Origin of the sequence: Pseudomonas tolaasii NCPPB 2192 (assembly GCF_002813445.1) — a bacterium.
GTDB lineage: Bacteria > Pseudomonadota > Gammaproteobacteria > Pseudomonadales > Pseudomonadaceae > Aquipseudomonas > Aquipseudomonas tolaasii.
This window is the reverse complement of the sequence record NZ_PHHD01000001.1, coordinates 6,631,072-6,687,801: the sequence shown is the minus strand read 5'-3', so window position 1 is coordinate 6,687,801 and position 56,730 is coordinate 6,631,072. Positions and strand designations below refer to the sequence as shown.

Sequence of the window (56,730 nt, the reverse complement as noted above, 5' to 3'; positions counted from 1 at the left end):
AATGCGTGAGGTGAAAGGTATGCTGATTCTGACTCGTCGTTGCGCAGAAAGCCTGATTATCGGTGATGGCGAAATCACCGTGACCGTGCTCGGCGTCAAAGGCAATCAAGTGCGTATCGGGGTTAACGCTCCGAAAGAGGTAGCGGTCCACCGCGAGGAAATCTACCTGCGGATCAAGAAAGAGAAGGACGAAGAACCAAGCCTTTAATTTTTATCGTTTTTTATGTTTGCAAACGGGGATGAACGTGGTTAATATACGCCCCGTGTTGCGGAGAGCTGGCCGAGTGGCCGAAGGCGCTCCCCTGCTAAGGGAGTACACCTCAAAAGGGTGTCGGGGGTTCGAATCCCCCGTTCTCCGCCATTATTTGCTTAGTACGTTGCAATCTGGTTTTTTCGCTAAGTTGTTGAAATTAAACGAAAAAATAGCTTTACATAGAGATTGAACGGCCTATAATGCGCGGCAACAAATGCACTCGTAGCTCAGCTGGATAGAGTACTCGGCTACGAACCGAGCGGTCACAGGTTCGAATCCTGTCGAGTGCACCATTTAAGAGTCAGTTGCAGCAATGCAGGTGATTCGGCTTCAGCCAGTTGTGATCTGGTCTAAAAACACAATCTGCACTCGTAGCTCAGCTGGATAGAGTACTCGGCTACGAACCGAGCGGTCACAGGTTCGAATCCTGTCGAGTGCACCATATAAACAAAAAGCCCGCCTAGTGCGGGCTTTTTGCCGTCTGGAGTTTGTGCAGGAATTCTTCTTTTTCTCCTGTTCTCATGTGTTTTCCTCATCCGCTGCGTCGTCGCAGTTCATAGATGCAGCCAATGCTCAGCTTTGGCTCGCAAGCGCTTGTTCTTTCCAGTTTTTTAACGTTAAAAGCGTGCGCAGCGTGTATCATTGCGCCCGTCAGCCCCGCCGGGGCTTGTGGAATACCTCCATGGACTTACCCAGTAGTTACTCAGTACCCCGCTTTACCAATCATGAATTGACTGATTGATCCTTCCGGCGTGCCCCGCTGCTGGGAGTGGAGTTCGCCTATGACCGAAGTAGAAGTAAAGAAAACACAAGAAAGCCTGCAGGATCGTCTGGCTCAAGTCATCGAGCTGCTGCAGCGCCAGCGCGTGGTCGAAGACCTCACGCACCGCCAGGAAGGTCCGAATCACGACCGCGTCGAAAACCTGGTTCACCGGCAAAACCTCGTCGAGCTGCAGCGCAAGCTCGACGACCTGCACTCCGCCGACGTTGCCTACATCCTTGAAGCCTTGCCGCTGGATGACCGACTGACCCTCTGGCAGTTGGTCAAGGCTGACCGTGACGGCGACATCCTGCTTGAAGTATCCGACTCGGTCCGTGAAACACTGATCGCCGACATGGACGATCACGAGCTCCTGGCCGCGGCCAAGGAGATGGATGCCGACGAACTGGCTGACCTGGCCCCTGAGCTGCCTCGCGACGTTGTCCATGAGCTGATGGAGGCTCTGGACGGCCAGCAGCGTGAGCGTGTGCGTTCCGCGCTGTCCTATGACGAGGATCAGGTCGGCGCCCTGATGGACTTCGAGATGGTCACCATCCGCGAGGACGTCAGCCTGGAAGTGGTCCTGCGTTACCTGCGTCGCCTCAAGGAATTGCCTGGCCACACCGACAAGCTGTTCGTGGTCGATTACGAAGGCATTCTCAAGGGCGTGTTGCCGATCAAGCGTTTGCTGGTCAATGACCCTGAGAAAAAAGTCGCTGATGTAATGGCCAGTGATCCGGTGAGTTTTCACCCGGATGAAGATGCCTACGATGCCGCCCAGGCATTCGAGCGTTACGACTTGATCTCGGCTCCGGTGGTCGACAAGAACGGCAAGCTCATCGGTCGTTTGACCATCGATGAAATGGTCGACCTGATTCGTGAAGAGAGTGAAACCGAAGTCCTCAACATGGCGGGTCTGCGTGAAGAGGAAGACATTTTTGCGTCGGTCTGGCGCTCACTGCGCAACCGCTGGGCCTGGCTGGCGATCAACCTGATCACTGCGTTCATTGCCTCCAGGGTGATCGGGCTGTTTGAAGGCTCTATCGAGAAGCTGGTGGCGCTGGCTGCGCTGATGCCGATCGTGGCGGGCATAGGTGGTAACTCCGGCAACCAGACCATCACCATGATCGTGCGCGCCATGGCGCTTGACCAGGTCAGTACCGCCAACTCGTCGCGGCTGTTGCGCAAGGAGCTTGCAGTGGCGTTGATCAATGGCGTGGTGTGGGGCGGGGTGATTGGTATTGTGGCCTACTTGCTTTACGGCAGTTGGTCGCTGGGCGTCGTGATGACCGCCGCCATGACCCTCAACCTGTTGCTTGCAGCCTTGATGGGCGTGTTGATCCCCATGACCCTGGCACGTTTGGGGCGCGACCCGGCGATGGGGGCCAGCGTGATGATCACCGCCATGACCGACAGCGGCGGCTTCTTCATCTTTCTGGGCCTTGCCACTATCTTCCTGCTCTGACCCTTTGCCGCGGGAGCTATTCAGCTCCCGCTTTGCATTCCCTTCCCGAATTCTGCGCAAAAAAAAGCCAGCACATGGCTGGCTTCGGCTTTCAGTTGCAGATCAATTGGCTTCTGCGGCCGCTTCAACGTCGTGCGCGATAAGCGAGACGAGAGCATTTTGCTGACGGTGGGAGAGCTGACGAAAACGCTGCAGCAGTTCGCGTTCGTGCAGTGACAGCTCGGGGCTGTCCAGGCGCATGCTCAACTCGTCGCCCAACGCACCTTCCTGAATGAGGCTCTGTTCCAGGCGGGCGATGATTTCGGAGTTCATGCTGCGGTGATGATTGCGAGCCACCTCGGCAATGCGTTCCCGCATTCCGTCTGGCAGACGTACGACGAACTTGTCAGCCGTACGGCTGGAATAAATTGCCTGTTTCAATGGGCGCATATATTTAACCGGTTAGTTCAGGGGAGCGGTTCTTGGAATTGGCCGCAAGGATGAGTGTTAAGACAAGACTCACGACCAAAGTTCAACCCGAATTGCAAAGAGGCCGCATCATGCCTCAGATTTGACAGTTCCTTGGCGTCAATTCTGTGACAAATATTGAACTGCCTAAAGGCTTTATGCCAGCACTCATTTGTATTTTTGCGGACTGGTTGGAAAACTTTTCAACACGCAGCTTTTCGTTGGAATGTTTCCCGAAAATCCAGGTCGCAACAGGGTTTGAGGCCGCACATCCTATAGCAAAGTGGCCTTTTGCCCTTAATCTTTAGACTAGTGGCAATTTGCCGATTTACGAGCGTGAGGCGACATAAGGTAGGGCGGGGGAGGCAGGGAATCAGCGTAGAACGGGGTCAAATTTAATGCGACGGCCGACGATGAGCGTCAGCAGCAGTAGACAGGCCAATGCCCCTGCAACGACGAACGCAGTGGTCTGTCCATCTTGAGTCGTGGCGTTGACACCCATTGCGCCGGTGACGACGGTCAGGCACAGGAAAAGCCAGGCGAGTTTGGTCATAAAACAGTTTCCTTCGACTTAGAACACCCAGTGTTCAGATGCTGGTGCAGCTTGTGCGGATTGGGTCAGGCGCATCGGCGATTGCGCGTCTGGCGTCATCACGGCCAGTTGCGGGCGTTGTTGCAGATGGTGCGGTACTGCCTGGCTGATCTGCGCAGGATCGTCATTGCCGGATGATTGAAAATGGAATGTCACCAGAGCGGCCAAGGCTACGGTATTGAGGGCTAACAGAAGGGCACTGTTCATGGTCATGTTCTCCGTTTGACGCCTTGGCTGAAGGGGGCTGTTGTAGGAGAAGTATTGCAGGTGTCGTGCCAAGCTTTTAATTCAATAAAATCAATGGTTTGAGTCTAATCTGGCGGCTCATTTGGTTGCAATTTGCAAGGCGGGCGTTTTGGGCTGCATGCATTTTGCACGATCACGGAAAAGCCCCCGTGTTTGCGGGATAAAACCGTGAGCGCTCAGACAAGGATCGGCCTACGCTCAAAAAGCCAACGGACGACATGACAAAACCCAACCTGGCCGTTAACATGCACGCCGTCCGTCGCCACGCCCTTGGCCTGCCGGCTGTCATTGGTCCCAGTAGCTCAATTGGATAGAGCATCCCCCTCCTAAGGGGAAGGTTGGCCGTTCGAACCGGCCCTGGGACACCAGATTCAAAGCCCCGCTCAGCGATGTCTGGCGGGGCTTTTTTGTGTCTGTCGTTTAAACACCGGTCGAACCTTGCCGGCGATCAGAGTTCACAGCAGGTGCATCGGGTATTTATCTCAACCTGTGTACCGCGCATGCCATCAGGCAGCGTCTGAACCATTAAGCAAAATTATTCCCCGGAAACAGCGCCTCTCGCCTGTCCGGACCCGGCAACACCGGACTATCATGCCGATAGCCCCGTCCCTCACCGCAAGGAGCCGCTCGGAACGCCGATGCGCCAGATCTGGAAATCTTTTCGAGCCCTTTATTTCGCTTCCCTGATGATGCTGATCGGTTCCGGCCTGCTCAGCACTTACCTGGCCTTGCGCCTGGCGGCGGATCACGTCGACAGCCTGTGGGTGGGTGCGCTGATGGCTGCCAACTACTTCGGCCTGGTGCTGGGGGGCAAGATCGGGCACCGTTTGATCGCCCGGGTCGGGCATATCCGCGCCTATGCAACCTGTGCCGGCATCGTCGGTGCGGCGGTGTTGGGGCATGGCCTGATCAACTGGCTGCCGGCGTGGATCGTGCTGCGGATGGTCGTGGGTCTGGGAATGATGTGCCAATACATGGTCATCGAAAGCTGGCTGAACGAGCAGGCCGACGCCAAGCAGCGTGGCGTGGTGTTCAGCGGCTATATGATCGCCTCCTATCTGGGGCTGGTGCTGGGTCAGCTGATTCTGGTGATGCACCCCCAACTGGGTCTTGAGCTGCTGATGCTGGTGGCGCTGTGCTTTGCGCTGTGTCTGGTACCGGTGGCCATGACCCGGCGCATTCACCCGGCGCCTCTGCATCCAGCGCCCATGGAGCCGCGCTTCTTTATCAAGCGCGTGCCGCAGTCGCTGAGTACCGTGTTGGGCGCAGGCGTCATCGTGGGTTCGTTCTACGGTTTGGCGCCGCTGTACGCCTCTCAGCAAGGGTTGACGACCGAGCAGGTCGGTCTGTTCATGGGTTGCTGCATTTTTGCCGGCTTGCTGGTGCAGTGGCCGCTGGGCTGGTTGTCGGATCGGTATGACCGCGCCTTGCTGATTCGCAGCTTTGCCCTGTGTTTGGCGGTGGCGGCGTTGCCGTTGGCGATCATGACCCGGGTGCCGCTGGAAGTGCTGTTTGTGGCGGGTTTCCTGTGTTCACTGGTGCAGTTCTGCCTGTACCCGCTGGCGGTGGCATTTTCCAATGACCACGTGGAGGGTGATCGCCGGGTCTCCCTGACGGCCATGTTGTTGGTGACCTACGGCATCGGTGCCAGTGTCGGGCCACTGCTGGCGGGTGTGGCGATGAAGCTCTTCGGCAGCCATATGCTGTATGCATTTTTCAGCCTGTGCGCGTTGATCCTGGTGTGGCGGATTCGGCCCAAGGCGGTCACCAACCTGCATCAGGTGGACGATGCGCCGTTGCATCACGTCGCCATGCCCGACAGCATGTCCAGCTCGCCTCTGGTTGCTTGCCTGGATCCGCGGGTCGATGAGGCTGTCGTGCAGGAGCAAATGCAAAGCCCCGTGCCGGACGTGTCCTCCGAAACCGATTCTGCGGCGCCGGTGGAAGAGCCGATTTTCACAGGGCCCCCGGCACCCCCGGACCCCGACGACCACCCTCATGATTTGAGCAGGGCGCGCCCCTGAATGCAAAAACGGGCAGATCCCATCAGGATCTGCCCGTTTTTTTACCGCGACCTTATAAGGTTTAAAAGTCGTCGTCTTTGTCGAAGCGTCGCGCTTCACGCTGCAACTGGTAGACAAAACGCTCCACCTGGCGCTGAACCAGCCCGCTCATGTTGTGAAAGCGCACGCCGGCGAAGGTGGTGTTGATCTTCTCTTCGAAGTGCAGGTAACGCAGCTCCACGGAGGTGGTCATGCTGCCGAAGGGCAGCGCGGCGATAAAGCGGTCGTACACCTGGCCCAGTTGCAGGCGCTCGGAAATGTCGCCTTCAAAGCGCAGTTTGCAGCCGGTGGCGGAGATATCGAGCAGCTTGCCGCTGATGGGCGCCTTGAGCTTTTCACCACCCAGTTCGATGTTGACCAACTGAGCCAGCTTCAGGGCGGCACGGAAGGCATTGCGGCGCTGATGGTAAACCACCTCGTCGGGCATGCTGCCGGTGTAGATGCGGTGGCCGTCCTTTTCGCTGATGGTCAGGGTGCCATTGCTTTCCCAGGCCACGCGAACACCGTCGTGGAAGCCTTCGATGCGGAACGGTTCGCCGTTTTCCAGGTAACGTTCGCCATCTCGGGGAATCATTTCGTCCAGTGCCAGCGCCTTGCTGTCCCGGTCTACGTCCACCAGGTAGCTTTGGAAGCGTTGGCTGCGTTCATGGAACGTTATGATCAGCGGGTCATGGCTGTCTTGCAGCATGCGCAATGTGCTGGCGATTTCCAGAGGCGTGGTGAGCACCTTGGGTGGCTGCGGAGCATCTTCCGCATTAAGGGCGTTGAACACGGTTCTTCCATCTCCAGACAAAATACGACTACACGCAAGAACCGGCATTTTGCCAGTATGTAGCGCGCCTTGGATAGGTGCGCTTTGAACCGGCGTCAGGCTTGGCTGCGGGTGCTTGGTTTGACCAGGCGTGAAGTGGAGCCTTGGGCGTTATAGAGGGCCGGAGGCTCTCCGCCGTGGAGTATACGCAACTGGTTGGCGGTCGTTGCCTGCTGAAGCTGGATCGACTGACCGTTGAGCAGGTTGGCTTCCTGGCACTGGGCGAGCAATTGGTTGAGAGCGACGCTTTGCGTCAGCAACCGGTCGCCGACCGAGGAGTGGCTGGCCAGTTGGGCGAGGCCGTCGTGGTCTGCCGGCAGGCCGAGGCTGACCAGGATCTCGCTGCGCTTCCGCCCGTGCTGCTCGAGCAGTACGATCAGCGATTGTTTGCGCGCCAGGATTTCTTCCAACAAGCGCATGTCCCGGCCATAGAGAGCCAGGGATTCTTCTTTGAGCAGCTCCAGCAATTGTTGCGTCGGAGCCAGATCGTCAATGATCAGTTGAAGCAAATGTTCGTCGTGGTGCATGGCTGGCCTTGGGTTTTAAGCGTCCAAAAGCCCTGCGCAGGCCTTTGCCTAGCGCTCGGCTTCGAAATTAAGCAGCTTGCTGGCTACACGGTTGCTGTCGACTTTATAGCTGCCATCGGCGATTGCCTGCTTCAACTCGGCCACACGGGCTTTGTTGACAACCGGCTGGTCGCGCAGCGAGTCAGTGACCTTCTGCAACTGTTGAGCCTCATTGCTCAGGTGTACGGATTCCCCGCTTTGGCTGGCGCCGGCCTGTTCCGTCTTGGCCGCAGGTGCTGGCTGGGACTTGGCTTCAACGCTGTCCTTGGCCCCGCTGGTACGCGTATTGCCCGGCAAAGCCTGGGAGTTATTCAAACGACTGAAATCGATGACCATGATAAAAAAACCTCTGGGTATTTGGACGCTTGCCATGTTTTCGGCCATACCCGGACAAACTTTAGGCGCGATTGACAATAAACCTGCACGTGCGGATGCCTGGTGCACAGTGTAGGAAAAGCGGGCGTCCTCTGCCAGTAAACTATAAAGCCACCTCGACCTGCCCCGGCGCCGTCACTTGCGCCTTGATCACGCGGTTGGAGTTGAGGTTCTTGACCCTGATCTGTTCGCTCATGCCGCCATTGGACAGGGCCTCCCCCGGCATTTTTACCGTCAGTGCACCGCTGCTGGCGGAAATCACCACCTGGTCGCCCTTGCGAATCACTTCAGCCTGTTCCAGGTGCACCAGTGTAATGACCTGGTCGGTCACCATGGGGCGGGTCAGTTTCTGTCCGACCGCCTGGTCTAAGGAGGTGAGGTAGCCCTGGTTGATCAGGCTGATGTCGCGCTCGCGCAGCGCCACATCGTCAAAGCCGATGATGCCGGTGCGTTTCAAGGGGCGCGTCACCACCACCACGTCGCGAAACAATTTGACCTGCGCCGGCACGAACACGGTCCACGGAGACGCGCCCTCACAGCGCACTTTGACTGTGACCCGACCAATGGGCTGGGCCGGGCTTTCCAGGCTGGCTGTCAATTCCTTGTCGCACATGGGCATGCGCAGGCGCGGGTCCAGTTGGTTGACCTGGATTTCATAACGCCCCGGGGTCTGGGTGGTCGCCAGATAATCTTCTACAGTGAACTCAAGAAAGCCCTGAGTGACGCCGATAAGGAGATCAGGCAAGGTGACGTTGTCTGCGCGGGCCGTGGCGCCCAGGCTCAGCGCGAGCAACATCACCGAGACGCAGAGCGATCTGCAGTACCGTGGGAAGTTGAGGCGTCGAAAAACTGTCGTTTTAATATCCATGACCAAACAAATAGCAAAGCTCGTGCCGTTTAGTGTTGGGGGCGCGCTGCCCTGCAGGTATCGCCAAAGGTTTTAGCGTAGGAGTAAAGGCATGGCAGGTGTAATGGATTCAGTAAACCAGCGCACACAGCTGGTAGGGCAGAACCGCCTGGAGTTGTTGCTGTTCCGCCTGGACGGCAAGCAGCTGTATGGCATCAATGTGTTTAAAGTGCGGGAAGTGTTGCAGTGTCCCAAGCTGACAATCTTGCCCAAATCCAGTCCTGTGGTGTGCGGCGTCGCCAATATCCGGGGCGCCACCATCCCGATTCTTGACCTGGCCATGGCCACCGGTTCCTCAGGTTTGCAGGACCGCCAGAGTCCGTTCGTGATCATCACCGAGTACAACACCAAGACCCAGGGTTTCCTGGTGCGCTCGGTGGAGCGCATCGTCAACATGAACTGGGAAGAGATTCATCCGCCACCCAAGGGTACCGGGCGCGATCACTACCTCACGGCGGTGACGCGGGTTGACAACCAGTTGGTGGAAATCATCGACGTGGAGAAAATCCTCGCCGAAGTGGCGCCGACCTCGGAAACCATCTCGGTGGGCGTGGTGGACGCCGAAACCGCGCACAAGGCCGTGTCGTTGCGTGTGCTGACCGTGGATGATTCCTCCGTGGCGCGCAAGCAAGTGACCCGTTGCCTGCAAACCGTGGGTGTTGAAGTGGTTGCGCTCAATGACGGCCGCCAAGCCCTGGATTACCTGCGCAAGCTGGTGGACGAAGGCAAGAAGCCCGAAGAAGAATTCCTGATGATGATCTCCGACATTGAAATGCCGGAAATGGACGGTTACACCCTCACGGCCGAGATACGTAACGATCCACGCATGCAAAAATTGCATATCATCCTGCATACTTCGTTGTCGGGTGTATTCAATCAGGCGATGGTCAAGAAGGTCGGCGCCGATGACTTCCTGGCCAAATTCCGTCCTGATGACCTGGCATCCCGGGTAGTTGACCGGATCAAGGCAGCAGATCACGGCTAGGGGATTGCCCCTGGCGGTCACACGATTTAAGAGGCGGTATCATTGTCTACGGGTAATTTGGATTTCGAACAGTTCCGGGTCTTCCTGGAAAAAGCCTGTGGCATATTGCTCGGTGAAAACAAGCAGTACCTGGTATCCAGCCGTCTCAACAAACTGATGGAACAGCAGGGCATCAAATCCCTGGGTGAGCTGGTGCAGCGTATTCAGGGCCAGCCGCGCAGCGGGCTCAAGGAAATGGTGGTCGATGCCATGACCACCAACGAGACCTTGTGGTTTCGGGATACTTACCCCTTTGAAGTGCTCAAGAGCAAAGTGCTGCCCGAAGCGATCAAGGCTGCGCCGGGCCAGCGCCTGCGTATCTGGTCGGCGGCGTGTTCGTCGGGGCAGGAACCGTATTCGATTTCCATGTCCATCGACGAGTTTGAGCGGACCAACATGGGCCAGCTCAAGGCCGGCGCGCAAATCGTTGCCACTGACCTGTCCGGCACCATGCTCACCAACTGCAAGACCGGCGAGTACGACAGCCTGGCCCTGGGGCGCGGTTTGTCCCAGGAGCGCCTGCAGCGTTACTTTGACCCCAAAGGCGCGGGGCGTTGGGCGGTCAAGGCACCGATCAAGAGCCGGGTCGAGTTTCGCTCGTTCAACCTGCTCGACAGTTACGCCAGCCTGGGCAAGTTCGACATGGTGTTTTGCCGCAATGTGCTGATCTACTTCTCGGCTGAAGTGAAGAAAGACATCCTGCTGCGCATCCATGGCACGCTCAAGCGCGGCGGCTATCTGTTCCTCGGGGCTTCCGAGGCGCTGAACGGCCTGCCGGATCATTATCAAATGGTGCAGTGCAGCCCGGGCATCATTTACCAGGCCAAGTGATGTCTGTTTAAAAAAACGGGAGGTCCACCACGGCCTCCCGTTTCTTTTGGGTCAAGGTCTCGGCGTCATTCGAATATTGCCCAGGGACAGGTTATGTCGCCCTTGGGGCACGGCATCATTGAAAATACCCAGTGTGACATTGCCCGTCGTTGTGGCGGTGAACACCCCTGTGCCGGTCTGCCGGGTCGTCGAGATATTCTGAACACTGGTACCGATTCGGGCGCCGTTAACGGTCAGGAAGACGACTGAGCCATCGGCAGAGCTGCCCCCGCTGACCTCAAAGGTAACGTCATACACGCGTCCTGCGGTCACCTGCACGGTACGGGTGATGATATGGGATTTGCCGGCCTGGCTGTTGAGCAAGTCTGCGACGACCCGACCGCCGATCACATGCAGCAGCCCGCCAATGTAATTCCCTTGTGGCACCCAGCCCTGGAAACCATTGGTAAAGTCCCAGACGGTTGGCGGAACAGGCGGGATGACGATGATTGGTGGTCGTTTGATATTGACTGGCGTGGACGGCGCGCCGGAAATCAGCCCCGCGCGCCTCAAGCGCGCCAACAACGTCACGGTGGTCCCCTCGCTGATTTCGATAATGGATTTAGGCACCAGGTACACGCAATCGGGGGCGGGGCGGGCAATGAAAAAGCTCTGGTTATGCTCACCACCCAGGACCGTGCTGTTAAGGGACAAAAAGAGTTGGTCTCCGGCCTCGACGGGAAAATTCAACAGCACCCTGGCGGTTTCTGTCTGAATCAGGTCAGGGTCCAGGTTCGGGATGGGGGATATTGAGTCCTGGAATTCAAATCTTGGTAGCGGTAGCGTCAACATTTTTTTGCCTCTGGCGTTCGCACTAAAAGCGTTCTGCCCTATCAGGCAGCCAGGGGCGCGAGCTTTACAACTGTCACAATTGACAGTGCGGACGAGCGGTTAACAGTGCTCAATGCCCTTGGTGGCTTCCACGCTTCATTCACCGCCAGTGCCTAAAGCGGCAATTGGCATTGCCGCTTTACTGACGCAACGCGGAAACCGCTTGCCGCTTTTCCGGCATCGCCGCCGGCCACCCCACGGCAAACCCTTGATATAGGGGGCTTGGGGAAACTGGCATGCGCCTTGCTATGACCCTGTTACGAAAAGCAGGTCAGCCTAAAGGTTTCCGCCATGAGCATCAGCTTCGATAAAGCGCTCGGTATCCACGAACAAGCATTGGGCTTTCGCGCCCAGCGTGCTGAAGTCCTGGCCAACAACATTGCCAACGCCGATACCCCGAACTACAAGGCTCGGGATCTGGACTTCTCCGCTGTGCTCGCCGCGCAGCAGGACAAGAACAAGAACGGCACCTTCGCCTTGAACATGACCAATAGCCGTCATATCGAAGCGCAAGGCCTGAGCAGTGGTGACGAGTCGCTGCTGTATCGCACGCCGATGCAGCCATCGATCGACCAGAACACCGTCGACGCTCAATTGGAGCAATCGGCCTACGCCGAGAACTCGGTGAATTTCCAGGCCAGCTTCACCCTGCTCAACAGCAAATTCAAAGGGCTGATGTCAGCCCTGCGTGGAGAGTAAGCCATGTCCCTAGCCAGTGTTTTCAATATTGCCGGCAGCGGCATGAGCGCCCAGACCACGCGTCTGAACACCGTCGCCAGTAACATCGCCAACGCCGAGACCGTGTCGTCGAGCATTGACCAGACGTACCGCGCCCGCCATCCGGTGTTCGCCACCATGTTCCAGGGCGGTCAGAGCGGCGGCAGCGATTCGCTGTTCCAGAACCAGGACGCCGCAGGCCAGGGCGTGCAAGTGCTCGGCGTGGTCGAGGACCAAAGCAATCTCGAAGCTCGCTACGAGCCGAACCACCCGGCCGCGAATGAAAAAGGCTACGTGTACTACCCGAACGTCAACGTGGTCGAGGAAATGGCTGACATGATCTCCGCCAGCCGCTCGTTCCAGACCAACGCGGAAATGATGAACACCGCCAAAACCATGATGCAGAAGGTCCTGACCCTGGGTCAGTGATAAGGGGCGCCAAACAATGGCCATTGTTGACACCAACTCTACACCCAACACGCCGGTCCAGGACCTGTTCAACGCCAAGGTCAAGACGTCGACGGACAACGCCAAAAACCTTGGCGATGCCGCCAAGGCGGCGACGGGTAACCAGTCGCTGGGCAAGGACGCGTTCCTGCAACTGCTGGTCACCCAGCTGAAAAACCAGAACCCGCTGTCGCCCCAGGACAACGGCGCGTTCGTGGCGCAACTGGCGCAGTTCAGCAGCCTGGAAGGCATCAACACCCTGAACGACTCGGTGAATGCGATCTCCAGCAACTTCAGCTCCTCGCAGGCCTTGCAGGCGTCGTCGCTGGTAGGCCGTTCGATCATCACCCAGACCGACAAGGCGCTGGTTGATACCAGCAAGAGCATGACCGGTTCGGTGGCGGTAACGGCGGCGACGGGCAACGTTTCGGTGAAGATTACTGACAAAGACGGCAACGTGGTGCGCACGATCGACATGGGCGCTCAAAGCGCCGGTGATGCCAGCTTTATCTGGGATGGCAAGACCGACAAGGGCGACGTCGCCCCCGCCGGGACCTACACCTTTGCGGCCACCACCAAGAATGACAAAGGCGACTCGGTTGCCCTCGCAACCTCGCTGCCTGCCACGGTAACCAGCGTGACCTTGAGCAAGACCGGCGGCGAAATGCTGCTCAACCTTGCGGGCGGAATGGGCAGCGTGAAGCTGTCGCAAATTCAGACTATCGGTACATAGAGCCGGCTAAATACGGCAGAAGGAGAGAAACATGTCTTTTAACATCGGCCTTAGCGGCCTCTATGCGGCCAACAAACAACTGGACGTGACCGGCAACAACATCGCCAACGTCGCGACCACCGGTTTCAAGTCGTCCCGTGCCGAATTTTCGGACATTTACGCGGCGTCCAAGCTGGGCACCGGTCAGAACAGCGTCGGCAACGGGGTGAACCTGGCGGCTGTGTCCCAGCAATTCACCCAGGGTGACGTCAACAACACCGGCGGTATTCTGGACATGGCCATCCAGGGCGGCGGCTTCTTCGTTCAGAAGGGCAGCGACGGTTCGCTGGAATATACCCGCAGCGGTTCGTTCCGTTCCGACAAGGACGGCTACATCACCAACAATACCGGCACTTCGCGCCTGCAAGGCTATGCCGCAGATGCCGACGGCAACATTCAGAAGGGTGGCCTGGTCGACCTGCAACTGAACCTGGCGAACCTGCCACCAAAGGCCTCCACCAAGGTGGATTCCACCAGTAACCTGAACTCGTCCTCGCCAGTGATCGACCAGACGGCCAAGCCGTTTGACCCAACCGACACCAGCACCTTCACCACGCAATACCCGACTACCTTGTATGACAGCCAGGGTAACTCCCACGCGATGGTGCAGTACCTGGTCAAGACAGACTCCAACACCTGGAAGTCCTACACCTTGATCGATGGCCGCAACCCTGACGGTTCGGCGCCGACCGGCACCGGCTCCACTCCACCGACGGCGTCGACCTTGAGTTTTGACGGTTCCGGCAAACTCACCGGGATTGTCACCGGCACCAGCACCAGCACCACGCTGCAATTGACAGGTTGGGTGCCGGGTACCGTGACCAATGGCGTGTGGAAGGCGAACGGCGCGACAGCCAACCCGGGCGGCATCGCCATCAACATGGCCAACATCACCCAGTACAACTCGGCGACCTATCGCAACCCTCCGGTTACTGACGGCTACGCGACCGGTCAGATCACCGGCCTGAAAATCGACGGCAGCGGCGTGTTGTTCGCCACTTTCAGTAACCAGCAGAGTAAAGCCATCGGCCAGATCTCCCTGGCCAGCTTCAACAACGAGCAGGGCCTGCAGCCCAACGGCGGCACTACCTGGAAGGAAACCTTCGCTTCGGGCCAGCCGGGTTATGACTCCCCGCAATCCGGCACGCTGGGCGCTATCGTGGCCAACTCCCTGGAGAACTCCAACGTCAACCTGACCAACGAGCTGGTGGACCTGATCAAGGCCCAGAGCAACTATCAGGCGAACGCCAAGACCATCTCCACCCAGAGCACCATCATGCAGACCATCATCCAGATGACTTGATGGTTCGGCGCTTCACACAAAGCCCCTCTTGCGAGGGGCTTTTTTGTGCCTGTCGGTTACTGGCCGCCGTGAAGCAGGAACCATGGAACCGCCTGTCTCCACTTTGCCACTGATTGTGTCGGAGCCTTCGTGGCTCACCCATTAACGTGAGGGCTGGGCATGTTGAGTTTCGGGGTATCAGGGCTGGGGAGCGGAGGGGCGCGGTTCGCTGCCATTCGAACGGAGTCGGCGCCTGTGGCGGCCGATGTCGAGGTGAGTGCGGTCAAAACCGTGCTTAATGAACTGTATGACGCAGAACAAGGTTCCAAAGCGCCATTGATCCAAAGCTCGCGTGAGAAATTGCATGCCTTGCGCGAGCAGATGGGGGACGAGAAATTCAAGGGCATTCTGAATAAGCTGGCCGACGAGTCATTCGAGAGGTTCCTCGAATTTCTCAAGCGGCTGATCAAAGCGTTGTTTCCTGAAGAAGATAACGCCGCGCCGCCTGTCCCGCCGTTCAGGGGCGGTGGGGGTGGCGGCAGGGTTAACCCGCAGCATTTCGGCGGCAGCGAGCCGATGAACAACAAGCCTTTTTCCGAAGGCGCTCGTCACTTCAGCTACACACCTGATCACCGAGCCCCCGGTAAAAAACCGGGCAGTGGCAGGGAGCCTGGCAACATCTGGAGTGGTTTCAAGCAAGGTCCGGATGGCAATTGCGTCACCGTCTCTGCCATCAAGGCGGCCATGATGCAGTTTGGCCAAAAACCTACCGACGTGTTCAAAGAGGTGAAGCAGGCCGGTGATGGCTATGACGTGACGATGAAAGACGGTTTCGAGCTTCATTTATCCAGGGATGAGCTGAAGCAAGCGGCGCGGTATGCTGAATTTCAAGGTACTGATCCGGCCATGATGACCGACGCCAACTTCATGTACGCCGTGAGCGCCAAACGCGCTCAAATGGCAGGCAACGGGTTTGATGACAACCCCAATGCGGCAAAACAGAGTTTCGCCCATGCCATGCAGAGCCTGAACAATGGGGAGATGGGCTGGGAGGCGTTGGACCGGCTCGGGTTGAAAGGGCTTTACCGGCAGTCTTCGAGCTCAGAGCTGGCCAGCGGCAAGCTGGGCGTGGTGGATTATGGCGGTCATTCAATGGCGGTAATGGGTGGGCGCGTGGAGCTGTGGGGCGCACGCGGTGGCGCGCCTCAACAGGGCAACGCCTATACCTTCGTCTGACCGGAAACAAAAAAACCGATAAACCCCAAGCATCAAGGTTTATCGGTTTTTTCAGCTCCGGGCGTTCAAGCCCGGGGCTGGCTCAGCTTATTGGCAAGCTTCGCAATCCGGCTCGTCAATCGCGCAGGCTTTTGGCACTGGCGCCGGGCCGGCTGGAGCGGCGAGAACCGAATCGTCACCGTGGTTGCCGCCGCTGGACACAGCGTTCAGCTTGCCGGTGTTGATGGTCGACTTCTCGGTGCTGGTCGCCGCCAGGGCACGGAGGTAGTAAGTGGTTTTCAGGCCACGGTACCAGGCCATGCGGTAGGTCACGTCCAGCTTCTTGCCCGAAGCGCCGGCGATGTACAGGTTCAGGGACTGAGCCTGGTCGATCCACTTCTGACGACGGCTGGCGGCGTCAACGATCCACTTGGTGTCCACTTCGAAGGCGGTCGCGTAGAGCGCTTTGAGTTCTTGCGGGATGCGCTCGATCTGCTGCACGGAACCGTCGTAGTACTTCAGGTCGTTGATCATGACCGAGTCCCACAGGCCGCGGGCTTTCAGGTCGCGAACCAGGTACGGGTTGATCACGGTGAATTCGCCCGACAGGTTCGATTTCACATACAGGTTCTGGTAGGTCGGTTCGATCGACTGCGACACGCCGGTGATGTTGGCGATGGTGGCGGTCGGTGCGATGGCCATGATGTTGGAGTTACGAATACCTTTCTGCACGCGGGCACGTACCGGCGCCCAGTCCAGGGTTTCGTTCAGGTCAACGTCGATGTACTTCTGGCCACGGGCTTCGATCAGGATCTGTTGCGAATCCAGCGGCAGGATGCCCTTGGACCACAGCGAACCCTGGAACGTCTCGTAGGCGCCACGCTCGTCGGCGAGGTCGCAGGAAGCCTGGATCGCATAGTAGCTGACCGCTTCCATGGACTTGTCGGCGAACTCGACCGCAGCATCCGAACCGTAAGGAATGTGCTGCAGGTACAGCGCGTCCTGGAAGCCCATGATGCCCAGGCCGACCGGACGGTGCTTGAAGTTGGAGTTCTGCGCCTGTGGTACCGAGTAGTAGTTGATGTCGATTACGTTATCGAGCATGCGTACGGCGGTGTTCACGGTGCGTTGCAGCTTGGCGGTGTCCAGCTGGCCGTTGACGATGTGGTTCGGCAGGTTGATCGAGCCCAGGTTGCAAACGGCGATCTCGTCCTTGTTGGTGTTCAAGGTGATCTCGGTGCACAGGTTCGAGCTGTGGACCACGCCCACGTGCTGCTGCGGGCTGCGCAGGTTGCACGGGTCTTTGAAGGTCAGCCACGGGTGGCCGGTTTCAAACAGCATGGACAGCATTTTGCGCCACAGGTCTTTGGCCTGGATGGTCTTGAACAGTTTGACCTTGCCTGGGTACTCGGTCAGCGCTTCGTAGTACTCGTAGCGCTCTTCGAAGGCTTTACCGGTCAGGTCGTGCAGGTCCGGCACTTCGGAAGGCGAGAACAGGGTCCACTTGCCGTCATCGAAGACGCGCTTCATGAACAGGTCTGGGATCCAGTTGGCGGTGTTCATGTCGTGGGTACGACGACGGTCATCACCGGTGTTCTTGCGCAGCTCGATGAACTCTTCGATGTCCATGTGCCAGGTTTCCAGGTAGGCACATACAGCGCCTTTGCGCTTGCCACCCTGGTTCACGGCGACGGCGGTGTCGTTCACCACTTTCAGGAACGGTACAACGCCCTGGGACTTGCCGTTGGTGCCCTTGATGTACGAACCCAGTGCACGCACCGGCGTCCAGTCGTTGCCGAGGCCGCCGGCGAATTTGGACAACATGGCGTTGTCGTGGATCGCGTGGTAGATGCCCGACAGGTCATCCGGCACGGTGGTCAGGTAGCAGCTGGACAGCTGTGGACGCAGGGTACCGGCGTTGAACAGGGTCGGGGTCGACGACATGTAATCGAAGGACGACAACAGGTTGTAGAACTCGATGGCACGGTCTTCTTTCTGCTTCTCTTCGATCGCCAGGCCCATGGCCACGCGCATGAAGAACACTTGCGGCAGTTCGAAGCGGATACCGTCCTTGTGGATGAAGTAACGGTCGTACAGGGTTTGCAGGCCCAGGTAGGTGAACTGCTGGTCACGCTCGTGGTTGATCGCCTTGCCGAGTTTTTCCAGGTCGAAGGTGGCCAGAACCGGGTTCAGCAATTCGAATTCGATACCCTTGGCGATGTAGGCCGGCAGAGCCTTGGCATACAGGTCGGCCATTTCGTGGTGGGTGGCGCTGTCGGCGACTTTCAGGAAGCCCAGGCCTTCGGCACGCAGAGTGTCCATCAGCAGGCGCGCGGTCACGAACGAGTAGTTCGGCTCGCGTTCAACCAGGGTACGGGCGGTCATCACCAGGGCGGTGTTGACGTCGGTCAGGGCCACGCCGTCGTACAGGTTCTTGAGGGTTTCGCGCTGGATCAGGTCACCGTCGACTTCTTCCAGGCCTTCGCAGGCCTCGGTGATGATGGTGTTCAGGCGGCCCAGGTCCAGCGGTGCAAAGCTGCCGTCGGCCAGGGTGATGCGGATCGACGGGTGAGCCTGCACCGCAGCTTCTTCAGCCGGGGAGCGCACGGCGCGCTCCTTGGAGCGGGCATCACGGTAGATCACGTAGTCGCGGGCGACTTTCTGTTCGCCGGCACGCATCAGGGCCAGTTCGACCTGGTCCTGGATTTCTTCGATGTGGATGGTGCCGCCCGACGGCATGCGACGCTTGAAGGTTGCGGTGACTTGTTCGGTCAGACGGGCAACGGTGTCGTGGATGCGCGACGAGGCAGCAGCGGTGCCGCCTTCAACTGCAAGAAACGCTTTGGTGATGGCGACGGTGATTTTGTCATCGGTGTAAGGAACGACAGTGCCGTTACGCTTGATCACTCGCAATTGGCCGGGTGCGGTGGCGGACAGATCCAGGTTTGAATCAGCGGCCTGCGGCACGGAGCCTTGCGGGTTCTCGCGAGTTGTGTCGGTTTGCATGGGGGGTTGTCTCCACGTTCTATATTTGATTGCGAGTGCCAGGCTCTTCCTGCAACACCCGTACCGTTTTCCATATCGGGGATGGGAAACAGCTGCCATCCGCGTGAGCGGTTTGGTCTACTGAAAATCGGTTGGTTCCATGCTGCGGTAGCAATAAAACGCTTGAGTTTTTAGCCACTTGTGTGGTTGGGCGCTTTTGCCGAAAACCCCACATGTAGGGTCTTCCAAGGCGCCGAGGTACAAGATAATGCGTTTTTGAGGGGTTAGCAACGCAGTAACCTGTGGATAACGCTGTGAGTAAAATGTGTAAGAAAGGGTGAATGGCCGTGTAGGCCGCATAGCTGCTGGATTGGACCGTTTGTCATTAAATGTTTCGGCGTTAAAACAACCTGCCGATTTTCGAAGGGCGCGAACCCTATCATAAAAAAACGCGATCACCGAATGGATTTCCCGGCTTGTGCTGAAGGGCTGGCCCATGGCTACAATCGGCTTCAGTTATGCCCTCAAAACATGACAAACAGGGTACGACCGACGGGGATCAAAACTGTGGGAGCGGGCTTGCCCGCGAAGGCGGTGTATCAGCACCCTATTCAGTGGCTGACACTGCGCTTTCGCGGGCAAGCCGGCTCCCACAGTTTGATCTCCACCGGTCAGAAGAACGTCTAACAACAACGAGGACCACCCGTGGAGCAAGAAGCCTGGCAAATATTGATCGTCGAAGATGACGAGCGACTGGCCGAACTGACCCGCGATTACCTGGAGAGCAATGGCTTGCGGGTGTCGGTGGAAAGTGACGGCGCCAGCGCCGCCGCGCGCATCATCGCCGAGCAGCCGGACCTGGTGATTCTCGACCTCATGCTGCCCGGCGAAGACGGCCTGAGCATTTGCCGCAAGGTGCGCGACAGCTACGACGGCGTGATCCTGATGCTTACCGCGCGCACCGACGACATGGACCAGGTGCTCGGCCTGGACATGGGTGCCGACGACTACGTGTGTAAACCCGTGCGCCCGCGCCTGTTGCTGGCGCGCATCCAGGCCCTGCTGCGGCGCAGCGAACCGGCAGAGCCGGCGAGCGTGGAAAACCAGCGCCGCCTGCAGTTCGGCCCACTGGTGGTGGATAACGCCCTGCGCGAAGCCTGGCTGAACGAGGGCGGCATCGAGCTGACCAGCGCCGAGTTCGACCTGTTGTGGCTGCTGGTGGCCAACGCCGGGCGCATTTTGTCTCGCGAAGAAATCTTCATCGCCTTGCGCGGCGTGGGCTACGACGGCCAGGACCGCTCCATCGATGTGCGCATTTCACGCATCCGCCCGAAAATCGGCGATGACCCCATTCACCCGCGCCTGATCAAGACCATCCGCAGCAAAGGCTACCTGTTCGTCCCTGAAGCCTGCGCCGACATGCCGCTGTGAACTCGATCTTCCTGCGCATCTACGGCGGCATGTGCGCGGCGCTGATTCTGGTGGCGTTGCTCGGCGTGCTGGCGCTGCACCTGCTCAACGAAGTGCGCAGCGGGCAGTACCGAGAGCGCCTCGCCCACGGCACCTTTGCGCTGATGGGCGACAACCTGCAACCCATGAGCCCCATCGAGCGCCAGCGTGCCCTGGCGGTGTGGGAGCGCCTGCTGGGTATTCCCCTGGAATTGCGCAGCCTTGCGGACTCGCAGTTGGACCTCAGCCAGCGTAACCGTCTGCAGCGCGGTCAGGTGCTGGTCGAGCAGACCGGCCCTCACGCGGCACGGGTGCTGCGCCTGGTCAGCGAACAGGAACAACTGGTGCTGACGGGCGAGGTGCAGCAGATCAGCGAACAACTGGCTCGTGCGACTATTTACCTGCTGGCCGATGAATTGGTGCGCTTCCCGGTAGCCGAACAGCCGCAACGCCTGGCGGATATAAAGGAAGCCAAAGGCTTTGGCTTTGAGATGCACCTGATGACCCTTGACCAGGCGGACATGGACGAAGACCAGCGCCGCCGGGTGTCCGAAGGCGACACGGTGATGGCCCTGGGCAAGGGGGGTGACTCGATTCGCGTATTTGCCGGTATGGTCGGCACGCCGTGGGTGCTGGAAATCGGTCCGTTGTATCAAATGAACCCGTATCCGCCGCAGTGGCTGATCCTCATCGCGCTGATCAGCCTGACCCTGATCGGTTTGATCGTCTATTTACTGGTGCGCCAACTGGAGCGGCGCCTCAAAGGCCTGGAGGCCGCGGCCACGCGCATTGCCAAAGGCAACCTGGAGGTGCGCGTGCCGGCCCGAGGCGCTGACTCGGTCGGGCGCCTGGCGGCAGCGTTTAATGGCATGGCCGAGCATTTACAGCAGTTGTTGGCGATCCAGCGCGAACTGGTGCGCGCCGTGTCCCATGAATTGCGCACCCCGGTGGCGCGCCTGCGTTTTGGCCTCGAAATGGTCGGCGACGCGGCGACCCCTGAAGCCCGGCGCAAATACATGGAAGGCATGGACAGCGACATCCAGGACCTTGATGGCCTGGTGGATGAAATGCTCACCTACGCGCGCCTGGAACAAGGCGCGCCGGAGCTGAATTTTCAGCGGGTCGACCTCAGTGCATTGCTTGATCAGGTGATCGGCGAATTGTCGCCACTGCGCCCTCAAGTCAGCGTGGCGCGCGGTATTTGCCTCTCATCGGCACATTTGGATGACGCGTGGGTCGATGCCGAGCCGCGCTACCTGCACCGCGCGCTGCAAAATCTGGTGAGTAATGCGATGCGCCATGCCCAGGGCCGGGTGCTGATCAGTTATCAGGTAGGGCAGGTGCGGTGCCGCATTGATGTGGAAGACGACGGGCCCGGTGTGCCGGAAAGCGCCTGGGAACGGATCTTTACGCCGTTTCTGCGCCTGGACGACAGCCGTACGCGTGCATCGGGCGGGCATGGGTTGGGGTTGTCGATTGTGCGGCGGATCATCTATTGGCACGGCGGGCGGGCGCTGATCGGCAAGAGCAATAACCTGGGCGGGGCGTGCTTCAGCTTGAGTTGGCCGAGGGATCAGGATAAAGCTTGAAAGCGCCATCGCAGGCAAGCCAGCTCCCACATTTGACCGGGTTCCAGGTTTGGAATGCAGTCAAATGTGGGAGCTGGCTTGCCTGCGATAGCAACCTGTCAGGCGCCGACGGCCACCAGGCTCAACAACTGCTCCCCGTCCACCGCGAACTGCCCCTCCAATTCTTTGCCATGACACCACTCGGCCGACAGATCCGTCAGCAACCGTAGCCGAACCTGACCCGATTCCGACCACTCCACCACCTCGGCATGCTCAAAGTAGAAGCGCTTCTGCACAATCGGGTAGAGCGCCTTGAACAGGCTTTCCTTCACTGAAAACGTCAGCGTCACGACTAAAGCAACTTGCTCGCGCGGCACCGATGCCATGCGCAGCATCTCATCCGCCGTCAAAATCTCCCCGGCCAGGCGTTCCGCCCGCTCCAGAGGCAGCATGTTTTCCAGGTCCATCCCCAGCCCGCGCCATTGCGCCTTGTGCCCGACAATCGCCGCCGCGTGGCCGGTGCTGTGGGTGATGGAGCCGCTGATATGCGCAGGCCATACCGGCGCACGGTCTTCACCGATGGCGGGCACGCAGTCCAGATGATCAAGCTGTTGCAGCGCCGCGCGGGCGCACACGCGACCGGCCAGAAATTCGGCCTGGCGCTTGGCCACCGAGCGCTGAATGCTGGCCGGGGGCGGTACGGCGCTGCGCTGGAAATCGCCAGCCACAAGCAAGGCCGGATCGAACCGGGTACTGAGAAACACCGTGCCCGGCAAGGGGTCGGGCAGTGGCCAACGGGCGTCGAGTGGGGTGCAGCAAGCGGGTAGGGGCGTCATGCGCGGTATTTTGCGTCAGTTGGCGCGCCGGTGGATAGCCCGAAACGGTTCAGGCGCGGTTCAGAGCCTGTTCAGGGGGAGTTCAGGGGCGCCTGCGTAGTCTGGCCCTACAGCCAAAACGCGTAGAGGCAAGCACCATGACTGCGATCAAAAAGCTGATGTTGGCGTTAACCATGCTCAGTGCCACCGCCGGGGTTCAGGCCAGCGACGGCGCGTTTGCGGCATTTGGCGAAAAAACCAAAAAATCCGGCAACCTGATTCAGCGTGTCAGCTTTGAAGATGCCGGCAGCCAGCCCGCGCCGTGGGGCCAGTCTCTGGGGCTTGTTGCCCCGCAACCGGCCTACCGCACCGGCTACGAACACCTCACAGGCCAATACAATGGCAACAAACTGCGCCCGCAAGACTTGCAGGGCCGCTATGATATCCCCCAGTCGGACAGTTGAATCGCCTTGGAGAGCCTTATGAAATTGCTGGTGGTTGAAGATGAGGCGTTGCTGCGTCATCACCTGCTGACTCGCCTGACAGACAGCGGGCATGTGGTCGAAGCCGTGGCCAATGCCGAAGAAGCCCTGTACCAGACCGGCCAATTCAACCATGACCTGGCGATCATCGATCTGGGCCTGCCCGGCATGGGCGGCCTGGACCTGATCCGCCAATTGCGTACCCAGGCCAAGACGTTCCCGATCCTGATCCTTACCGCCCGCGGCAACTGGCAGGACAAGGTTGAAGGCCTGGCGGCCGGCGCCGACGACTACGTGGTCAAGCCGTTCCAGTTCGAAGAGCTGGAAGCGCGGATGAACGCCTTGCTGCGTCGCTCCAGCGGGTTTACCCAGTCGACCATCGTCGCCGGGCCCTTGCTGCTGGACCTCAATCGCAAGCAAGCGTCGCTGGATGAACAGCCGCTGGCACTGACGGCTTATGAGTACCGGATTCTCGAATACCTCATGCGCCATCATCAGCAAGTGGTCGCGAAGGACCGCTTGATGGAACAGCTTTACCCCGATGACGACGAGCGTGATCCGAACGTGATCGAAGTGCTGGTCGGGCGCCTGCGCCGCAAGCTGGAAGGCCCGGCCGGGTTCAAGCCGATCGACACCGTGCGTGGCCTGGGCTACCTGTTCAATGAGCGCTGCCGTTGATTCGCTCGTTACGCGTACGCCTGATGCTCGCGGCCACCACCCTGGCCGTGTTGTTCATGCTCGGTTTGTTGCCCGCCATGCAAGGCGCGTTCAGCCTGGCGCTGCAGGATTCCATCGAGCAGCGCCTGGCGTCGGATGTCACCACGCTGATCTCCGCCGCGCGCGTGGAAAACAACCGCCTGCTGATGCCGGCACAGTTGCCGGACGAGCGCTTCAACCTCACCGACAGCCGCCTGCTGGGCTATATCTACGACCGCGAAGGCCATTTGGTGTGGCGCTCGCGGGCAACCCAGGAAGAAAACATCAACTACAAGCCGCGCTATGACGGGCGCGGCAACGAATTTGCGCGCATCCGCGAAGCCAATGGCCAGGAATTCTTCGTCTATGACGTGGAGGTCAAGCTGCTCGGCGGCAAGAGCGCGGCATTCAGTATCGTTGCGTTGCAACCGGTGCGTGAATACCAACTGACCCTTGAAGGGTTGCAGGAAAACCTCTACCTGGGCTTCGGCGCGGCGTTGCTGGTACTCCTGACCTTACTGTGGCTCGGCCTGACCTGGGGTTTGCAAGCCCTGCGCCGGTTAAGCCAGGAGCTTGACGAAATCGAAGGCGGCACCCGTGGGAGCCTGTCCGAAGAGCACCCGCGTGAATTGCTGCGGCTGACCGGTTCCCTCAACCGTTTGCTGCACAGCGAACGCGAGCAGCGTGCGCGCTATCGCGATTCCCTCGACGACCTGGCCCACAGCCTGAAAACCCCGCTGGCGGTGTTGCAGGGCGTGAGCGAAGACATGGCCCAGCGCCCTGAAGACCGTGACCAGGCCTGGGTGCTGCAATCGCAGATCGAACGCATGAGCCAGCAGATCGGCTACCAGTTGCAGCGCGCCAGCCTGCGCAAAAGCGGCCTGGTGCGCCATCAGGTGCGCCTGGAGCCGGTGCTGCAAAGCCTGTGCGACACGCTGGACAAGGTCTATCGGGATAAACGCGTAACCGTGGCATTCGACCTGCCGCCGGACTGCGACGTGCCCATCGAGAAAGGCGCCCTGCTGGAAATGCTCGGCAACCTGCTTGAAAACGCCTATCGCCTGTGTGTGCGCGAAGTGCGCATCAGCCTGGTCGAAAGCCTGGAAGGCACCGAGTTGTGCATCGAAGATGACGGCCCCGGCGTGCCCCCCGATCAGCGTGCGCGGATTCTGCAGCGGGGTGAGCGGCTGGACCGCCAGCATCCGGGGCAGGGCATTGGCCTGGCGGTGGTCAAGGACATCATTGAAAGCTATAGCGCCCGCTTGACCCTGGGCGATTCGCCGCTGGGCGGGGCGGCGTTCAGGATTCATTTTCCGGCGGTGTGATCTTCAGTGACTGTGCCGGCCTCATCGCAGGCAAGCCAGCTCCCACAGAGAAACCCGATAAACTGTGGGAGCCGGGCTTGCCCGCGATGAGGCCGGTACAGGCGCCACATGGCTAATGCTCTTGCTCGCGATAAGCCCCCGGCGTCAACCCTGTCCACTTCTTGAACGCCCGATGAAACGCCGACGGTTCGGAAAACCCCAACTGCTCGGCGATCTCCTGCAACGACAAGTCCGCACGCCCCAAATGGTAGATGGCGATATCTCGCCGCAGCTCATCCTTGAGCGCCTGAAAGCTGGTGCCTTCTTCCCGCAAATGCCGGCGCAGGGTTTGCGGGCTGATGTGCAGGTGCTGGGCGACGGCTTCAAGATCCGGCCAGGGTGTGCGATCGCGGCTGAGCAAGCGACGCAACTGGCTGCTCAGGCTGTCGCCTTCGTCGGGGCGCGACAACAGGTCGGCGGGGGAGCGCTCCAGAAAGTGTTTGAGGGTGCGCTCGTCCTGCAACAGCGGCAGCGTCAAATAGCGGGCGGGAAATACCAGGCTGCTGTTCGGCGCGCCGAATACCTGAGTGCAGGGAAACAGCAGGTCGTATTCCCCGGCATGCGCCGGCGCCGGGTAGCTGAAAGTGGCCTGGTGCAGGCGGATGCGCTGGCCGATCAGCCAACTGCCCAGGCGATGCCAGATCACCAGCAGGCATTCGCTGAGGAAGTGGTCCGGGTCCCACAACTGTGAGTCGTCCAGGCTCAAGCGCGCCATGTCGCCCTCTCTGGTCAGCTGCCAGCGCGGACCCTGCGGGAATAGGCTATAAAATAATAAGCCGCGCTCCAGAGCCTTCTCCAGGGTGCGGCAGTGAATCAGCGCGTGGCACATCATGGCGAAAGTGCCGCGTTTGCTCGGGCCTTCGGCAAAGCCCAGGTATTCGTCGTCCAGCGCCAGCCAGAGCACTTGCAGCAACCGGGTAAATTGCTCGGGGGCAATGCGGGCGCGGGGCTCGGTCAGCAGTTCGGGCGTGATGCCGACTTGATGCAACAGGCCCGAGTAGTCGTAACCCGACCGGCGCGCACCGCCGAGGGCGGCCCGGGCGTAGTGACTGGCGATGGTACGTTCACGCATGTGAGGGCCTCGTCCATGGAATGGCCGATGGTAGCCATCACCGGACAGGGCGACAAGGCGGATATCCGCCAAATTGTAGGACGAGATTCGGCGAGTGGGCGGAAATCCGCCACCTTCTCCGGCGTGCGACGGGACGATTGCAGCCCCTTGGCCCTGATGTCTAAAGGCCTTCAGGGATTTTCAGAAAAGTGGCACGGCGTTTGCGATAAGGATGACAGCGCAGGCCTGCTTTCCAGGACCTCGCAAACAACAAATCCCTCCAGTGCAGGAGGGTTCGCAATTCAAGTGTCGTGGGCAATGGCGGATCTTTGCCACACGGGACGATTGAGGAACTTTGCAATGACGACTCGTCAGCCACTGTACAAATCCCTGTATTTCCAGGTGATCGTTGCAATCGTTATCGGTATTTTGCTCGGTCACTTCTACCCGCAGACCGGCGTGGCCCTCAAGCCACTGGGTGACGGCTTTATCAAGCTGATCAAAATGGTCATCGCCCCGATCATCTTCTGCACCGTTGTCAGCGGCATCGCTGGCATGCAAAGCATGAAATCGGTCGGCAAAACCGGCGGCTACGCGCTGCTGTACTTCGAAATCGTTTCCACCATCGCCCTGCTGGTAGGCCTGGTCGTAGTCAACGTGATTGAGCCGGGTGCCGGCATGCACGTTGATGTCACCAAGCTCGACGCCTCGAAAATCGCGACCTACGTGACTCAAGGTGCGGACCAGAGCGTGGTTGGCTTCATCCTCAACGTGATCCCGAACACCATCGTCGGCGCGTTTGCCAACGGTGACATCCTGCAAGTGCTGATGTTCTCGGTGATCTTCGGTTTCGCCCTGCATCGCCTGGGTGCCTACGGCAAGCCGGTCCTGGACTTCATCGATCGCTTCGCCCACGTGATGTTCAACATCATCAACATGATCATGAAGCTCGCGCCAATCGGTGCCCTGGGCGCCATGGCGTTCACCATCGGCGCCTACGGTGTAGGTTCCCTGGTGCAACTGGGCCAGCTGATGATCTGCTTCTACATCACCTGCATCCTGTTCGTGGTGGTGGTGCTGGGTGCCATCTGCCGCGCGCACGGTTTCAGCGTGTTGAAGCTGGTTCGCTACATCCGTGAAGAGCTGTTGATCGTACTGGGTACTTCCTCCTCCGAATCCGCACTGCCACGCATGCTGATCAAGATGGAGCGTCTGGGCGCGAAGAAATCCGTAGTAGGCCTGGTGATTCCAACCGGCTACTCCTTCAACCTCGACGGTACTTCGATCTACCTGACCATGGCGGCTGTGTTCATCGCTCAGGCGACTGACACTCACATGGACATCACTCACCAGATCACCCTGCTGCTGGTGCTGCTGTTGTCCTCCAAAGGCGCTGCAGGCGTGACCGGTTCGGGCTTCATCGTGCTGGCCGCCACCCTGTCGGCCGTGGGCCACTTGCCGGTTGCCGGCCTGGCGCTGATCCTGGGTATCGACCGCTTCATGTCCGAAGCCCGCGCGCTGACCAACCTGGTGGGTAACGCCGTTGCCACCATCGTTGTGGCCAAGTGGGTCAAGGAACTGGACACCGACAAGCTGCAGAGCGAGCTGGCGTCCGGCGGTACCGGTATCTCCGATACCCGCCCGCAAGATGACCTGGGTGTGGCCGAAGGCGCTGCTCCTGCCGTCAAGTAAAATGCCTGAGGTGTAAATAACACCGAAAGCCATGCAAGCGCCCCGACCTGTTCGGGGCGTTTGCGTTTCTGGGGTACAGTAACGTTTTGTATTGAAACGCCTGCGGGAGGCCTGATGGACAGTGTGGATCTGAACGTCCTGCGCAGCGTGCTTGAGTGGCGCCGCGCCGGGCAGCGAGTGGTGTTGTACAGCGTGGTGCAGACCTGGGGCAGCGCGCCGCGCCCGCCGGGGGCAATGCTCGCGCTTCGCGGCGACGGTGTGGTGATCGGTTCGGTCTCCGGGGGCTGCATCGAAGATGACTTGATTGCTCGCTTGCAAGATGGCCGTCTCGCGGAGGATGGCCCACCGGTACAACTGGTGACCTACGGCGTCACGCGTGACGAAGCCGCGCGGTTTGGCCTGCCATGCGGCGGCACGTTGCGCCTGACCGAAGAGCGCGTGGGCGACTGGGAATGGGTCGCGCAGTTACTCGCGCGTTGCGAAGACCACCAGATTGTCGCGCGCGAACTGAACCTGGCCACTGGCGAGGTGACCCTCAGCGGCGCGAGCAAAACCGACGTGGTGACCTTCGACGGCGAACATCTGCGCGCTATCTATGGCCCGCGCTGGCGCCTGCTGTTGATCGGCGCCGGGCAGCTCTCACGCTATGTGGCGGAAATGGCGCGCTTGCTGGATTTCGAAGTGCTGATCTGCGACCCGCGCGAAGAGTTCGTCTACGGCTGGGAAGACCAGCACGGCCGCTTTGTGCCGGGCATGCCGGATGAGGCGGTGCTGAATATCCAGACCGACGAGCGCACGGCCATCGTGTGCCTGACGCACGATCCGCGCCTGGATGACATGGCCTTGCTCACGGCGCTGAATTCTTCAGCGTTCTACATTGGTGCTTTGGGCTCGCGGGTCAACAGTCAGAAACGTCGGGAAAACCTGGCGGCACTGGGGTTGTCGGCGGAGGCCATTGCGCGTTTGCACGGGCCGATCGGCTTGCATATCGGCAGCCATACGCCTGCGGAAATCGCGCTGTCGCTGCTGGCGGAAATTGTCGCGATCAAGAACGGCGTGGCACCGATGCAGAAAAAACCGTTGCCGGTGGTGGCCGAGTGACCGTCACTGCGATTGTGTTGGCGGCGGGGCAGGGCAGCCGTTTCCGCGCTGAAGCCGGGGCGGACCAGGATAAGTTGCTGGCGGATTGCGTTGGCCTGGACGGCGTGGTTCGGCCGGTGATCGAGCAGGTGCTGATGAACCTGCCTGAACGGGTGTTCAAGCGCGTGCTGGTGACCTCACCGGACCGGCTTGAAGTGATTCAACTAGGCGCAGCCTATGGTTGTGAAGTTCTGTTGCTGAACTCGGCCGGCATGGGCGACAGCATTGCGGCGGCGGTCACGGCCAGTGAATCGGCTGACGGCTGGTTGGTAGTGCTGGGGGATATGCCGTTTATCAGGTCTTCCAGCATTGAGCGGGTGATTGACGCGCTGGAAGAGGGGGGCATCAGCGTGCCGGTATCTGCTGGTGAGTATGGGCATCCTGTGGCGTTTGATCGTGCGTTCGGTCCGGGGCTGATGGCGTTAGTCGGTGATCGCGGGGCCAGGCCGTTGTTTGCACGGGCATCGGTGCGCGAAGTGTTGGTGCAAGACTCCGGTGTACTGTGGGATGTCGACCTGCCTTCTCGTTTGAATTTCATACCGCAGTAAATCTGGTGGGAGCTGGCTTGCCTGCGATTGCTATCGAGCAGTCACATAAGTACTCACTGAAATGCCGCTATCGCAGGCAAGCCAGCTCTCACAGTCGAGTGCATTTCAAACAATCCGAATGGCACAAAAAAGCCCCGCCTGATCACTCAGGCGGGGCTTTTTAGTCACTGATGGAATCAGGCGAGAGGTTTGCTCTCGTGTTCTGCTTCCTGTGCTGCGGCAGCAGCTGCTGCAGCTTCAGCTTCCTTGCGACGACGACGCACTTCACGTGGGTCGTTCGGTGCACGGCCGTTTTCGGTCAGGGCGCTGACCGGTGCGGTTTCAACCACTGGCGCTGCCACTTCGGCAACGACCGGCGCTTCTACCACTGGCGCAGGCTCAACGACCGGAGCGGCTTCAACCACAGGCGCAGGCTCGGCAGCTACAGGTTCGGTAACCGGTGCTGGCGCTTCTTCTGCCACGGGGGCAGGCGCCGGTGCTTCAACCGGAGTTGCTGGTTCGGCAGTCCACTGGAAGGCGGTCTGTTCTTCGCGAACTTCACGCACTTCTGGAGCGGCTTCGACGACCGGTGTTTCCACAGCGGCTTGAACCTCGGGCTCAGGCTCAACCACAGGTGCCGGCTCAACGACCGCCACTTCAACTTCTGGTTGGGCTTCAGGTGCCTGGGCAACTTCCACTTCCGGAACAACTGGCGCTTCGATTGGGGTAGTCGCTTCGACAACCGGTGTCTCTACAACTGGCGCTTCAACTGCAGGTGTTTCAACAACCGGCGCTTCAACCACTGGGGTTTGGGCGGCAGGTGCTTCAACCGCTACGGTTTCTTCGACAGCAGCAGTAGCGCGTTCAGCCTGCTCGTGAGCCTGGGCTTCGGCAGGTGCGCTGATGACCGAGCTGGCAACAGCAGCGGTAACGGCCAGGCCGGCAGCCAGTTCGGCGCCAGTCGGTTCGCTGGTCGCAGCTTCTGCGTTCTCGCCGGTTTCTTCCGAGCCTTCGATCACGTTGCCGTTGGCATCACGCTGACGTTCACGACGGTTGCTGCGGCGACGCTGGCCACGGGAGCGGCGGCGTGGACGATCGCCTTCGGCGTTGTCCTGGCCGTCTTCGTGCTGCTCCTCACCGGTCAGTACTTCTTCTTCGCTGGCGGCAGCGGCCTGCTCGGCGCGTGGTTGACGCTCTTCACGCGGTGGGCGCGGCTGGCGCTCTTCACGTGGGGCGCGCTCTTCACGCGGCTGGCGGGCCGGGCGTTCTTCGCTGGCGGCTTCAGCGGCGACGGCAGGTGCGGCATCCAGCGGCTCGCGCAATTCACGCACGCGCTCTTCACGCTCGCCACGTGGTTTGCGGTCTTCACGTGGGGCGCGCGGAGTACGTGGTGCGCGCTCTTCGCGTGGTGCACGTTCTTCACGGGCTACGGTTGGGGTTTCTTCACGCACTTCGCGGGCTTCGCGAGGCTGACGCTCTTCGCGTGGGGCGCGCTCCTCACGCGGTGCTCGTTCTTCGCGCGGCTTGCGCTCTTCGTCGCGGCGACCGTTGCGGTTACGGCTCTGTTGGCGACCGTTGCGACGCTCTTCGTTACGTGCCGGGCGTTCGGCAACCGGTTTTTCAACCACAACCGGCGCAACGGGCTCTTCCTTGGTGGCGAACAGGCTGACCAACGACTTCACCAGACCCTTGAACAGGCTTGGCTCAGGCAGGGCGGCAGGAGCGGCAACCGGAGCGGCGGCTTCGGTCGGAACCGGCGCGTTGGCGCGGGCCGGCGCAGTCTTGACCGCGGCTTCCTGGCGAACCAGGGTGCGGGTAGCAGCGGCCGGCTGGACTTCTTCCACTTCGGCAGCGGCAGCAGCGATTTCGTAGCTGGACTGGTTGTTGTGGGCTTCCGGGCTGTCATCACGCAGGCGCTGCACTTCGAAGTGCGGCGTTTCGAGGTGATCGTTCGGCAGAATGACGATGCGGGCACGGGTGCGCAGTTCGATCTTGGTGATCGAGTTGCGTTTTTCGTTGAGCAGGAAGGCGGCGACCGGGATCGGCACTTGCGCGCGGACTTCGGCGGTGCGGTCTTTCAGGGCTTCTTCTTCGATCAGGCGCAGGATCGCCAGGGACAGCGATTCAACGTCACGGATGATGCCGGTGCCGTTGCAACGCGGGCAGACGATGCCGCTGCTCTCGCCCAGGGAGGGGCGCAGGCGCTGACGGGACATTTCCAGCAGGCCGAAGCGCGAAATGCGGCCGACTTGCACGCGGGCACGGTCAGCTTCCAGGCATTCGCGGACTTTCTCTTCCACGGCGCGCTGGTTCTTGGCGGGGGTCATGTCGATGAAGTCGATCACGATCAGGCCGCCGATATCACGCAGACGCAGCTGGCGGGCGATTTCTTCAGCCGCTTCCAGGTTGGTCTGCAGGGCGGTTTCTTCGATGTCGCTACCCTTCGTGGCGCGCGCCGAGTTGATGTCGATGGACACCAGGGCTTCGGTCGGGTCGATCACGATGGAGCCGCCGGAAGGCAGTTCGACCACGCGCTGGAAGGCGGTCTCGATCTGGCTTTCGATCTGGAAACGGTTGAACAGCGGAACGCTGTCTTCGTACAGCTTGATCTTGCTGGCGTACTGCGGCATCACCTGGCGGATGAAGGTCAGGGCTTCGTCCTGGGCTTCAACGCTGTCGATCAGCACTTCGCCGATGTCCTGGCGCAGGTAATCGCGGATGGCGCGGATGATCACGTTGCTTTCCTGGTAGATCAGGAACGGCGCGGAACGGTCCAGCGAAGCTTCTTTGATGGCGGTCCACAGTTGCAGCAGGTAGTCGAGGTCCCACTGCATTTCTTCGCTGCTGCGGCCCAGGCCGGCGGTGCGAACGATCAGGCCCATGTCGGCCGGTGCGATCAGGCCGTTCAGCGCTTCACGCAGTTCGTTGCGCTCTTCGCCTTCGATGCGACGGGAAATGCCGCCGGCACGCGGGTTGTTCGGCATCAGGACCAGGTAGCGGCCCGCCAGGCTGATGAAGGTGGTCAGGGCGGCGCCCTTGTTGCCACGTTCTTCTTTTTCCACCTGAACGATGACTTCCTGGCCTTCGCTCAGGACGTCCTTGATGTTCACGCGGCCTTCGGGGGCTTTCTTGAAGTATTCGCGGGAGATTTCTTTGAGGGGCAGGAAGCCGTGGCGCTCGGAGCCGAAATCGACAAAGGCAGCCTCAAGGCTTGGTTCGATGCGAGTAATACGGCCTTTATAGATGTTGGCCTTCTTTTGCTCGCGTGCACCGGATTCGATGTCCAGGTCGTAGAGGCGTTGGCCATCTACCAGTGCAACACGCAACTCTTCGGGTTGAGTTGCGTTAATCAGCATTCTTTTCATGTTGTACCGTCGGTTTCCGGGCTGCCGGAAACGGCGTTCGGCACACACGACTTCTCACGGTCGGTGTCAGGTGCGTCAAGAGTGGTTGGCCACTCCAGTGTCCAGCAAATACAAGCCAATTGGGCCGGTATCGCGACGGACGCGTCCTGCTTGTTAGCGGTGGTGACAGAGGCACCACTTCAACAAAAGCTAAGGTCAGGAGGAGGAATCAACCGGCGACTGTGGACGAGATGAAGCGTCTAAATATAAGCCTAGTGCTACACGGTCCGACGGTTGTGCATCTCCACCCTACACGTATCCCTGATAATTCGGGTGCTGCCGCGCGCAGAATCCGCAGCGGGTTGGCATTTACCGTGTTCTCCAATGGGGAGTCCACGCTCATGGCTAAACAAGACTGGGTGTGGGCGACTGCGCTCTCACTCAGCTCTTAACAGGCGTTGTTTCCGAAGTATTCGCCGTGGTCTGTTCAAGACTGACTGCACTTTGTGAACTGGCCGTAAATATCGGCGCAGAACGCGAGTATTCACTCTGCTTTCTGCACTCGCTTCAGGCCTCATGTCACCTGCGCTTGTTACAATCTTGAGCCTTCCAGGGTGGCGAAAGCCCCGTAGGACGGCCTCGCGTCCTGATGAATTGCGATGGTCAGGGCCGGCAGTTTGCCGCAAGTCCTCTGGCCAGGCCGCTTTTGGCGGCGTTCGCGACTATAGCAGCAATGATTAAGTGCTTCAATTCCATAAAAAATTGTTATCATCGCCGCCATGACGACTCCCGACCCCCAGACCCCCAGCGTCCAGCTGCTTGAGGTCTCGCCGGAATATGCCGGCCAACGCATCGACAATTTTCTCCTGGCCAGGCTCAAAGGCGTGCCCAAGACCTTGATTTACCGCATCTTGCGTAAAGGCGAAGTGCGGGTGAACAAGGGGCGGATCAAGCCTGAGTACAAGCTGCAGGCGGGCGATATCGTCCGTGTGCCGCCGGTCCGTGTGCCTGAGCGCGACGAGCCCGTGCCGCTGGCCCAGGGCTTGCTGCAGCGTCTTGAGGCATCGATTGTCTTTGAAGATAACAAGCTGATCGTGATCAACAAGCCTTGCGGCATTGCGGTTCACGGCGGCAGCGGCCTGAATTTCGGCGTGATCGAAGCCTTCCGTCAGTTGCGCCCCGATGCCAAGGAGCTGGAGCTGGTCCATCGCCTGGACCGCGACACCTCCGGCCTGCTGATGATCGCCAAGAAGCGCAGCATGCTGCGCCACCTGCACACCGCCCTGCGTGGCGATGGCGTGGACAAGCGCTACATGGCGCTGGTGCGTGGCAACTGGGCCAGTTCGATCAAGAGCGTTCGCGCGCCGTTGCAGAAGAGCAACCTGCGTTCCGGCGAGCGTATGGTCGAAGTGGACGAGGAGGGCAAAGAGGCGCTGACCCTGTTCAAGGTGCTGCGCCGCTTCGGCGATTTCGCGACTATGGTCGAGGCCAAGCCTGTGACCGGGCGGACACACCAGATTCGCGTGCACACCCTGCACGCAGGCCATTGCATTGCCGGCGACACCAAATACGGCGACGAGGATTTCTCCAAAGAGATCCGCGATCTGGGCGGCAAGCGCCTGTTCCTGCACGCTTACATGTTGACCGTGCCGTTGCCCGATGGCGGTGAACTGAAGCTGCAGGCGCCGGTCGATGAAATGTGGGCCAAGACCGTGGAGCGTTTGAGTGTCGCACCCTGATTACAAGCTGCTGATTTTTGACTGGGACGGCACCTTGTGTAATTCCATTGGCCGCATCGTGGAGTCCATGCACATGGCCTCGACCCGCTCGGGCTTTGAGCTGTGCACCGATCTGGCGGTCAAGGGGATTATCGGCCTGGGGTTGCCTGAGGCGATCCGTACGCTTTACCCGCAGATCAGCGATGCTGAACTGGTGGCCTTTCGCGATCACTACGCGGATCACTATATTGCGTTGGAGGCGACGCCTTCGCCGTTGTTTGACGGCGTGGCGCAGTCGCTCGAAGCCTTTCGCGCCGAGGGTTATCGCTTGGCGGTGGCAACCGGCAAGGCGCGTCGCGGGCTTGATCGCGTACTCAAGGCGCATGGCTTTGAAGCGTATTTCGATATCACTCGCGCCGCTGATGAAACCGCCAGCAAGCCCCATCCGCTGATGCTTGAGCAGATTCTCGCGCACTGTGGTGTTGCGCCGCGCCAGGCCTTGATGGTGGGCGATGCGTCCTTCGACCTGATGATGGCGCGCAATGCGGGCATGGACAGCGTGGCAGTCAGCTATGGCGCCCAGTCTGCCGAAGCATTGCAGCAATACGAGCCGCGGCTGACGATTGATCATTTTTCCGAATTGCAGGCCTGGCTGAGCCGGGCCCAATAAGTCTTTGCTGGGGTTGATGGCATGAGTGACGAGTGGAAAGCGCCTGAAAAGGCCGAGAGCAATGACGAGAAAAGCTGGAAGCTGCTGGAAAAAACGCTGCTCGCCAGTGTGCAGGAGCAGCGTCGTTCGCGGCGTTGGGGGATTTTCTTCAAGCTGCTGACCTTTGTTTACCTGCTCGGCATGCTCGCCTTGTTCAGCCCGTTGATGGACATGGAAAAAAGCGCCACCCGTGGCAGCAACTACACCGCGCTGATCGAGGTGCGCGGGGTGATCGCCGACAAGGAGTCCGCCAGCGCTGACAATATCGTCAGCAGCCTGCGCGCCGCGTTCGAGGATCCCAAGGTCAAAGGTGTGATCCTGCGTATCAACAGCCCGGGCGGCAGCCCGGTGCAGTCGGGTTATGTGTACGACGAGATTCGTCGTCTGCGCGCGTTGCATCCGGATACCAAGCTGTACGCGGTGATTGCCGACCTCGGCGCTTCAGGTGCCTATTACATCGCCAGTGCTGCTGACCAGATTTATGCCGACAAGGCCAGCCTAGTGGGCTCCATTGGCGTGACGGCGGCCGGTTACGGGTTTGTCGGCACCATGGAAAAACTGGGGGTGGAGCGTCGTACTTACACGTCGGGCGAGCACAAGTCCTTTCTTGATCCGTTCCAGCCGCAAAAGGCTGATGAAACCCAGTTCTGGCAAGGCGTGCTCGACACCACTCACCGTCAGTTCATCGCCAGCGTGAAGCAGGGGCGTGGGGATCGCCTGAAGGACAAGGATCATCCGGAGTTGTTTTCCGGCCTGGTGTGGTCAGGCGAGCAGGCGTTGCCGCTGGGCTTGATCGACGGCCTGGGCAGTGCGAGTTCGGTGGCGCGGGACGTGATCGGCGAGAAGGAACTGGTGGATTTCACCGTTCAGGAATCGCCGTTTGATCGGTTCTCCAAGAAGCTCGGCGCCAGCGTGGCGGAGAAGCTGGCGCTGTACATGGGCTTCCAGGGGCCGACCCTGCGCTGAAATTTCAGCTCTGCTGAAGAGTCAGGTGTGGGAGCGGGCTTGCCCGCGATTTCGGTAGTTCAGCCAGCCTTTATATTGGCTGATACACCGCTATCGCAGGCAAGCCAGCTCCCATATTTGGTTTGAGGTGTGTTTAAGGGATTTGTACGCCTTCAGCCAGCAGCATGCCCACCAGGCTAATCAAGGGAAGGCCGATCAGGCTGGTCGCATCCGGCCCTTCTGTGCTCTGGAACAGGCTTACCCCCAGCCCCTCGGCCTTGAAGCTGCCCGCGCAGTCATACGGTTGCTCAATTCGCAGGTAACGTTCGATTCGCTCAACGTCCAGTTCGCGCATCTGCACGGTGAACGGCACGCAGTCCACCTGGCAGTGCCCGGTCTCGGTGTTCAGCAGTGCGAGGCCGGTGAGAAAACTGACCCGTTTGCCGCTGGCTGCCAGCAATTGGTCTCGCGCGTTCTCAAAGGTGTGGGGTTTGCCGATGATGCGGCCTTCCAGTGCGGCCACCTGGTCGGAGCCGATGATCAGGTGCCCCGGGTGGCTGGCGGCGAGGGCACGAGCTTTCTGCTCGGCGAGGCGTTTGACCAGTTCGGCGGCAGGCTCATTGGCGCGACGGCTTTCGTCAATGTCCGGCGAGCTGCAGATGAACGGCAGGTGCAGGCGGCTCAGCAATTCCCGGCGATAAACCGAGCTGGATGCAAGTAATAAAGGCAGCATGGGCGTCTCCTCAGGGCAGGCGGGGATTCTAGCGGGGCGACCGGCTGACGCACAGGGCCGAATTTTCTTTGACATGGCCGGGTGCATCCCTATAATGCTGCGCCTATGTTGAATGACCCGATTCCACCTCACGTTGACCCGCGCAAATTGGCTGATCGTGGCACTTCCTTTCAAGGTGAGTTGCTGCTGGCCGATTTGGAGAGACTCTGCGACCCGCTTTCCGACACTGTCGGTACGGTGCAGGCCAAATTCGTTTTTGAACGAGATGAACGTAAGTCTGTGGTAATCCACAGCTTTATCGACACCGAAGTCAAAATGGTTTGCCAGCGTTGTCTTGAGCTGGTCACCCTGCCGATCCACAGCGAGTGCAGTTATGCTGTGGTGAAGGAGGGTGCGAATACCCAGTCGTTGCCGAAAGGTTATGACGTGCTGGAACTGGGCGAAGATCCTTTGGATCTGCATGCACTGATCGAGGAGGAGCTTCTGCTCGCCTTGCCCATTGTGCCTGCTCATCATCCGGAAGAATGCCAGCAGCCGGCGGGCCTCGATGACGAGCCCGAACCGAGCGAGGACGAGGTAACGCGGTCCAACCCGTTCAGTGTATTGGCGCAGTTAAAGCGTGACCCAAACGTTTAGGAGTTAATCAATTATGGCTGTTCAGCAGAACAAAAAATCCCGCTCCGCCCGTGACATGCGCCGTTCGCACGACGCTCTCGAGGCTAGCACCCTGTCCGTAGAAAAGACCACCGGTGAAGTTCACCTGCGTCACCACGTATCGCCAGAAGGCGTATACCGTGGCCGTAAAGTGATCGACAAGGGCGCTGACGAGTAATCACTTGTCTGCTCTAGTCATCGCGATAGACGCAATGGGCGGGGACTTCGGTCCCCGCAGCATTGTTCAGGCCTGCATTGCCAGCCTGTCCGCTACACCCTCGTTGCACCTGACCCTTGTCGGTCAACCCTCCTTACTTGAAGAACTGATTGCCAGCCATCCGGCGGTGGATCGCGCGCGCCTGAGCATTACGCCGGCCAGCGAAACCATCAGCATGGATGACAAGCCGGCGGCGGCCCTGCGTGGCAAGCCCGACTCTTCAATGCGGGTGGCCCTTGAGCTGCTGCGCGACGGCAAGGTGCAAGCCTGCGTCAGTGCCGGCAATACCGGGGCGCTGATGGCCCTGTCGCGGCATGTGCTCAAGACCCTGCCGGGGATTGACCGGCCGGCGATGGTCGCGGCGATACCCACGCAAAAAGGCTACTGTCAGCTGTTGGACCTGGGCGCGAACGTCGATTGCAGCGCCGAGCACCTGCTCCAGTTTGCCGTCATGGGCTCGGTGGCCGCCGAAGCGCTGGGCGTGGCCCGGCCTCGTGTGGCGCTGCTGAACATCGGCACCGAAGACATCAAGGGCAATCAGCAGGTCAAGCTGGCCGCCACCTTGTTGCAAGGCGCGCGGGGCTTGAACTACGTCGGCTTTGTCGAAGGGGATGGCCTGTACCGCGGCGAAGCCGATGTGGTGGTGTGCGATGGGTTTGTCGGCAATATCCTGCTCAAATCCAGCGAGGGTCTGGCGACCATGATCGCCACGCGTATCGAGGCGTTGTTCAAACGTAACCTGGCGTCGCGTATGGTGGGCGCCCTGGCGCTGCCGTTGATGAAGCGCCTGCAGGCTGACCTGGCGCCGGCGCGGCATAACGGTGCGAGCTTTCTGGGCTTGCAGGGCATCGTGATAAAAAGCCACGGCTCGGCCGGCGTGCAGGGTTTTCAAAGTGCGATTGCTCGAGCGTTGATCGAGATTCAGGAAAACCTGCCGCAACGCTTGCACGGCCGTCTCGAGGATCTGTTGCCTTAGGCGAATCGGCCCGGGAATGCTTAAATGTGACCGGCCAGTTCAATTGACCATCCAATCTGTCAGTTTCGTGCGCTCCCACCGTAGGAGTGCACATTTTTGACGACCAGATCATTAGGGGCTTGTTACATGTCTACATCCCTCGCATTCGTCTTCCCAGGGCAGGGTTCGCAGTCCCTCGGCATGTTGGCCGAGCTGGGCGCGCAACATCCGCAGGTCTTGGAAACCTTCAAGGAAGCTTCCGACGCTCTGGGTTACGACCTGTGGGCGCTGACCCAGCAAGGGCCGGAAGAGCAACTCAATCAAACCGACAAAACCCAACCGGCCATCCTGACCGCTTCGATCGCCTTGTGGCGCTTGTGGCTGGCCGAAGGTGGTGCACGCCCGGCGTTCGTCGCCGGTCACAGCCTGGGTGAATACAGCGCTTTGGTGGCCGCGGGCAGCCTGACCCTCGGCGAGGCCGTCAAACTGGTCGAGCGTCGTGGTCAACTGATGCAGGAGGCCGTACCGGCCGGTCAGGGCGGCATGGCCGCTATTCTGGGCCTGGACGATGCCGTCGTGATTGAAGCCTGCGCCGAAGCGGCTCAAGGCGAAGTGGTCAGCGCGGTGAACTTCAACTCCCCTGGCCAGGTGGTGATCGCCGGCGCCAAGGCCGCTGTTGAACGTGCCATCGAAGGCTGCAAAGCCCGTGGCGCCAAGCGCGCATTGCCGTTGCCGGTGAGCGTGCCGTCCCATTGCGAGCTGATGCGCCCGGCCGCCGAGCGTTTTGCCGAGTCCATCGCCGCCATCAACTGGCAGGCGCCGCAGATTCCGCTGGTGCAGAACGTCAGCGCGGCCGTCGCCGCCGACCTCGACACCCTCAAGCGTGACCTGCTGGAGCAACTGTACAAGCCGGTGCGCTGGGTTGAATCGGTCCAGACCCTGGCCGCCAACGGCGCCACCGAGTTGGTCGAGTGCGGCCCGGGCAAGGTCCTGGCCGGCCTGAACAAGCGCTGCGCCGACGGCGTATCGACTGCCAACCTCAATACACCTGACGCCTTCGCTGCCGCTCGCGCGGCGCTGGCCTGAACCCCTTGAACGAAGGAGAAGCCTGCATGAGTCTGCAAGGTAAAGTTGCACTGGTTACCGGCGCCAGCCGTGGCATTGGCCAGGCGATCGCCCTGGAACTGGGCCGTCAGGGCGCCGTTGTGATCGGTACCGCCACATCCGCCTCGGGCGCCGAGCGTATCGCCGCGACCCTGAAGGAAAACGGCGTGCAAGGCACCGGCCTTGAGCTGAACGTGACCAGCGATGAATCGGTTGCAGCAGTGCTGGCCGAGATCACCGCTCAGTTCGGCGCGCCGGCGATTCTGGTGAACAACGCCGGTATCACCCGCGACAACCTGATGATGCGCATGAAAGACGACGAGTGGTACGACGTGGTCGATACCAACTTGAACAGTCTGTTTCGCCTGTCCAAGGGCGTTTTGCGCGGCATGACCAAGGCGCGTTGGGGCCGAATTATCAATATTGGCTCCGTAGTGGGTGCCATGGGCAACGCAGGCCAAGTAAACTACGCGTCCGCCAAGGCCGGTCTGGAAGGTTTCAGCCGTGCACTGGCGCGTGAAGTCGGTTCGCGTTCGATTACGGTCAACTCGGTGGCCCCAGGGTTCATCGACACCGATATGACCCGCGAACTGCCCGAAGCACAGCGTGAAGCCTTGCTGACCCAGATTCCGCTGGGCCGTCTGGGCCAGGCTCAAGAGATCGCCAATGTGGTCACTTTCCTGGCATCCGACGGTGCGGCATACGTGACTGGGGCTACAATCCCGGTGAACGGCGGGATGTACATGAGTTAAATTGTGACGGATCGCTTCAAAAAAATGTCATACGAGCTGTCTAAAATCCGTTATAAAGCTGCAACTTAATTTATAGGCAGGTGGTCGACCGGGTACAGGGTGAAGCTTTCAGTTGAAAAGCTGAAAAGCCTTTCTATACACTTACCCACTGGCCAGCTGCCTGAATTTGTCCATTAGGAGTGAAAACAAGGTATGAGCACCATCGAAGAGCGCGTCAAGAAAATCGTTGCCGAGCAACTGGGCGTTAAAGAAGAAGAAGTGACCAACTCCGCTTCCTTCGTTGAAGACCTGGGTGCCGACTCCCTTGACACCGTTGAGCTGGTGATGGCTCTGGAAGAGGAATTCGAGACCGAAATCCCGGACGAAGAAGCTGAAAAAATCACTACTGTTCAAGCTGCTATCGACTACGTTACTGCCCACCAGGCGTAATAGTTTGTAAGTCGTCGCTTGCTGTCAGGGAAAAACCGCACTGCTGTAACGGCGTGCGGTTTTTTCTTTAGCGGTGATGAAAAGTGAGCTCTGAAGCAAAGTGTCGTCATTAGAAAAAGGAGAGTGCTGTGTCGCGTAGACGCGTCGTAGTCACCGGTATGGGTATGTTGTCGCCACTGGGTACGGATGTGCCGAGCAGTTGGCAGGGCATTCTGGCTGGCCACAGTGGTATTGGTCTGATCGAACACACGGACCTTTCTGCCTATTCCACCCGTTTTGGCGGCTCGGTAAAGGGCTTCAATGTCGAGGAATACCTCTCGGTCAAAGAGGCCCGCAAACTCGACCTGTTTATTCAATACGGCCTGGCCGCCGGTTTTCAGGCAGTGCGCAATGCCGGCCTGGAAGTCACCGACGCCAACCGTGAGCGCATCGGCGTGGCCATGGGTTCGGGTATTGGCGGTTTGACCAATATCGAGGAAACCAGCCGCACGCTGCACGATTCCGGTCCTCGTCGAATTTCACCGTTCTTCGTACCGGGCTCGATCATCAATATGATTTCCGGTTTCCTGTCCATCCATCTGGGTGCCCAGGGGCCTAACTACGCCATCGCCACGGCGTGCACCACCGGCACGCACTGCATCGGCATGGCGGCACGCAACATTGCCTATGACGAAGCGGACGTGATGATCGCCGGCGGCGCCGAAATGGCCGCCTGCGGCCTCGGCATGGGCGGCTTCGGCGCGTCCCGTGCGCTGTCGACCCGCAACGACGAACCGACCCGCGCCAGCCGCCCTTGGGACAAGGGCCGGGATGGTTTCGTGTTGTCCGACGGCGCCGGCGCCCTGGTGCTGGAAGAGCTGGAGCATGCCAAGGCGCGTGGAGCCACCATCTACGCCGAGCTGATCGGTTTTGGCATGAGCGGTGACGCTTACCACATGACCTCGCCACCGTCTGACGGTGCCGGCGCCGCGCGTTGCATTTCCAACGCCCTGCGCGATGCGAAGGTCAACGCCAACCAGGTGCAGTACATCAACGCACACGGCACGTCGACCCCGGCGGGTGACCTGGCGGAAGCCGAGGCGATCAAGTCGGTGTTCGGCGAGCACGCCTACAAGCTGGCGGTCAGTTCCACCAAGTCCATGACCGGCCACTTGTTGGGCGCCGCGGGGGCGGTCGAGGCGATCTTCAGCGTGATGGCCATCAAGGACCAGGTCGCGCCGCCGACCATCAACCTCGATGAGCCGGACGAAGGCTGCGACCTCAACTTCGTGCCGCACGAAGCCCAACCGATGCCGATCGATGTGGTGATCTCCAACTCGTTCGGCTTTGGCGGCACCAACGGTTCCCTGGTGTTCCGCCGGTTCGCCGAGTGATGGACAGCTGGGTCGACGGTCTGCCGGCGGACAGCGTGCCTCTGAAAGATCGCGGCCTTGCCTATGGCGATGGCCTGTTTGAAACCATCGCGGTCAAGGCCGGGCAGCCCGTGCTGCTCGACCGTCACCTGCAACGCCTCGCCGAGGGTTGCAGGCGCCTTGCTTTCGTGGCGGATCACGCACTGATCCGCAGCGAAGTGCTGGCCTACGCCATGGCCCTTGGCGACGGTGTGCTCAAATTGATGCTTACCCGCGGCGATAGCCAGCGCGGTTATGGCATCAACCCCGGCGCGCCTGTGCGCCGTATTCTGCAGGGCAATCCGCCCGCTACCTATCCCGAAGCTCATGGAATCGATGGCATCCGCCTGTTTCCGTGCGCCACCCGCTTGGCCGAGCAGCCGTTGCTGGCCGGTCTCAAGCACCTCAACCGCCTTGAACAAGTGATTGCCCGCGCCGAGTGGCAAGACGCCGCGCATGCCGAAGGCTTGATGCTGGATGTGTCCGGTCGCGTGGTCGAAGGCGTATTCAGTAACCTGTTTATGGTGACTGACGGCGTCCTTATGACCGCTGATCTGAATCGCTGTGGCGTTGCCGGCGTGATGCGCGCCGAGATTCTGGCTCAGGCGCAAGCGCTGGGCGTCCCGGTGGCCGTGGCTGACATCAGCCTTGAACAGTTGCAAGCGGCTGATGAAGTCTTTGTCTGCAACAGCGTATATGGCATTTGGCCGGTGCGCGGCTGCGCTGCGATGAGCTGGCCGGTTGGGCCGCTCACCCGTAAACTGCAGGGCATTGTTCGCGCGCTATTGGATATTTGAGTTGATACGAAAACTGGTTTTACTGCTGCAGATCAGCCTGGTCTCGGCGGCGTTGCTGCTGGGCTTTTCGGCCTGGAAGCTCGACTCCGCATTGAAGCAGCCCCTGAAGCTGACTCAGGAACAATTGCTCGACGTGCCTGCCGGAGCAACCCCGACGGGCACTTTCAATCGCCTTGAAACCGAAGGCGTGCTCGACGATGCCTTCTGGTTGCGCCTGTATTGGCGCTTCAATCTTGAGGGCCAGCCGCTGCACAGTGGCGAATACCGCATGACGCCCGGTCTGACCGCCGAGGGCCTGATCGGCCTGTGGCAACGGGGTGAAGTGGTGCAATACAGCCTGACCCTCGTCGAGGGCTGGAATTTCCGCCAGGTGCGTTCGGCCCTGGCCAAGCACGAGAAGATCGTGCAGACCTTGTCGGGCCTCAGCGACAGCGAAGTGATGGACAAACTTGGCCACCCCGGCGTGTTCCCCGAAGGGCGCTTCTTTCCTGACACTTACCGCTTCGTGCGCGGCATGACCGACGTCGACTTCCTGAAAAAAGCCTATAACCGCCTCGACGACGTACTTGCCCAAGAGTGGAGCAAACGCGCCGCCGATGCGCCGTACACCGACCCGTATCAAGCGCTGATCATGGCCTCGCTGGTCGAGAAGGAAACCGGCGTGCCCGAGGAGCGTGGGCAGATTGCCGGGGTGTTCGTGCGCCGCATGAAAGTCGGCATGTTGCTGCAAACCGATCCGACCGTCATTTACGGCCTGGGTGAACGCTACAACGGCAAGTTGACCCGCGCGCACCTCAAGGAAGCCAACCCTTACAACACCTACATGGTCGCCGGCCTGCCGCCCACGCCCATCGCCATGGTCGGCCGCGAGGCGATCCATGCGGCGCTGAACCCGGTTCCCGGCAGCAGCCTGTATTTCGTCGCCCGGGGCGATGGCAGCCACATTTTCTCCGATGACCTGGATGCGCATAATGCCGCCGTGCGCGAGTTCCAGCTCAAGCGTCGTGCCGATTACCGTTCCAGCCCGGCGCCGGCGGTCAAGCCGCCGGAAGATTCGGTGCCACCGGCTGAGGCACCCGCTGAAACGCCGGCCACCGAGCCTGCGCCGGCCACCACCGCGCCGCAAAGCCCGCAATGACTCTGACTAAGGACTGCCTGTGACTGGCTTGTTTATCACCCTGGAAGGCCCGGAAGGCGCCTTATATCTCTTGGTGAGTCAACGTAAACCAGTGTCGTTATAGTCTCCTATAGAAAAATGTAAACTACCCACATAGGGTAATTATTCTGGTGATACGGCGTACAGCCCTTCTTGCACGTACGTTTTAGTCCTTGACGCCTATCTGACTCGTCTCCATCATGTAAACCACTTAAGTCTTTCTGCAGTGGTGAATCTCAATGTCAAATGGATGCCTGATCGTCTGCGACGGTAATAACGGAGCTGGTAAATCGTCGGTGATCAAGCATCTCAGCGGGTGGTTGAGCGAGGCGGGTCATCACGTTTTAGTGACGCGTGAGCCTGGTGGAACTCCGATTGGAGAAAAGATCAGGGAGGTGGTACTTGATCCATCCACCCCTGAGCTTTGCGATACGACTGAACTGCTTCTGTTTGCCGCTGCTAGGGCTCAGCACCTTCAAGAGAAAATCATCCCAGCCATTGAGGGTGGAGCGATTGTGATCTGTGACCGCTTCACACCCGCCACCATCGCATTTCAGCACTTTGGTCGAGGCCTGCCATTGGATCGTGTACTGGCGATCAATGAGATCGCTCTGGGTGGCTTCAAGCCTGACTTGAATATCATTTTAGATATCGATCCTGCGGTAGGCATGCAGCGTGTCGCCGGCCGGGGAGAGGTCTTGGATAGGATGGAGTTGCAGAAGGCGGATTTCCTATCGCGTGCTCGTCATGGCTTTCTAGTCCAAGCCCAGGAAAATCCAGACACCTTTGCGGTTGTGGACGCCTCTCAAAGTTTTGAGGCTGTTGCTGCAGACATAAGAGCGGTAGTAGAGGAGTTGTTGGCTCGCTTGGTATAACAAGGAGCCATATATGCGATACCTCTCCATGTATCACGCTGAGCTATCAGCGACGTCCGCAGATGCAAAGGTCATCCTCGCAAATTATATAGAGCATCCGCTGTTCAGTTTTACGGATGCTTTGTGCTGCGGTTTTCACTACGTGTTTATAAAATATGTACCAGATGTCAGTTATTCGAAAGGGTATGCTCTGCGTTCGGCGATAAAGGATTTTCTAGATTTCAGGCAAGATCACAATAATAAGCTCCACCCTGACCTTCATCTAAAGGGGGTTGGGGATATCGGTGTTGAACAGTTTAAGCTTTTTATGGATAGGTTGCGGCGCAATGGCCAAACGCTCTATCCTGCGAGAAGCATAAGATCCGCAGTTTTAAAAGTGGCAAACCACAACGATGATGGCCTTCCACTGTTAACGTTGCCTAGCGTATTGATTAAAACTCAGGTGAGAGAGCCACTCGATGAGGCGGCCGACGCCAGTTTTTATGAATCGATGCGGTCGGAAGTTGATAATATGCGATTCATGCTTGAGTTTCGCAAGCAGGTTGAACTCGCTGAACCATATCGCTTGGACGAAATCCGTCCTTTGATCTCAGAGCTCTTGTTGATCAGTAAAAAATCAGAATGGGTTATTGATCCTGCGCGAGCATTGAAGACTCTTATGTTGGATGGTTACCCATTTAGGGTTACTAAATCCGACTCTACGGCATTGCGCAAAAAAATCCGAAAAATACCATATGTACAATCAATAATCCGTCCTAGCGAATTTGTATTAAGTTGCTGTCTGCCTTATAGTTATTCCATTCTCAGAAAGCAAACACCAGACTCAATTGCTTATGATGATCTGGTGCGAATGTATTATCCTACTGCACAAAATCAAGCAACTCTGGGGCTTTTCATTCAGCGACAGTCGAGTTGGAACAAAGAGACAGTTATAGCCATCGATAAAAATCACTTTCTGCACCCTATGTCTGAGGTTGCGCATTCTGATGTGGTTCTTGTTGTGTCTGAAAAAGAAAAATCCCAATCGGCTAACAAAAACTATGCGTCTCCAAAACTCGCAAAAGCAATGTCAACCAGATCAGATAGGTACTCCATTTTTAACTTGATGGAGCTTGCTAAGACTCTGTCAGAACCTCTCGCTGAAGTTGTGAATAGCTCGGACAGTTTCGCCCTGGATGATCCGCTGAGACGGTCGATATTCCTATGTCTATCTGAGCATGAATCTGACTGGCAAATCAAAGAGTCCGGCCCTGATATCAGAGTAAACTCGCTGAAAAATCAGAAATATTGGAACATTGGTGTCGCTGAGTTTTTGGGCAAACACCAACTGGTTGACGCCGGTGTGCCACTTAAAAGCGCGATTGACCTGGAGGGGCGGCTTAGGGTGACGTGGGAATACTACAACGCCAAAAAAACCAAGCATCCTTTATCGCTAACCGCCCTGCAACTCGGCCATTCCAGCCTTGAAACCACGAGTGCTCATTACGACAGTTCAGCCATGGCTATCAACGATAGAAAGGTGCGCTATCGGAGCATTCAGGAAGAGTTGATGGAAAAATTCCGAAGTAATAAGTTTCACGGAATTGTCGGTAGCACTGTGCGGGCGAAGTCGGCTGATCCCACCTTTCGTATCTTTACGATCATGGGGCATGAGTGTGCACTGTGGGCTTGTATAGATTCCAGTAAGCCAGACTATCCAGAGGCGGTTGAGCTATTTAAGAATGAGCGTTGTACTCGCTTAGATAAGTGCTTGTTTTGCAGCCGAATCTACGTACTTGGAGACTCATTACCTTTCCTAATGGAGCGGTTATCAACACTTCAGCGCGCCGTCGAGGCGGACGAAGGACGCCTTGAGGTGCACAAAGATGAAATTGAGATTTTGGAGTATCTCCTTAGCATTTGGGGCAACCAATCTGCGATTGCTGAAGCACTTGTTTACATGAGGGAATACGAGGCATTACTCCCGTTCGATATGCGCTCGCTCATCGCCTACATTGAGGATTAACTTGTGTCTAAAAATAATGCTCAAGATGACGATGATTCTTTCCAGTCCATTTTGGATGAGATTGAGCGCGAAGCGTCTGATGCGGCCGATGCATACTTCTCGGAGTTGTATGAGGCGTCTCATGGTGGATTTGAGGGAGTTTGCAAGCAGCAACTGAGTGGGCTGGTGACGAAGCTGGCCGTGTCGCCTGATGGGTGTTTCCCCGTTTCAGAATATTCCAGTTACAACCAAATGCGATGGGTGTTGTTGCGTTCTGAAGGTTTTAAGGATGTTGTAGTTTATATTGATCGTGCTCGGGAAGACTTGCAGGAGTTGAAGCGAGCTATTTGTTATCACTTCATACCCCATTTTCATCCGATTGGTACCATTCGAAGTTTTCGATCAACTGATACCTATAGCGATGGTTTTCGTTATGTGCAGCGGCATATTTTTGAAGCGAATTTTTTAAACGCTTCTCCAGAACATATCGCCGTCATCACTGCAGGACTTTTGAATGCTGCATTAGATGATGCACGGGACTCTGGAGTGATGCGCGCTTATTGGTTACTATTTTTCCATATCAATTTCTGGATTTTTTTGTCCGTCGAAAGGCTGATTCCTGAAGAGTTCTGCCTACAGGTAGATTTGAACGATGTTGACACCATAGCGCGTCGAAAAGATATTCAGGAGGTGATTCGAATTTCGCTCGTAGGCTGGAAGCCTTTTTCGGAAGACGAATTACGTGACCTATTAACCTATTCTTTCTATTGGATTGATAAAGGCATTCCGGTAATTAATGAAGTGTTAGACTATTGCAAGGTTCGGCCGGAGATTGATAAAAAATATTATAGTTATGGTAAACGCGATCTCGAATTTGAGGCAGTGGTTGGTAAAGAAGTAGACGGCGTTGTGATAGTTGGGTTTTCGCACACTCCTCAGAAAATAAAACAAACGGGTAGTGGCGGTAAAGCTCTTTCCTATTACACGAATTTGTACACTTGGCGTAAAGGGTTTATGTACGCTGTAGACAGGGTGCGAAACGCGATCTTCATTCTCTTCGGTCTAATGACAGGGCTGCGCAGGCGTGAGCTGGCTCCGCTTCAGTTTGACGACGTTTACAAGAAAAAAAGTGACGGTCTCTGGTATGTTTCTTTCGTCAGGTTTAAAACCAGTGACGATCCCAATTATTTTGGGGAAGCTGATGAGATCCCTCTCCCTGACTACTTAGGAGATGCGATTGCGTCTTATAAGAAGCTTAGAGAGTTTGATAAGTACATGCTCAAGGGGTACTTATTCCAGCCTGTGATTCCGACCCATGAGATGAATCAAGTTGACAGGATGATCACTAAGGTTGCCGTTAATCTCTCTGCGGAGGTTGGTGTTGACGGTCTCCATATTCATCGTTTTAGAAAAACGATTGCTGAAATATTGATTAATAAATCCGAACGTAATATTGATATTATTCGGATGCTTTTTGGTCATTCAAGTTATGTCATGGGGCTACGGTATATTGCAAGGAATCCCTTCTTGGTTTCATCTGTTGTCGAGACCTTGAGAGAGCACTTCGCCAAAGATTTTGTTGATATTCTCCAATCTATCAATTCCGGCGTTTATGCTGGAGAGGCTGCCAATGGTCTTGCTGGTCGCATGGCTGGTAGGCCGGACATTTTTGTCGGGAAGCTTTTGAAGCTTACTGTTCTCGAGTATGTCTCTCACATGTTTCAAGGCGGGGAGGCTGTCTTGGTTCAACGTACGACGCTTAGTACGTTTTGTATGAGCGGCCTTATTCACGCTGGGGAGTTTCTACCTCCGTGCATCGCTGATCGGGTGAATCTGATTTATCCAGTAAGCCCGGACGTATCGAGCTGCCATATTCATTGTTCTCGCAATTTAGTGTTAGGTTCTGCTCAAGGTTCGATCGAACAGAATCTAAAGTTTTACAAGACGATCAGGTCATCCTCGAAAAAACTCAGTTACGCCGCCCAGTTCGAATTGGATCAAAAGATCAGTATTAACGAGAAGCTGCTTGGAGAGTTGTTGCACCCTAAATCACCTGTTGTCGAGCGTGAGGTGTCGCAATCATGATCAGCCATTTACGTAAACGACAGAAGAGCAGGGGAACGCGATAATGACTGCAGTTAATACTGAACAGCGGCTCAAAAAAATCATCTGCGATCATTACCTCAGCGGCTCTTTAGAACGCCTTACTATGATCGAGGTTTGCGCCCGCGCGGAAATCTCTCGACAGGCTTTTCATAAATTTTATAGCCATCTCAAGCCGTATCTGACTGGGGCCAGGAATGTTGATGAGTTGCTGGTCGGAGACCAATCTGATGCCAGCAAAACAATCATCCAGTGCCAGAAATTGGTTAGGGAGGCACAAGCCGAACTGAGGTATGTGAAGGAAAACCAGCAGAAGGAGCACCAGAAGCTTGAGGGAAATATTTTAACGACCCTCATGAATGGTGACGTGCTAATCCATCACTCTCGAGAGCTTACTAACGAACTAAAGAAAAAGGCGCTCCATAACGAGATCCTCAAGCGAAATCTCCTAGAGAAGGAACTTGAACTATCAGAAAGCCGTGGTTTGAGCAACGCTGTAAAGCAGCAGGGCAAGCCTGAATCCATGATTATGAAGTTCCAGTTAGATACTCGGGATGCTGTTGCCAGATATTCAGAGACACAAGATTTATCTGGTTATTACGGAGATAAAGCTCTCGCGGTTAGTAAGCTCAAGGAAAAACTACAGAAATTCCTGAAGAAATGTGTTATCAGAGTTGTAATTTTTCAGAATCGTTTCATTTCCTCATTCGATAAGTTCCTCGAGAAAAACTTTCATCCAGCGGACGCTGTTGTGGTGATTGATTTGCCTCTTGCATCCAGATCCGAAATTCGGGACTTCGTCCGTGGTTTGGTCGATGCAAGGCCACTCGAGATATTCGTTCCGTATTGTGACAGCGAGGCGACGATCAAAGCCCAGCGCGGCTTTTTGTATGGCCAGATCCCCGTTCCTGAATTTCGTAGCTTCGATAAAGAGCCGCTACCTAGTATTCAGGATGGTTTTGATCGTGTAGTGGTGTCTAAAATTGCCCAAGGAGATTGAGATGCTCGAGATCTCCAGAAAGCTAATTACCTATGCGTGCCCATTGTCGGGTAAGGAAACCACTCACTACATACTGATTGCGGAAAGCGGGCAAAAGCGTGTGCTTCTAAGCCATGCTAACCTTTACCTTCGCGCTTTCACAGCACAGTCCGAAGATACATCCAATAGATACTCCCATTTAATTTCTAAGTTCTATCGATACTTGTCTACCACCGCTAAGTATGAAGGGGTAGAGCTTTATCAGTATCATGCGCTCGTAGATAACGATGATTTGAAAAATTGGCAGGTTCATCGAGCTATTAAGCGTCAGGCAAAACAGTCCTTGAAACCTAGTACAGCTACGATTATTGATGAGGGTAAACTCGTCTACGGATTCTTCTACTGGTTGGATTCTGAAGGTTATTCTAGTTGCTTAAATTTCAAGCTAAAAACCTGGCAGCCTAATTTCAAGAACGAGGACTTGCTCAGCTATATCAAACGTGAAGCGCGCGTTGCATTGGATGGTAAAGGCATTAAAGCCTTGGATCGTGATTGGCGACAGAAGCAAAGCTATTCACTGATCACGAACCAGGAGATCAGGGATTTTGTTGGTGGGTTTCATGATCCTGTTTACGTAGCGATGTTCATGCTTGCGTTGGGCACCGCGATGCGCCCTATGGATCTTTGTGATTTCCCCTATGCGGGCAATGGGTTTAATCGACATATCCAGCCACATGAAAACATGACGTTCGATGAAGAAACGGTTGAATACCGAATCTATTTTAGTAAAGGCAAAAAGCACCGTACCATCAGAATTCATCAAGGGGATCTTAAAGCTTTAGCCGATAACTATACGAATACACTTTACCCGCCTAGGGCAGAGTTATACGCCAAAAAGTATGGTAAGCCTTGCCCACCTTCGATTCTGTTTTTGAATGCCGCTGGGGAGCCTGTGACACCTAGGATGGTAGCGACTCGCTCCACTGCCGCGAAAGTGCGGGCTGTACGCAATGGTTCGAAAATGCGCTCTGATGTTTGCTTCTATGACAGCAGACATTGGTGGCCAACCATGTTTTTGATCAAGCGATTTGGGTCGGGATTGCTGGGTGAGCTTAGTGAAGTAAAAGACATTGCTGCAATGGAAGTGCTGAAAGCGCAGATGGGCCACGCTCACCTGCATACTACCTACGATCACTATGTTGATGTGGCCCGTGTTCTGTTGCTTGCGCACGAAGGCTATGTGAACGAGCTTTATATCAACGCGGATCAGACAGTCAGTGAGTTTCTCAGCGAGCCAGTATTCAAAAATTAATTTCGAGAACTTCGTGCTGAGGTTCGACGACCACCCGCCCCTGGAAGGTAAGGCCAAGTAGCCGAAGAAACTCAAGAAAAAGTGGCCTGTGGCTTAGATCCACATTGTGTTTTGCCGACCGGCAGATCCGCTGACCAAAGCCTATTGATGGTCGTCTATGTGTATCCGAGTTCGCGTGCAGCTTCAGGACGGCTGTAGCCCCGTGCCTCCAATAGCTGAACCTGTTCCTTCATGGCCTGGGATTCAGTCAACACTGGTGCTGCCTCAGTAATGATGCAAAGCCTACCTCGCGATACTTTCAGCGACTTTCCTGACTCGTAGTTTGAGGATGGTTCACATTGTCTCTGCTTTGGGCTTGCCCCCTTCGGGGTACGGCTGGCGTGAACCAAACCCTGACTGCGTCAGGTTTTTGCCCTCCGGGCTTTCATCCTCAAGCCTTTGGCCCAGAGGGCCGGCGCGCTCCGCTTGCGCTACAGCTTATCTTGCAACAAATCACGAACGGCGCGAAGCAGCGCGGTGCAGAAATGCCCGCGCTTTGGATGCGGTGGAACTGTCGTTCACCTCAATCCCGTGCGCTCTGAGATCAGCAGTCTGGAGCACGTTCTCTAACGCAAACATCATGCGGAATCAGCTTGATCGGACGTGGTTGTTTTCAGATATCTGCGAACAGTGGATTTCGACAGCCCCAGTCTCTCTGCGATTTCGGACACAGAAACGCCACCGCAGCTCAGACGATTGGCCTCAGCCGCCTTTTGTGCCGCATCGGATCGGACGGGGCGACCAGGCTGCGGCTTTCCGGCTCGTGCCATTGACTCCATTTCCTGATCAACGCTTTCTTTTTTTATTCTGGTCAGCTGCTTGGAAATGCGTTTGAGGCCCTCCCCGAACGGCTCATTAGATTGGAGGGACGTCGCCATTAGAATGAGCGCGGCCGGCTCAACTTCCATTAGCGATGCAAGACGGACGAGCACATCAATCGTGATATTTACCTCCCCACGCTCTATCCGGCCCCAGTAGGAACGATCAATCGTGATCAGATTTTCCTGCGTAAAACCCTTTCTTCTACGCAGTGCTCGCACTACTACAGCCAGGGCTTCTGCGGCCTCCATGACATTTCCCCAAGTAAATCGAGGATGAGGCCATATTGCGCCGCACCATAACACGGACTATCATCCGCATTATGGTGCGATTTGCGCTTTCAGGCTGGCTTCCCGTGATCCAATTGACATCTCCAAGCCCACCCAGCGGGCGTGCAGAGAGATTCTTGCGAGGGGCGAGCACAAACAACCGGAGTTGGATTGTCAATTTCCGGGTTATTAATTGAGGTAAACCGTATGGCTAGCGTCCAAGAGCCCGACTTTATGAAAGGGCCGAGAACGCCCCTTGAAGGCCTGGCTTGCACTTCTGAAGCTCGAGCCTTAGCAGTCGATCGCCTCCCTAAAAAGCCTTACTGCCTAGTTCGAGATTGGACAATATTTCGCATTGAGGTCACCCGCGACGAACTCTTCAAATGTCAGGCAGCCGGCCAGTTACCGATGATCTTGTTTGCTCACAACGTTGCCGAGGACAGCCAAGGTCGTTTCGAGAGAGGTGATTGGGTTCGTTCAAGCATGTGCACGGGTTTTCACGACGGTGTTGTGTTCGAAACCAGAAACACAATTTACGTGTTGATCGGCCCAGGTCATGAACAGCCCGCGAGTCTGAAGGACGTTTTCTCCCTTTTTTAACTGCGCTCTGTATCGGAGCCCCTTAGGCTAAGGACTTACGATGTTTAGAACACACGACACCGACATGCTAGGTCTACCAGGTATGTTCGGTGAGGGTCAGTACCAATGGCATCAAGTATCAAAAGTGCTTCGTAATCACTGGTACCACATAACTGTTCAGGCCAAGACCAAGGGGAGAGTTTCAGAAGCGGTTCTTATGGTCGACAGCGAACCTCGACTTCAGCAACTCCTCATTTCCCAAGATGCTGAAATGGTCATCACAGAAGTGCAGGTAGTCACTCCTGGTCACATGAATGGCACGGCTGGTTGGCGAATGGAGGCGTTGAGGAAGGTGACGCTCGGCGAGGATGAGAACGACTGCCTGGTGTGCCTGTTAGAGGTCGATACGGGTTGCCAGTATCACAGCTCGCACCAACCTGGCTTCAGTAGTGATGTACTGAGCAACCTTCGCCCGATTTATGACGCGAACATGATTCGTACAGCCTGAACCTTACCAAGAATCACGCACGGTATCAGGGCAGATGGTTCCGTGTGGATTTCCTGGTAACGCCATAAGGATTGCCCAATGGAGCGCAATGATGCTGGATACTCTTGATGTGAATTTTTACGGAAAGCGCCACACAGATTTCGATCTTGCGCGGATCATAAAAGCCCAGGAGCATGGTTTTGACGTACCAGTGACAGCTTACCTTTGCGGCGTTTCCATCAGGTCGCGTGCTGGGATTGGCGTGGTTTTTGGCCACAAGCGGAAAGACCAGTACGGACGGTTTGGCGATGGTCATTTGATCCGTACTTCTGACGTGCTGAAAGTTGAGCGAGAGGGTCGATTCTGGGTAATGACGACGGAGAATAGCCGTTATGTCTTGGCGACTTTTCAGCGTGGAAATGGGCGGGCTAGCTTGCGTGAATTTTTGCGTATTGCTCAGGGGCAGTACCATCCCACCCCTCCGATTTTGCAGTGATAATCAGTGGGGCGTTGACGGCTCTACATCGATTTCACCGAAACCACTTCCACGTATCGGTACTTCTTCCCGGCAAGGTGTCTCGTAGTGTTACTGACTACCAACACCCCATCCCAATCTTGAGCTGCTTTTTGCTATTCTTTGGCTACTACTGTTTAACTTGCCTGGGCTAGGATTGGTTTGCGGCATTTTCACTCATAGCGGAGCGGGCCTGAGAGCTTGGGCCACATGTCACGATTAGCTAGAAAGGATTCGAGCGTTGATACTCAAGCAGATGCGCGTATGTGGTTTTCAGTCGTTCGGCGCAAAGCCGGTGACTATCGATTTCCGAAAACTAACCTTCCTGATTGGGCCTAACGGCTCCGGCAAAACTGCAACGTTGCAGGCGCTCTGTCGCCTTTTTTCAATTGATCCCAATCAACGGCGGCTGCGCAAGTCTGATTTCTTCGTCGCGCATGATGAGGAGGAGAGGCCGGATAGTGATCGAACGTTGTGGATCGAAGCAGATTTTTATTTCCCCGAAATTGCCGATGAGACAAGAGAACACCCGACCATCCCATGCAACTTTGGGCACATGCGGCTGGATAACATCAATGGCGTGCCGCGCGTGCGGTATCGTTTGGACGCCTCGCTAGGGCTGGACGATGAGATCGAGCAAACCCTGCGTTATGTTTCTGAGGTCGACGAGGACGGGAACCCCATCGCAACGTCTCCGGTACCGCGCGATGAGCGTAACCAAATCCAAGTGCACTACCTACCTGCGCGGCGTGATCCGGCAGAGCACATAGCCTACGGAACTAATGCTCTTCTTGGACGGATGTTGCGCGCAGTAAACTGGACAGAGCAACGCGAAAAAATCAGCCAGCTTTCTGCAGATATTTCCGAGAGCCTCGGTACGAATCAATCAGTCATCAACCTTGGAGATGGAATCGCGGAGGCTTGGGGCAAGCTGCACAAAGGAAAGTTTTTCAAAGACCCTAGCCTGATTTTCGTGACCCATGAGATCGAGGCGTTGCTAAGGCATCTATCGGTGTCTTTCACTCCTGGTCATGGTGAACAGCAGGTTGATTTCTCTCGGCTCAGCGACGGCCAAAAGTCGATGCTGTATTTGACCTTGGTACTCACTTCCCAGGCAATCGGCAGGGCTGTGCTCAAAGGGGACGATGACTCTTTTGAAATGGACAAACTCAAGCCCGCCGTATTCACATTGATCGCGCTAGAGGAGCCTGAGAACAGTCTCTCTCCTCATTACTTGGGCCGGATCGTATCGTCCTTGAAGGCTCTGGTGCTAGATAAGGGAAACTCGGATGCGCAGGCAATGATCGCCACGCATGCCCCATCGATGCTGCGTCGCGTTGAGCCGGAGCAGATTCGGTATCTCCGGCTCGACGATTCGCGCTGCACGGTCGTAACCAAGATTACGATGCCCCCAAAGTCTGGTGAGGCCTACAAATTTGTTAGGGAAGCCGTACAAGCATTTCCCGAGATCTATTTTTCTAGGCTGGTCGTGCTGGGCGAGGGTGATAGCGAAGAGATTGTGCTGCCGCGTTTACTGGCGGCTGAAGGGCTTATGGTGGATGAGGCTGCGGTTTGCATTGCGCCGCTTGGGGGCCGGCATGTGAACCATTTCTGGCGCCTTTTGAGCAGGCTCGAAATTCCATACGTGACCCTGCTGGATCTCGATGTAGCAAGGCACGGTGGAGGATGGGGGAGAATTCACTATGTTGCGACTCAGCTAAATCATCACCGTCCCAACCAGGGATACATGCCCGACGACCAGCTTGAAAAACTCCCAAGCTGGAATAATGCCAAGTATAAACTCCTAAAAGTTGAGAAAGACCGTGGCTTAAGGAGCTATATCACTGAGCTAGAACCATTTGAAGTTTTCTTTTCCAGCCCCATGGATTTGGATTTCGCCATGCTGCGCGCTTTTCCAACGGCCTTCGGGATAGAGGCCAAACACCTTGTGACACCAAAGATCGGCCAGGTCAGATCGGTTTTGGGTGACAGCTTTTATGACGAGAAGCAGTACACCGTATCAGAGCGTCGTTATTTTGCTGCGTATCACAAATTGTTCAAGGTAGGCAGCAAGCCTAAGTCACACATCGAAGCTCTCTCCAAGCTCACTGATGATGATCTCAGGGAGGCGATGCCGCCGTCACTTAAGAGACTGGTTAAGCATATAATCAAGGTGGCTAAGGAGCTTCACGAGTGATCAAGGTCGAAGCTTGGAAACCATCTGATGGAATCGTGCTTGAGCCCAATGCAGAGATTGCAGCGAAGGAGCAACAGCGCTGCATAGCCCTGACTGCTGGCCCTGGCTCCGGGAAGTCAGAGTTGCTCGCTCAGCGTGCCGACTTCCTACTCACCACAGGCGTGTGTCGTTATCCAAAACGCATCCTGGCCATCGCCTTCAAAGTCGACGCCAGTAACAACCTGAAGGAGCGCGTCTGGCGTCGATGCGGTGCGGCA

General features: G+C 57.5%; 54 protein-coding genes and 4 tRNA genes (1 of these 58 only partly in view). 44 read left to right on the top strand and 14 right to left on the bottom strand.

Going from position 1 to position 56,730, the window contains the following annotated elements:
* The first annotated feature begins 19 nt into the window (after positions 1–19).
* From csrA to mgtE, 5 genes are all read left to right on the top strand, one after another.
* Positions 20–208 carry a carbon storage regulator CsrA gene (gene csrA / locus ATI14_RS30610; RefSeq protein ID WP_003175645.1) on the top strand — a complete coding sequence of 63 codons (189 nt, stop codon included), beginning with the start codon at positions 20–22 and terminating at the stop codon, positions 206–208.
* A gap of 62 nt (positions 209–270) precedes the next feature.
* Positions 271–361: transfer RNA gene (locus ATI14_RS30605), tRNA-Ser, on the top strand.
* A 108-nt stretch (positions 362–469) separates the two neighbouring features.
* A tRNA-Arg gene (locus tag ATI14_RS30600) sits at positions 470–546 on the top strand.
* A gap of 72 nt (positions 547–618) precedes the next feature.
* A tRNA-Arg gene (locus ATI14_RS30595) sits at positions 619–695 on the top strand.
* A gap of 340 nt (positions 696–1,035) precedes the next feature.
* On the top strand, positions 1,036–2,478 hold the full coding sequence (gene mgtE, locus ATI14_RS30590; RefSeq protein ID WP_016973710.1) for a magnesium transporter: 1,443 nt from the start codon (positions 1,036–1,038) through the stop codon (positions 2,476–2,478).
* 102 nt (positions 2,479–2,580) lie between these two features.
* Here mgtE and ATI14_RS30585 read toward each other — a convergent pair whose 3' ends face one another.
* The 3 genes from ATI14_RS30585 to ATI14_RS30575 all read right to left on the bottom strand — a co-directional run bounded on the left by ATI14_RS30585 (position 2,581) and on the right by ATI14_RS30575 (position 3,724).
* Positions 2,581–2,907 carry an Arc family DNA-binding protein gene (locus ATI14_RS30585; RefSeq protein ID WP_003175643.1) on the bottom strand — a complete coding sequence of 109 codons (327 nt, stop codon included), beginning with the start codon at positions 2,905–2,907 and terminating at the stop codon, positions 2,581–2,583.
* Between the two features lie 391 nt (positions 2,908–3,298).
* Entirely contained in the window at positions 3,299–3,478 is a 180-nt protein-coding gene (locus ATI14_RS30580) for a PA3371 family protein (protein WP_016973709.1), read from the bottom strand.
* Positions 3,479–3,496: 18 nt separating this feature from the next.
* Complete coding sequence (locus ATI14_RS30575) at positions 3,497–3,724, bottom strand: hypothetical protein (protein ID WP_016973708.1); 228 nt, start codon at positions 3,722–3,724, stop codon at positions 3,497–3,499.
* 330 nt (positions 3,725–4,054) lie between these two features.
* Between ATI14_RS30575 and ATI14_RS30570 the strand changes: the two genes are divergently transcribed.
* Positions 4,055–4,131, top strand: a tRNA-Arg gene (locus tag ATI14_RS30570).
* 270 nt (positions 4,132–4,401) lie between these two features.
* Positions 4,402–5,787, top strand: a complete 1,386-nt coding sequence (locus tag ATI14_RS30565; protein WP_016973707.1) for an MFS transporter — start codon at positions 4,402–4,404, stop codon at positions 5,785–5,787.
* 61 nt (positions 5,788–5,848) lie between these two features.
* Here the strand turns inward: ATI14_RS30565 and ATI14_RS30560 are convergent, their stop codons facing one another.
* The 4 genes from ATI14_RS30560 to flgA all read right to left on the bottom strand — a co-directional run bounded on the left by ATI14_RS30560 (position 5,849) and on the right by flgA (position 8,446).
* Positions 5,849–6,598 carry a flagellar brake protein gene (locus ATI14_RS30560; protein ID WP_016973706.1) on the bottom strand — a complete coding sequence of 250 codons (750 nt, stop codon included), beginning with the start codon at positions 6,596–6,598 and terminating at the stop codon, positions 5,849–5,851.
* 95 nt (positions 6,599–6,693) lie between these two features.
* A complete protein-coding gene (locus ATI14_RS30555; protein WP_016973705.1) occupies positions 6,694–7,164 on the bottom strand; it encodes a flagellar protein FlgN in 471 nt (156 codons plus the stop codon).
* 48 nt (positions 7,165–7,212) lie between these two features.
* Positions 7,213–7,539 carry a flagellar biosynthesis anti-sigma factor FlgM gene (gene flgM, locus ATI14_RS30550; RefSeq protein WP_016973704.1) on the bottom strand — a complete coding sequence of 109 codons (327 nt, stop codon included), beginning with the start codon at positions 7,537–7,539 and terminating at the stop codon, positions 7,213–7,215.
* A 142-nt stretch (positions 7,540–7,681) separates the two neighbouring features.
* Positions 7,682–8,446, bottom strand: a complete 765-nt coding sequence (gene flgA / locus ATI14_RS30545; protein WP_016973703.1) for a flagellar basal body P-ring formation chaperone FlgA — start codon at positions 8,444–8,446, stop codon at positions 7,682–7,684.
* A 91-nt stretch (positions 8,447–8,537) separates the two neighbouring features.
* On the opposite strand from flgA, the gene ATI14_RS30540 reads away from it, so the two are divergent.
* On the top strand, positions 8,538–9,470 hold the full coding sequence (locus ATI14_RS30540) for a chemotaxis protein CheV (protein WP_016973702.1): 933 nt from the start codon (positions 8,538–8,540) through the stop codon (positions 9,468–9,470).
* A 42-nt stretch (positions 9,471–9,512) separates the two neighbouring features.
* Entirely contained in the window at positions 9,513–10,340 is an 828-nt protein-coding gene (gene cheR, locus ATI14_RS30535; RefSeq protein ID WP_017255613.1) for a protein-glutamate O-methyltransferase CheR, read from the top strand.
* Positions 10,341–10,391: 51 nt separating this feature from the next.
* Here the strand turns inward: cheR and ATI14_RS30530 are convergent, their stop codons facing one another.
* Positions 10,392–11,171, bottom strand: a complete 780-nt coding sequence (locus tag ATI14_RS30530) for a hypothetical protein (RefSeq protein ID WP_016973700.1) — start codon at positions 11,169–11,171, stop codon at positions 10,392–10,394.
* Between the two features lie 330 nt (positions 11,172–11,501).
* Here ATI14_RS30530 and flgB point away from each other — a divergent pair, with 330 nt between their 5' ends.
* The 5 genes from flgB to ATI14_RS30505 all read left to right on the top strand — a co-directional run bounded on the left by flgB (position 11,502) and on the right by ATI14_RS30505 (position 15,664).
* Positions 11,502–11,909 carry a flagellar basal body rod protein FlgB gene (gene flgB / locus ATI14_RS30525; protein WP_016973699.1) on the top strand — a complete coding sequence of 136 codons (408 nt, stop codon included), beginning with the start codon at positions 11,502–11,504 and terminating at the stop codon, positions 11,907–11,909.
* A gap of 3 nt (positions 11,910–11,912) precedes the next feature.
* Positions 11,913–12,356, top strand: coding sequence for a flagellar basal body rod protein FlgC (gene flgC / locus ATI14_RS30520; protein ID WP_016973698.1), 444 nt, complete (start codon positions 11,913–11,915; stop codon positions 12,354–12,356).
* Between the two features lie 16 nt (positions 12,357–12,372).
* Positions 12,373–13,107, top strand: a complete 735-nt coding sequence (flgD, locus tag ATI14_RS30515; protein WP_016973697.1) for a flagellar hook assembly protein FlgD — start codon at positions 12,373–12,375, stop codon at positions 13,105–13,107.
* Between the two features lie 31 nt (positions 13,108–13,138).
* The gene (flgE, locus tag ATI14_RS30510; protein ID WP_016973696.1) at positions 13,139–14,449 is read left to right on the top strand and encodes a flagellar hook protein FlgE; all 1,311 of its coding nucleotides are present in this window, start codon (positions 13,139–13,141) and stop codon (positions 14,447–14,449) included.
* A gap of 234 nt (positions 14,450–14,683) precedes the next feature.
* On the top strand, positions 14,684–15,664 hold the full coding sequence (locus ATI14_RS30505) for a hypothetical protein (RefSeq protein WP_016973695.1): 981 nt from the start codon (positions 14,684–14,686) through the stop codon (positions 15,662–15,664).
* 87 nt (positions 15,665–15,751) lie between these two features.
* Here the strand turns inward: ATI14_RS30505 and ATI14_RS30500 are convergent, their stop codons facing one another.
* A complete protein-coding gene (locus tag ATI14_RS30500; protein WP_016973694.1) occupies positions 15,752–18,649 on the bottom strand; it encodes a ribonucleoside-diphosphate reductase subunit alpha in 2,898 nt (965 codons plus the stop codon).
* 684 nt (positions 18,650–19,333) lie between these two features.
* Here ATI14_RS30500 and ATI14_RS30490 point away from each other — a divergent pair.
* A complete protein-coding gene (locus tag ATI14_RS30490; RefSeq protein ID WP_016973693.1) occupies positions 19,334–20,059 on the top strand; it encodes a response regulator in 726 nt (241 codons plus the stop codon).
* The gene (locus ATI14_RS30485) at positions 20,056–21,666 is read left to right on the top strand and encodes an ATP-binding protein (protein WP_016973692.1); all 1,611 of its coding nucleotides are present in this window, start codon (positions 20,056–20,058) and stop codon (positions 21,664–21,666) included. The genes ATI14_RS30490 and ATI14_RS30485 overlap by 4 nt, the downstream gene beginning before the upstream one ends.
* Before the next feature lie 98 nt (positions 21,667–21,764).
* On the opposite strand, the gene ATI14_RS30480 is transcribed toward ATI14_RS30485, so the two are convergent.
* Complete coding sequence (locus tag ATI14_RS30480; protein WP_016973691.1) at positions 21,765–22,481, bottom strand: 4'-phosphopantetheinyl transferase family protein; 717 nt, start codon at positions 22,479–22,481, stop codon at positions 21,765–21,767.
* A gap of 137 nt (positions 22,482–22,618) precedes the next feature.
* On the opposite strand from ATI14_RS30480, the gene ATI14_RS30475 reads away from it, so the two are divergent.
* Genes ATI14_RS30475 through ATI14_RS30465 form a run of 3 tightly spaced genes read left to right on the top strand, consistent with a single transcriptional unit; the run spans position 22,619 to position 24,963 of the window.
* Positions 22,619–22,924 (top strand): hypothetical protein, encoded by a 306-nt coding sequence (locus ATI14_RS30475; protein ID WP_016973690.1) that lies wholly within the window; start codon positions 22,619–22,621, stop codon positions 22,922–22,924.
* A gap of 18 nt (positions 22,925–22,942) precedes the next feature.
* The gene (locus tag ATI14_RS30470; RefSeq protein ID WP_016973689.1) at positions 22,943–23,620 is read left to right on the top strand and encodes a response regulator transcription factor; all 678 of its coding nucleotides are present in this window, start codon (positions 22,943–22,945) and stop codon (positions 23,618–23,620) included.
* A complete protein-coding gene (locus ATI14_RS30465; protein ID WP_016973688.1) occupies positions 23,617–24,963 on the top strand; it encodes an ATP-binding protein in 1,347 nt (448 codons plus the stop codon). Before ATI14_RS30470 ends, ATI14_RS30465 begins: the two co-directional genes overlap by 4 nt.
* Positions 24,964–25,075: 112 nt before the next feature.
* Here the strand turns inward: ATI14_RS30465 and ATI14_RS30460 are convergent, their stop codons facing one another.
* Positions 25,076–26,074 carry an AraC family transcriptional regulator gene (locus ATI14_RS30460; protein ID WP_016973687.1) on the bottom strand — a complete coding sequence of 333 codons (999 nt, stop codon included), beginning with the start codon at positions 26,072–26,074 and terminating at the stop codon, positions 25,076–25,078.
* Positions 26,075–26,413: 339 nt separating this feature from the next.
* Between ATI14_RS30460 and ATI14_RS30455 the strand changes: the two genes are divergently transcribed.
* The 3 genes from ATI14_RS30455 (at position 26,414) to ATI14_RS30445 (ending at position 29,433) form a co-directional block, all read left to right on the top strand.
* A complete protein-coding gene (locus tag ATI14_RS30455; RefSeq protein WP_016973686.1) occupies positions 26,414–27,745 on the top strand; it encodes a dicarboxylate/amino acid:cation symporter in 1,332 nt (443 codons plus the stop codon).
* Positions 27,746–27,859: 114 nt separating this feature from the next.
* Positions 27,860–28,846: an XdhC family protein gene (locus tag ATI14_RS30450; protein ID WP_016973685.1), complete on the top strand. Its 987-nt coding sequence runs from the start codon at positions 27,860–27,862 to the stop codon at positions 28,844–28,846.
* A complete protein-coding gene (locus ATI14_RS30445) occupies positions 28,843–29,433 on the top strand; it encodes a nucleotidyltransferase family protein (protein WP_016973684.1) in 591 nt (196 codons plus the stop codon). Before ATI14_RS30450 ends, ATI14_RS30445 begins: the two co-directional genes overlap by 4 nt.
* Before the next feature lie 176 nt (positions 29,434–29,609).
* Here ATI14_RS30445 and rne read toward each other — a convergent pair whose 3' ends face one another.
* Entirely contained in the window at positions 29,610–32,768 is a 3,159-nt protein-coding gene (gene rne / locus ATI14_RS30440; protein WP_031320332.1) for a ribonuclease E, read from the bottom strand.
* A 767-nt stretch (positions 32,769–33,535) separates the two neighbouring features.
* Between rne and rluC the strand changes: the two genes are divergently transcribed.
* From rluC to ATI14_RS30415, 3 genes are read left to right on the top strand one after another with little or no spacing between them, the layout of a single operon-like run.
* Positions 33,536–34,495, top strand: coding sequence for a 23S rRNA pseudouridine(955/2504/2580) synthase RluC (gene rluC, locus ATI14_RS30425; RefSeq protein WP_016973682.1), 960 nt, complete (start codon positions 33,536–33,538; stop codon positions 34,493–34,495).
* The gene (locus ATI14_RS30420; RefSeq protein WP_016973681.1) at positions 34,482–35,144 is read left to right on the top strand and encodes an HAD-IA family hydrolase; all 663 of its coding nucleotides are present in this window, start codon (positions 34,482–34,484) and stop codon (positions 35,142–35,144) included. Before rluC ends, ATI14_RS30420 begins: the two co-directional genes overlap by 14 nt.
* A 21-nt stretch (positions 35,145–35,165) precedes the next feature.
* A complete protein-coding gene (locus ATI14_RS30415) occupies positions 35,166–36,149 on the top strand; it encodes a S49 family peptidase (protein WP_016973680.1) in 984 nt (327 codons plus the stop codon).
* 133 nt (positions 36,150–36,282) lie between these two features.
* Here ATI14_RS30415 and ATI14_RS30410 read toward each other — a convergent pair whose 3' ends face one another.
* The gene (locus ATI14_RS30410) at positions 36,283–36,861 is read right to left on the bottom strand and encodes a Maf family protein (protein WP_016973679.1); all 579 of its coding nucleotides are present in this window, start codon (positions 36,859–36,861) and stop codon (positions 36,283–36,285) included.
* 105 nt (positions 36,862–36,966) lie between these two features.
* Between ATI14_RS30410 and ATI14_RS30405 the strand changes: the two genes are divergently transcribed.
* The 14 genes from ATI14_RS30405 to ATI14_RS30340 all read left to right on the top strand — a co-directional run bounded on the left by ATI14_RS30405 (position 36,967) and on the right by ATI14_RS30340 (position 51,569).
* Positions 36,967–37,497, top strand: a complete 531-nt coding sequence (locus ATI14_RS30405) for a YceD family protein (RefSeq protein ID WP_080519892.1) — start codon at positions 36,967–36,969, stop codon at positions 37,495–37,497.
* A 13-nt stretch (positions 37,498–37,510) separates the two neighbouring features.
* The gene (rpmF, locus tag ATI14_RS30400; RefSeq protein WP_003179396.1) at positions 37,511–37,693 is read left to right on the top strand and encodes a 50S ribosomal protein L32; all 183 of its coding nucleotides are present in this window, start codon (positions 37,511–37,513) and stop codon (positions 37,691–37,693) included.
* Between the two features lie 4 nt (positions 37,694–37,697).
* Positions 37,698–38,708: a phosphate acyltransferase PlsX gene (gene plsX, locus ATI14_RS30395; protein ID WP_016973678.1), complete on the top strand. Its 1,011-nt coding sequence runs from the start codon at positions 37,698–37,700 to the stop codon at positions 38,706–38,708.
* A gap of 126 nt (positions 38,709–38,834) precedes the next feature.
* On the top strand, positions 38,835–39,773 hold the full coding sequence (gene fabD, locus ATI14_RS30390) for an ACP S-malonyltransferase (RefSeq protein WP_016973677.1): 939 nt from the start codon (positions 38,835–38,837) through the stop codon (positions 39,771–39,773).
* A gap of 26 nt (positions 39,774–39,799) precedes the next feature.
* Positions 39,800–40,543 carry a 3-oxoacyl-ACP reductase FabG gene (gene fabG / locus ATI14_RS30385; RefSeq protein ID WP_005790544.1) on the top strand — a complete coding sequence of 248 codons (744 nt, stop codon included), beginning with the start codon at positions 39,800–39,802 and terminating at the stop codon, positions 40,541–40,543.
* 192 nt (positions 40,544–40,735) lie between these two features.
* Complete coding sequence (gene acpP, locus ATI14_RS30380) at positions 40,736–40,972, top strand: acyl carrier protein (RefSeq protein ID WP_016973676.1); 237 nt, start codon at positions 40,736–40,738, stop codon at positions 40,970–40,972.
* 128 nt (positions 40,973–41,100) lie between these two features.
* Positions 41,101–42,345, top strand: a complete 1,245-nt coding sequence (fabF, locus tag ATI14_RS30375) for a beta-ketoacyl-ACP synthase II (RefSeq protein WP_016973675.1) — start codon at positions 41,101–41,103, stop codon at positions 42,343–42,345.
* On the top strand, positions 42,345–43,160 hold the full coding sequence (pabC, locus tag ATI14_RS30370) for an aminodeoxychorismate lyase (protein ID WP_016973674.1): 816 nt from the start codon (positions 42,345–42,347) through the stop codon (positions 43,158–43,160). The genes fabF and pabC overlap by 1 nt, the downstream gene beginning before the upstream one ends.
* A 1-nt stretch (position 43,161) precedes the next feature.
* Positions 43,162–44,298: an endolytic transglycosylase MltG gene (gene mltG / locus ATI14_RS30365; RefSeq protein ID WP_016973673.1), complete on the top strand. Its 1,137-nt coding sequence runs from the start codon at positions 43,162–43,164 to the stop codon at positions 44,296–44,298.
* A gap of 257 nt (positions 44,299–44,555) precedes the next feature.
* The gene (gene tmk / locus ATI14_RS30360; protein WP_080519893.1) at positions 44,556–45,191 is read left to right on the top strand and encodes a dTMP kinase; all 636 of its coding nucleotides are present in this window, start codon (positions 44,556–44,558) and stop codon (positions 45,189–45,191) included.
* Positions 45,192–45,204: 13 nt separating this feature from the next.
* Positions 45,205–47,196, top strand: coding sequence for a hypothetical protein (locus ATI14_RS30355; RefSeq protein ID WP_080519894.1), 1,992 nt, complete (start codon positions 45,205–45,207; stop codon positions 47,194–47,196).
* 3 nt (positions 47,197–47,199) lie between these two features.
* A complete protein-coding gene (locus ATI14_RS30350) occupies positions 47,200–49,260 on the top strand; it encodes a tyrosine-type recombinase/integrase (protein ID WP_080519895.1) in 2,061 nt (686 codons plus the stop codon).
* A 43-nt stretch (positions 49,261–49,303) separates the two neighbouring features.
* Positions 49,304–50,278, top strand: a complete 975-nt coding sequence (locus ATI14_RS30345; protein ID WP_080519896.1) for a hypothetical protein — start codon at positions 49,304–49,306, stop codon at positions 50,276–50,278.
* Position 50,279: 1 nt separating this feature from the next.
* The gene (locus ATI14_RS30340) at positions 50,280–51,569 is read left to right on the top strand and encodes a site-specific integrase (RefSeq protein ID WP_080519897.1); all 1,290 of its coding nucleotides are present in this window, start codon (positions 50,280–50,282) and stop codon (positions 51,567–51,569) included.
* A gap of 617 nt (positions 51,570–52,186) precedes the next feature.
* Here the strand turns inward: ATI14_RS30340 and ATI14_RS31330 are convergent.
* Positions 52,187–52,678 carry a helix-turn-helix domain-containing protein gene (locus ATI14_RS31330; protein ID WP_130886758.1) on the bottom strand — a complete coding sequence of 164 codons (492 nt, stop codon included), beginning with the start codon at positions 52,676–52,678 and terminating at the stop codon, positions 52,187–52,189.
* Between the two features lie 225 nt (positions 52,679–52,903).
* On the opposite strand from ATI14_RS31330, the gene ATI14_RS32080 reads away from it, so the two are divergent.
* The 5 genes from ATI14_RS32080 to ATI14_RS30310 form a co-directional block, all read left to right on the top strand.
* Positions 52,904–53,296, top strand: coding sequence for a DUF6957 family protein (locus ATI14_RS32080; protein ID WP_100831544.1), 393 nt, complete (start codon positions 52,904–52,906; stop codon positions 53,294–53,296).
* Between the two features lie 40 nt (positions 53,297–53,336).
* On the top strand, positions 53,337–53,783 hold the full coding sequence (locus tag ATI14_RS30325; RefSeq protein ID WP_080519898.1) for a hypothetical protein: 447 nt from the start codon (positions 53,337–53,339) through the stop codon (positions 53,781–53,783).
* A 91-nt stretch (positions 53,784–53,874) separates the two neighbouring features.
* Entirely contained in the window at positions 53,875–54,258 is a 384-nt protein-coding gene (locus ATI14_RS30320) for a hypothetical protein (protein ID WP_080520761.1), read from the top strand.
* Between the two features lie 259 nt (positions 54,259–54,517).
* Positions 54,518–56,473 carry an ATP-dependent nuclease gene (locus ATI14_RS30315; RefSeq protein ID WP_080519899.1) on the top strand — a complete coding sequence of 652 codons (1,956 nt, stop codon included), beginning with the start codon at positions 54,518–54,520 and terminating at the stop codon, positions 56,471–56,473.
* A protein-coding gene (locus ATI14_RS30310) for a UvrD-helicase domain-containing protein (RefSeq protein WP_080519900.1) crosses the window boundary here: on the top strand, positions 56,470–56,730 show its start. Its footprint extends 1,413 nt past the window's final position; only the first 261 of its 1,674 coding nucleotides appear in the window; it begins with the start codon at positions 56,470–56,472; its stop codon lies beyond the right edge, outside the window. Before ATI14_RS30315 ends, ATI14_RS30310 begins: the two co-directional genes overlap by 4 nt.

What these genes read in the sequence shown, in the direction of transcription:
- csrA (WP_003175645.1), top strand. Translation starts at nt 20, where the DNA reads ATGCTGATTCTGACTCGTCGTTGCGCAGAAAGCCTGATTATCGGTGAT.
- mgtE (WP_016973710.1), top strand. Translation starts at nt 1,036, where the DNA reads ATGACCGAAGTAGAAGTAAAGAAAACACAAGAAAGCCTGCAGGATCGT.
- ATI14_RS30585 (WP_003175643.1), bottom strand. Translation starts at nt 2,907, where the DNA reads ATGCGCCCATTGAAACAGGCAATTTATTCCAGCCGTACGGCTGACAAG.
- ATI14_RS30580 (WP_016973709.1), bottom strand. Translation starts at nt 3,478, where the DNA reads ATGACCAAACTCGCCTGGCTTTTCCTGTGCCTGACCGTCGTCACCGGC.
- ATI14_RS30575 (WP_016973708.1), bottom strand. Translation starts at nt 3,724, where the DNA reads ATGAACAGTGCCCTTCTGTTAGCCCTCAATACCGTAGCCTTGGCCGCT.
- ATI14_RS30565 (WP_016973707.1), top strand. Translation starts at nt 4,402, where the DNA reads ATGCGCCAGATCTGGAAATCTTTTCGAGCCCTTTATTTCGCTTCCCTG.
- ATI14_RS30555 (WP_016973705.1), bottom strand. Translation starts at nt 7,164, where the DNA reads ATGCACCACGACGAACATTTGCTTCAACTGATCATTGACGATCTGGCT.
- flgM (WP_016973704.1), bottom strand. Translation starts at nt 7,539, where the DNA reads ATGGTCATCGATTTCAGTCGTTTGAATAACTCCCAGGCTTTGCCGGGC.
- flgA (WP_016973703.1), bottom strand. Translation starts at nt 8,446, where the DNA reads ATGGATATTAAAACGACAGTTTTTCGACGCCTCAACTTCCCACGGTAC.
- ATI14_RS30540 (WP_016973702.1), top strand. Translation starts at nt 8,538, where the DNA reads ATGGCAGGTGTAATGGATTCAGTAAACCAGCGCACACAGCTGGTAGGG.
- ATI14_RS30530 (WP_016973700.1), bottom strand. Translation starts at nt 11,171, where the DNA reads ATGTTGACGCTACCGCTACCAAGATTTGAATTCCAGGACTCAATATCC.
- flgB (WP_016973699.1), top strand. Translation starts at nt 11,502, where the DNA reads ATGAGCATCAGCTTCGATAAAGCGCTCGGTATCCACGAACAAGCATTG.
- flgC (WP_016973698.1), top strand. Translation starts at nt 11,913, where the DNA reads ATGTCCCTAGCCAGTGTTTTCAATATTGCCGGCAGCGGCATGAGCGCC.
- flgD (WP_016973697.1), top strand. Translation starts at nt 12,373, where the DNA reads ATGGCCATTGTTGACACCAACTCTACACCCAACACGCCGGTCCAGGAC.
- flgE (WP_016973696.1), top strand. Translation starts at nt 13,139, where the DNA reads ATGTCTTTTAACATCGGCCTTAGCGGCCTCTATGCGGCCAACAAACAA.
- ATI14_RS30500 (WP_016973694.1), bottom strand. Translation starts at nt 18,649, where the DNA reads ATGCAAACCGACACAACTCGCGAGAACCCGCAAGGCTCCGTGCCGCAG.
- ATI14_RS30480 (WP_016973691.1), bottom strand. Translation starts at nt 22,481, where the DNA reads ATGACGCCCCTACCCGCTTGCTGCACCCCACTCGACGCCCGTTGGCCA.
- ATI14_RS30475 (WP_016973690.1), top strand. Translation starts at nt 22,619, where the DNA reads ATGACTGCGATCAAAAAGCTGATGTTGGCGTTAACCATGCTCAGTGCC.
- ATI14_RS30470 (WP_016973689.1), top strand. Translation starts at nt 22,943, where the DNA reads ATGAAATTGCTGGTGGTTGAAGATGAGGCGTTGCTGCGTCATCACCTG.
- ATI14_RS30460 (WP_016973687.1), bottom strand. Translation starts at nt 26,074, where the DNA reads ATGCGTGAACGTACCATCGCCAGTCACTACGCCCGGGCCGCCCTCGGC.
- ATI14_RS30455 (WP_016973686.1), top strand. Translation starts at nt 26,414, where the DNA reads ATGACGACTCGTCAGCCACTGTACAAATCCCTGTATTTCCAGGTGATC.
- ATI14_RS30450 (WP_016973685.1), top strand. Translation starts at nt 27,860, where the DNA reads ATGGACAGTGTGGATCTGAACGTCCTGCGCAGCGTGCTTGAGTGGCGC.
- rne (WP_031320332.1), bottom strand. Translation starts at nt 32,768, where the DNA reads ATGCTGATTAACGCAACTCAACCCGAAGAGTTGCGTGTTGCACTGGTA.
- rluC (WP_016973682.1), top strand. Translation starts at nt 33,536, where the DNA reads ATGACGACTCCCGACCCCCAGACCCCCAGCGTCCAGCTGCTTGAGGTC.
- ATI14_RS30415 (WP_016973680.1), top strand. Translation starts at nt 35,166, where the DNA reads ATGAGTGACGAGTGGAAAGCGCCTGAAAAGGCCGAGAGCAATGACGAG.
- ATI14_RS30410 (WP_016973679.1), bottom strand. Translation starts at nt 36,861, where the DNA reads ATGCTGCCTTTATTACTTGCATCCAGCTCGGTTTATCGCCGGGAATTG.
- ATI14_RS30405 (WP_080519892.1), top strand. Translation starts at nt 36,967, where the DNA reads ATGTTGAATGACCCGATTCCACCTCACGTTGACCCGCGCAAATTGGCT.
- rpmF (WP_003179396.1), top strand. Translation starts at nt 37,511, where the DNA reads ATGGCTGTTCAGCAGAACAAAAAATCCCGCTCCGCCCGTGACATGCGC.
- fabD (WP_016973677.1), top strand. Translation starts at nt 38,835, where the DNA reads ATGTCTACATCCCTCGCATTCGTCTTCCCAGGGCAGGGTTCGCAGTCC.
- fabG (WP_005790544.1), top strand. Translation starts at nt 39,800, where the DNA reads ATGAGTCTGCAAGGTAAAGTTGCACTGGTTACCGGCGCCAGCCGTGGC.
- acpP (WP_016973676.1), top strand. Translation starts at nt 40,736, where the DNA reads ATGAGCACCATCGAAGAGCGCGTCAAGAAAATCGTTGCCGAGCAACTG.
- pabC (WP_016973674.1), top strand. Translation starts at nt 42,345, where the DNA reads ATGGACAGCTGGGTCGACGGTCTGCCGGCGGACAGCGTGCCTCTGAAA.
- tmk (WP_080519893.1), top strand. Translation starts at nt 44,556, where the DNA reads ATGTCAAATGGATGCCTGATCGTCTGCGACGGTAATAACGGAGCTGGT.
- ATI14_RS30355 (WP_080519894.1), top strand. Translation starts at nt 45,205, where the DNA reads ATGCGATACCTCTCCATGTATCACGCTGAGCTATCAGCGACGTCCGCA.
- ATI14_RS30345 (WP_080519896.1), top strand. Translation starts at nt 49,304, where the DNA reads ATGACTGCAGTTAATACTGAACAGCGGCTCAAAAAAATCATCTGCGAT.
- ATI14_RS30340 (WP_080519897.1), top strand. Translation starts at nt 50,280, where the DNA reads ATGCTCGAGATCTCCAGAAAGCTAATTACCTATGCGTGCCCATTGTCG.
- ATI14_RS31330 (WP_130886758.1), bottom strand. Translation starts at nt 52,678, where the DNA reads ATGGAGGCCGCAGAAGCCCTGGCTGTAGTAGTGCGAGCACTGCGTAGA.
- ATI14_RS32080 (WP_100831544.1), top strand. Translation starts at nt 52,904, where the DNA reads ATGGCTAGCGTCCAAGAGCCCGACTTTATGAAAGGGCCGAGAACGCCC.
- ATI14_RS30325 (WP_080519898.1), top strand. Translation starts at nt 53,337, where the DNA reads ATGTTTAGAACACACGACACCGACATGCTAGGTCTACCAGGTATGTTC.
- ATI14_RS30320 (WP_080520761.1), top strand. Translation starts at nt 53,875, where the DNA reads ATGCTGGATACTCTTGATGTGAATTTTTACGGAAAGCGCCACACAGAT.